This is a genomic window from Lederbergia lenta NBRC 16444 (assembly GCF_001591545.1).
Classification (GTDB): domain Bacteria; phylum Bacillota; class Bacilli; order Bacillales; family Bacillaceae_C; genus Lederbergia; species Lederbergia lenta.
Genome location: NZ_BCVC01000004.1, coordinates 173014 through 230684, shown reverse-complemented (window position 1 = coordinate 230684; position 57671 = coordinate 173014). Strand labels below are relative to the sequence as shown.

Sequence of the window (57671 nt, the reverse complement as noted above, 5' to 3'; positions counted from 1 at the left end):
CGCAAAACATGATCCAGGTGCCTTACGACCACTATATCATGAGACGATTGCAGGTCTTCTTAAACACCGCAGCCGTGATTCATATAAAAAAGCTGTCCGCTATTTAAAACGTCTGCAAAAGTTGTATAAAAAAGAGAAAAAACTTACGCAATGGGAACTGTATTTCACTGAGCTTCAGCGAAGAACGAGACGACTCCGTGCATTTCAAGAAGAATGCAGGAAAGGAAAGTTAATTCATGATGAATCTTGAAATATTTAATCTTCATATTATTCCTGCCTATCCAGGTCATTTTTTCATCTATGTACTTGATAGCAATGGTGAATCGGTTCATCCACAATACTGGAAGACACAGTTATTTTTATGGCATGAAGAAAGTTTTCATGGTGCTTTTATTGAAGAGACGGAAATGAAAGCAAAAGAACTTATTGGGATTCAAGTCGATAGCTATACATTGCTTACACTCTTAGGGCATGAGCAATTCAGTTCTCTTATTGAATGGAATTGGTGTGAACCAGGAGATGCACTAGTTGCAGTAGCTCCCCCCATGCTAGAGGCTATACATGAAGGTAAGTGGCTGCCGACTTTTACGGATGATACAGAGGAATCTTTTCTTTGGAAAGTTCCCGAATTAGTTTGGGATGAGTTTGCGCCCACTTTTTGGTCTCAACCTTTTCATGGGGAAACAATGCAAGAATTTGTATCCACTTTTTATCATCAAGCACTAACCTCCCATTTACAACAAGGAATGGAGGGGGAGACGCTTGCAGAAAAGTTAAAGCAATTAAAAGAAAGTCCACTCACTGCTGCTGAGTTAGAAAGTTATTTTGACGAAACACGTTGGAGCGAATGGACAGAGATGTCAGATAACATACTGCCATTTTCCATAGGGCTTCGATTAACGGAACCAGATGAAGACGATGAACCTTGGATATTGGAAACCGTATTACGCGACGTGAAAAAGCCAGAAAAAGTATATTCCTTAAGCAAATTACCAAAACGCTGGGCTGACTATTTGCCAATGATTGAATTAGAGCAAGAACGCTGGCAAAAATTATTCCCATGGCTTAAAACAGAACGTGGATTAACGAAGGAATTAGATGAGGCCTCTGCTTGGGACTTTCTCACAGATGCAAGCGGGAAATTGATCGCATTAGGAATTGAAATATTACTGCCATCATGGTGGGAAGCAATGCGTGAAGCGAATTTAGCAGTGAAAGCAAAAGTAAAACAATCGGGTACAAATTATCGTCCTTCATTCGTAGGACTGGATGCCATGCTCGACTTTGATTGGCGGCTTTCCATGAATGGAACAGATTTTTCTGAGGATGAATTTCAAACGCTTGTTAACGATCAACGAAGACTTATTAAAATTCGCGGTCGTTGGGTAAAGCTTGATCCTAAAATGATCGCTCATATTCAAGCATTAATGAAACAAGCAAAACAAGAAGGCTTACGTGTCCAAGATATTTTTTCACTTAGTCAAGAAGAGGATGAACAACCTACAGAAGACGATTTCTTTGATCCACGAGCCTTTGCTCAAATAAAAATTGAGCTAAATCAATCTTTGAAGAAAATGCTTCGTCAGTTAAATGGGGTATCAGAAATCCCTGAAACATCCGTTCCTAAAAAATTACAAGGGGAACTGCGTCCATATCAGCAGCTCGGATTGAACTGGCTTACCTTTTTACGGCAATTTGGTTTCGGTGCCTGCCTCGCGGATGATATGGGACTGGGAAAAACGATTCAACTCATTGCCTATTTATTACATGTGAAAAAGACGGATAAGAAAAAAGCCCCTGCGCTAATTATTTGCCCCACTTCCGTACTTGGGAATTGGCAACGCGAGCTAGAGCGTTTCGCACCTGACTTAAAGGTTACTTTACATTATGGTGGATCACGACCAAAAGGGGCAGATTTCACGGAAGAAGTTCAAGAAGCTGATGTTATATTAACAAGTTATGGACTTACACATCTTGACTTTGATGAGTTTTCTTCTATTGAATGGAGTACCATTGCTCTCGATGAAGCACAAAATATTAAAAATGCTGAAACAAAACAATCACGTGCTATTCGTAAATTACAAGGTCGTCACCATATCGCATTGACTGGTACACCAATGGAAAATCGACTTTCTGAATTATGGTCCCTTTTTGATTTTATTAATCATGGGTATTTAGGTACCTTCGGGCAATTTCAAAAAAAATATATCGTACCAATTGAAAAAGATAATGATGAAGGTAAGATTCGTGAATTACAACAATTGATTAAGCCCTTTTTATTAAGAAGAACGAAGAAGGATCCAGAAGTGGAATTAAACTTACCTGATAAGCTTGAGCAGAAAGAGTATTGTGCTTTAACTCCAGAGCAAGCTGCATTGTATGAAGACCTTGTCCAAGATACTTTTAGCAAGATAGAAGCTCTCTCTTCATTTGAAAGAAAGGGATTAATATTACAAATGTTGAATAAGTTAAAACAACTATGTAACCATCCTGCCCTATATTTAAAAGAAGAATTGCCTAGTAATGTAGCTACTCGCTCTAATAAAATGGGTACATTATTGGAACTTGCGGATGCGATCATGGAAACTGGAGAAGGTTGTATCATCTTTACGCAATATCTTGGGATGGGAGAAATGATTCGTTCTGTCTTACAAGAGCGCTTTGGTATTCAGGTACCTTTTCTCAATGGCAGCATGCCCAAAGCTCAGCGTGATGATTACGTTGCTCGCTTTCAAAATGGAGAATTCCCTTTCTTCTTACTTTCACTTAAAGCAGGCGGAACAGGTCTTAATTTAACAGCAGCGAACCATGTTATTCATTATGACCGTTGGTGGAATCCCGCAGTTGAAAATCAAGCGACAGACCGCGCATATAGAATCGGCCAAAACCGTTTTGTACATGTCCATAAATTTATTACGACAGGAACATTAGAAGAAAAAATTGATTTAATGCTAGAGAAAAAGCAGGCTTTAAATGAAGAAATTATTAGAAGCGATCAATGGGTGACTGAGTTATCAAACGATGATTTACACAATTTATTAGCACTTGCTTAAATCAGATCATTTCCCCATGCTGGAGGGCTGCTTAATGAGCAACACTTCTATTTTGAAAAAGTTGATTGCAACCTCGCCTACTAATAAAGAACTAGCAATATTTTTGCTAGTATTGAAAGAAAAAAGTGATTTGTTTTATGAAGAACATGAAAACGTGAAAATGGATTTTCTTATGAGAGGTATTTGCGTTAATGAAGTGGATGGTTTACTTGAAGATCCATCACTTTTCCCATCAACATGGCTACCGAGACATCTGCGATGGGAATCGATCCTTCATACGAAAGGACAACAATTAACAATTCTCCTTTCTGAAGCGAAACAGCATATGGATTATACTAATTTCATTGAGATCGATCCAAACACAGCGGAGAATTTCATTCGACTGATAGATCTTACTTCTAAAAAATAGACCAGCTGAACAGCTGGTCTATTTAAATTTGGGGTATGAAACGGGGATGCGTTTGGGATGCACAGTTGGAGGAATGAATTACTGTGCGATCATTTGTTTTTTTGAATTTTTATTACGAGATAGTGAGAATTGGTCTGTTGTATAACCTTGAAGATGTTGTTCAAGCTGTGCTACTCGTTGACTTAATGAGTGCATTTGTTGATTGGCCTTACCAAGCTTGAATATGAGGTCGCCTATAAGGATTTCCATTGAATCATTACGCATATTTGCTTTCAATTAGCCCTCTCCTTATATACTTTAAATTGGTTGTGCTTCTTTTTCTTCTGCAGGTCGGCCACCCATAAATTTGACTGAATCCGCAACGACTTCTGTAATATACACCTTCTTCCCATTTGGATCTTCATAATTTCTCGTTTGAATTTTACCAATGACTCCAATAATGGAACCTTTTTCACAAAACTTCGCTGTGTTTTCCGCAGTCTTATTCCATAAAGTACATAAGACAAAATCAGCATCGATCTCTCCTTGGCTATTACGATAGTGGCGATTCAAGGCTAATGTGATATTTAATACTGCCTTTCCTTCCACTGTATACCGGAGTTCGGGATTTTTCGTCATTCTACCGACAAGTGTTACTTGATTTATCATTTTTTCAACTCCTTTCTAGTCGGGTATCTATATTTTATTATGGAATTTTTCTTCTGTAAAACAGCTGAAAACTATATTCCAATGATTTTTTTCGCTGAAAATTTGCTTTCTGGAGAAGGTTTAAAGGTTTCTGAAGCTTTTTTTATAAAGAAAACTTATTTACATAGAATTTTCCAGTTAAGGTTATTATGTTATAATCTGAGTAAATGAACTGGGAGGCATGCGAAAGTGAAAACTTTTAAAATTGTTGCTCTGCAAGTTCTTGAACCAACAAGGACCAAGAATATTCCGTTAACAGATGGATTAATCATTAATAAAGAAAACGAAGATGGCATGTGGATTATAGAAGCTTATATTGATGTAATGTATGAGTCATTTTTCCAACATAAACAAGAAGACCAAGAAGAGTTTGAAATTAGTGTAATTATTACCCATGCAGGAAATGATCCGGCTCCTTTTACAGTTAAGGTGCATAGGGTAAGACGTTTTGAGGATCATATTAGTGTTTTATTTGAAGGTAAACTTAGCATGCGTCGCAATGAATATTCCGAATTACTCCTCGATGATTTAATTAAAGACGGATATGGCGGAAACCAATTGATTGAGGAATTTAAAAAAAGAATGAAAGAAAAAAAGCCCGTTTCTAACAGCTAGAGCAAACAAAAAAAGCAGGGAATCCCCTGCTCTTATCTATTGTTGTCTTTGTCTTTGTTGTTGTCATCATTTAAATCAGTGTCTAATTCGTTATTATCCACGCCATTGTCACCATCGATCACATCATTATTATCCATGCCATTATTGTCATCCATCACACCATTATTGTCATTCATATTATCTTCATTTACACCGTTATTATCATTCACACCATTATTATTGTCCTCTACTACTCCATTATCATTTGCTGGTGGTGGTGGCTCCTGATCATTATCATTATTAGCACAACCTACAAGTAGCATAGAGGCAATGGCTGCTCCTCCAATTAATTTCGTTACTTTTGCATTCATTTTGTAAGCTCCTTTCAGATTTTAGGCCCACATGAAGTGGTTATACCGGCTGTTTTACCTTATATGAAAGGCTTTTAACCGATGAACCTTTTTTTGGACCTTTCTAGGTCTGATAGTAGCTTTCCCCATTTCCCCAAAATACACTAAAAAGTTTTTATAATATCAAAAGATTTATTTTAAAACAGAGGTAAAGGCGCTATCTTCCAATACTTTTCGTTTCAATATTGTTTTAGCTAGTTGCAGCGTTTCGCACTTACAATATATAAAATAAAAAACCCACTTGAACGATTGTACTGTCCATAGTGGGTTTTGTTACAACTATTTTTCAAGTGCAAATGTAATTTCTGCTTCACATACAACTTCTCCGTCAACTGAAGCTACAGCTTTACCTTTGCCGATTGGTCCTTTAATACGAATAATTTCCACTTCCAGTAGCAGTTGATCGCCCGGCTTTACTTGACGCTTAAATCGGCATTTATCGATACCTGCAAAAAAAGCCAAACGGCCTCGATTTTCTTCTTTAATAAGCATCGCAACAGCACCCACTTGAGCGAGAGCTTCAACAATCAATACTCCTGGCATAACCGGATAATCCGGAAAATGACCATTGAAAAACTCTTCATTCGCCGTTACATTTTTTAGCCCTACTGCTTTCTTTCCCTCTTCCAATTCAGTAATCTTATCCACTAATAAGAATGGATAACGATGCGGAATGATTTCTTTAATTTGTTGGATATCAAGCATCATTAAAACCTCCCATATGTATGATTATCATAACAAAAATAAGGAAGACAACTGCTTCCTTATTTTTTCTCGACAACTATATCGATGATATGCGTCCACGTCTTTTTTTGCAAGGCATCTGTAGGCTTGCCATCACCGAGCACTCCGTAACCTACCATTACTCCTGCAACAAGGCTTGCTGCAGTTAATATAATAACAAGAAACACACGAAGCCAGATAGGCAGAAACCTAATCCTAATTCGGCTCACTTCATCCGTTTGAGTTTCTGTCTTTACCTCTTGTTTCTTATTCTTTTTAATATCTTCCCTTGTTTGAACCTTCGCTTGGCTGATTTGTTTAGCCGCCATACAATAAACCCCTTTAATCCAGTTTTGACCATATTTATCTTCATTGTCAAATCAGGATATTGAAACTATTGATGAGTCATGCACATCATTAAAGATATTTTATCATATCATACCACATTTTAGCGAATGCCGTTTACAAGTCCCATCATTTGATCAGATAAAGAGATGGAGCGAGATTGAAATTGCAGTGCACGTTGTACGTTTATCATTTCAGTCATTTCTTTACTCAAATCTACATTAGAAGCCTCAAGCGCTTTTTGTTGAACTGCAACTTGATTTCGTTCAGCACCAGTCAATTCAGTATAAATAAGAGCAGGATTGACCCCAGGCTGTAAATTTTCAGGGAGTCCAAGGAGATTATCCCCTTTTTGCTCCATATATTGTGGTTTATTGATAGCCACCACACCTAAATTAGCTGTCAACTGTTGGCCGTTTTCAGATTGTGCTTGAAAAACACCATTTTGAAATATGGTAAACTCCTTCAGTTGATCAGAAAAGACAATACTATTATTATTATCATCAAGCACAGGGTGTCCTTCTGCTGTTACTAACATCACTTCATTATTTCCAGACGGTGTTAAATATAATGCGCCATTGCGAGTAAAGCGAATAGCAGTTTGCCCGTTTTCTTGGACCTGTACTTTCAGAAACTGATTTTCTTCTGTAAAAGCAATATCTAGCGCTCGATCAGTATTTTGGATTGCACCTTGTTGCAGCACCATCATTGATTTAGAGATTTTTGCCCCAACTCCTTGGCGAAGACCTTGTGGAGTAAGACGTCCAACTTCTTTTTCTTCGATTGGTTGGTTATTTAACTGCTGATAAACCATATCAGAAAAAGATACATCTCTTTTTTTAAAGCCATTTGTTTGGACATTGGAAATATTATGGCTAATAATATCAAACTGCTTTTGTAATTGACTAATTGTATTAACTGCAGTTGTCATAGATCTTGTCATATGTCTAACTCCTTGTTAGCAACGATTCTTAGCATGTTATCCATTCACTCTGCCAACTTCATTCACTGTTTTTTCCATACTGCGATCGTATGCTTGAAGTATTTTCTGATTCGCCTCAAATGCTCTGTAAGCCGTGAGCATCTCCGACATCGTACGGGATGGGTCAACAGTAGATGCTTCCATAAAACCCTGTGTAACGCTATAAGAAACGTTCTCAGCTGCATTGCCTAAAGGAGTACCATCCTCTGTTCGAAATAGGCCACTTCCTTCTTTGATTAACATTTCCGGCGTTTCTGTTGACGCAATACCAAGTCTGGCAATTAGTTCACCATTTTCTTCGATATTACCGTTGCGATCAACGATAAATTGATCACTATTTAAAGTGATTCGATTACCATTGTCATCTAGAACTGGCCAACCGCTACCTGTCGTTAGTACCCCATCCGCATCGATGGTGAATCTTCCGTTTCGCGTATACTTCGTTTCCCCATCACTTTCCACTGTAAAAAAAACAGGTCCTCCTGCTATATCCGTAAGTGCTAAGTCTGTTTGCCGATCGGTTTGTCTTAAATCTCCTTGGACAAAGCGAGGAATCGTTTCCTGCATATATACACCAGTATTAATAGATCCAACTTCTTTCGCTCTTGACGACGAATCCAAACGCTGTAGAAGCATCTCTGGAAATGCTCTAATCGCAGCTTGATCTTCTTTAAAACCAGCAGTATTCACATTTGCCATATTATTTGTCAGCATATCCGTTTTGCGCTGTTGAGCGTACATTCCGGAGGCTGCTGCTTGAAAGCCTCGTAACATTCAATCACCTCAATACAATTGGTTCGTTTTAGCAATACAGTTTTTCTGCATTGCACACTTACTATATATATCGGTTCGTTCGGCCTGTTTTATAGGTATTTTTATTTTCATTCAGATTCAACTTTTGGATGAATGGCTTATACAAAATTGCGTCTTGCAATTCTATCCATGTTTTCAAGCATGATACCAGTTCCACTAGCAACAGAGTCCATTGGGTTTTCTGCGATTAAGACTGGAACTTTTAGTTCTTCGGCAAGTAACTGATCTATACCATGTAGAAGTGCTCCACCACCAGTTAAAATAACCCCTCGATCAATAATATCAGCAGATAATTCTGGTGGTGTTTTTTCCAAGACATTTTTGGCTGCTTGCACAATAACATCGACAGATTCACGAAGTGCTTGTTCGATTTCTTTAGAATTTACTGTGATCGTTCTTGGCAGACCACTTACCATATCTCGCCCGCGAATTTCCATTTCTTCCTCACGCGCCCCTGGGAAAACAGTACCAATGTTGATTTTGATATTCTCGGAAGTTCTTTCTCCAATTAATAGCTTGTACTCTTTTTTTACATAGTTTAAAATTTCATTATCAAAGTTATCTCCAGCCATTTTAATGGATGAAGAAGTAACGATGTCTCCCATGGACAATACAGCTACATCTGTAGTACCGCCTCCGATGTCTACTACCATATTTCCGCTTGGTTCAAATATATCCATCCCAGCACCAATGGCAGCAACTTTCGGTTCTTCTTCAAGATAAATTTTCTTGCCACCGCTTTTCTCAGCTGCTTCTCTAATCGCTTTTTGTTCAACACTCGTAATATTAGTTGGGCAGCAAATCAAAATTCGTGGCTTCGATAAGAAACCTTTTACATTTAATTTATTGATAAAATGTTTTAGCATTGCTTCTGTTACGTCGAAATCGGCAATTACACCGTCTTTTAATGGCCGAATTGCTATGATGTTTCCCGGAGTCCGTCCTACCATTTTTCTTGCTTCCTCACCAACAGCTAATACTTTATTCGTATTGCGATCAATTGCTACAACAGATGGCTCATTTAGAACTATTCCTTGTCCTTTTACATGTATTAACACATTTGCTGTCCCTAGATCTATCCCTATGTCCTTTGCAAACATCACTAACCCCTACTTTCACTATTATCATCGTTCATCAATTTTTCATATGTCAAAAGTCATAATTTGTTGATTTCCCTAATTGTTTATTTTACCATATACATTCCATGAAAAGGAATAGAACTGGAAAAAAGTTTGACATATTTTCTAATATCAGTACTGGATTTATTCGCGAAAAAAAGAAGGGTATTGTTGCCCCCTTCCTATATTATATTTATTTCACTGGTTCACTTTCCAACTCTTTTTTTTGATATTTTTGTTTTGTTGCTTCCCCTCCTCGTAAGTGCCTAATTGATTTATGGTAATCCAAAATATCTTTTACTTCACTTGCCAAATCAGGGTTGATCTCTGGCAACCTTTCGGTCAAATCCTTATGAACTGTACTTTTAGATACGCCAAATTCTTTTGCAATAACGCGAACCGTCTTTCTTGTCTCCACGATATACCTTCCTATCTTGATTGTTCGCTCTTTGATGTAATCGTGCACACCACTCGCCCTCCTTGAATTGGATGTGAGGAGTGTGAAATGAGACTCGTCTTTTATAATAAATTTAGGTATGCTCTTGAGATCATTGTCCATTAGCAACATTCACAACATGGGCTATAAGTAGCAAAGATATTTATATCAACTGGATTTCTTTTTAGGAAATGAACAAATATATAACTGAATATACAATTTCGATCAACGATTCCTCACCTCAAACACTCTCTTTTTAATACAGTTTGTATATACTTATTTGTCCTAGTTCCAATATATGCCCAAATATCATATTCAGAATGAATATAAGGCAGTTTTGTCATGAGGTAATAACTTTTGAGGAATATATACAGCTATTATTTCCCGAGAAATATGTCGAGATTTATATTTTTATACATAGATGAATGCGAAGAAACGGATGATAAGCATCCATTCTTGTGTAACGATAATAATAATGCAAAAAAAAAGACAGAGCCATAGTGGCCTGCCTAGAGCGATTAATCTCGCTTAATTTGTAGTTGGTTCATTGTCAGCTGAGTCTGTCGTTTCCTCGTCAGTTGTTTCTGCATCCGTTGCGCCATCAGCATTTTCATCTTCAGATACACTTTCTGACTTATTATCTTCAGATACATTTTCTGACTTATCGTCTTCAGACACACTTTCTGACTTATCGTCTTCAGACACGCTTTCTGACTTATCGTCTTCAGACACGCTGTCAGACTCATCTTCTTCAGGTGTAGTGCTTGTCGTATTATCAGCATCAACCTGTTCAAGAGCCGTTACTGGTTGTCCAAAGAAACTAAGTGGGTTTACTGCTTTGCTTTCTTTACGTATTTCAAAATGAACATGGTTTTCAGCAGCTTTATTCAATTGGCTTGTACTTGAAGTTGCTAGCACTTCACCTTGCTTAACCATATCTCCAGCTTCTACTTGAATGTCTTTTACCGCCTGATAAACAGTCATAATGCCTTTGTCGTGCTCAATCTCTATTACATTTCCTAGCAAATTGTCTTGTCTGACAGCTGCTACTTTTCCGCTAAGCGCAGATACTACTTTAAATTCCTTGCCTTCTTTATGAGCGATATCCAGCCCCATATTAGGTCGATACATATCCCCATCAACAATTAGTGCTTTCTCTTGATCTTCGGCAGATGCAGCGGAATCAAAAAATTGTGTTACTACTTCTACTTCATCTTGATTTTGTACTGGCATCGCAAAGTTTTCAAAAGATTGATTGACTTCAATAGATGGTTCATCATTTTTATTGCCAATCAATTCCTTACCTGGATCAGCTACTTCTGGTCCCTTTGCTATGTTCAATCCACCTGTTTGGTACCAAACGATCATGGAAATGAGCAATGCAGCACTAACTAAATAAACTGCTGGAAATACCCACCGCTTTTTAAAAAACTTTTTGACTTGAGAAGATTGGTTCTTTTCTTCCTCTCTCATTTTCATCACCTCTAGCACCATTCTGAACAGAATTACAGAATAATATACTTCACAAAAAAAATTTTGCCATTTAGTTTTCGACAAACGCAGAAAATTATACTAAAGAATGCTATGTGGATTACTTTTCCAGGTGTTTTTTAAATAGTAAACGGAGAAAAATTTGTAGTGATTACCATATTTACTGATTAAACAACCAATTACTGTTGTATGGATGAAGAACATTTAAAATTATGGTGAATAAAACCAACTATCCCGTAGCATTTACGTGATGATCATCGCGCTTACTGGCTATTGTCGGACTTTTACTGGCCGTCGCTTGAGGGTTACTGGCCATCAAAGCTTTCTTACAAGCCATAGCCAATAGCTTTCTGGCGGTCACAACCATTTTACTGGCCATGGCCACCTTTAGCCGTTGAGCTGACGGGGTTACTAGTTGATATTCACTTTTTTCACGCTCTAGTATCGAAAGTCCATATAATTGTTTCATCTAAATAGTAGAAAGTATCTACATTTTTCTTCGCTCCGTGATAGATAATATCAATAAAAAAGCGCGGATTCCCTATATAAAGAGAATCCGCGCTCTATATTATTGAGTCGATGCGAGCTTTTGATCAAAAAATGGTTCGATATCTGAGATTTTTACATCTTTATAATAATGATTGACAATCTCTTGATAATCTTTTCCTTCCTTTGCCATACCATTCGCACCATACTGGCTCATTCCTATCCCGTGCCCGTATCCTTTCGTCGTGATGATGATGGAGTCACCTTTATGAATCCAGCTGAAGTCTGTAGAGCGGAGTTCAAGTTTTTCTCGTATTTCTCGTCCTGTAAATTTCTTCCCGTTTATCTCTATTTCAGCAACCTTTTTACCAGGAGTTCTTGCGAGAATAGTTCCCACATCTGTCCCTTTGCCAATTTTAACGCCAAGTTTTTGTTCAAACTCTTTTGTACTTAACGTCATTTGGCTTTCAAATTCTGGGGACTCTTTACTATCCCATGGACTTTTTACACTTTTTAAATATGGTACTTGATTTTCCCAATAGTCTTCTGCATTTTCTGTATAGCCATTGCTTGCAGAGAAAAAGGAAGCTGTAATTGGCTTTTCTTTATACGTTAATATTTTGTTTTGTGTTTCTTTTACAGCACGTTCAATCTTTTTATAATTTTTTTCGTAGTTTTTCCCCCAACTTTTTTTCAGTTCAGCTTGGTTTTTAAATACTTGATGATTAACTGTATCAGATACGTCTACACCTTCAGGTAAGTTTCCATTGTTCGGATTTATTAAATGGCTTGTAATATATGTTCTCGCCGTTAATGCCTGAGCTTTAAGGGCTTCAGGCTCAAATTCCACCGGCATCTCAGAAGCGACCACACCAATTACGTATTCTTCTATTGGAAGTTTTTCAATATTATTTGTAGCTGATCTAAGAACAGCTACTTCTGTTGTAGATTCTTTAGTTGAAGTTGATTGTTGTGGAGCTGGGGCTTGCACTTCATTCAGCTTTCCGACAGGCTTTTCACCGGAGAAAGGCAACACGAGTAGAGATGGAAGTGTAAATGTGAGCGTAATTAATAGTGCAACTATGATTATAACTGGCTTTATTTGTTTCATGCCGATGCCTCCATTACGAAATTAAGGCGATGCCAAAGTCATCACCCTTGGTTAAATATATGGGAAGGGACAAGCATTTATGCCACCATTCATTAAGGTAGTTGATTCAGAGAATATTTTAATTTAACTGAAAATAATTGTATGAAAAAAAACTCGCAAATGCGAGTTTTTTTATGACTTATTACTAGCCTTCTAAATCAACGACAAGATCACTGTTATTTTCTTTGACAGCTTCTTCTGTTTCCTCATTCACACGTTCAATGTCGGCTCCTAATGCACGAAGCTTTTCATGGAAATGGAGATAACCACGATCTAGATGCTTAAGCTCTGTTACACGTGTGTATCCATCTGCTCTTAAACCGGCGATAATCAAGGCTGCTCCAGCTCTTAAATCAGTTGCAGCGACCTCTGCTCCTTGAAGCATACTCGGACCGGAGATAATAACAGATCTACCTTCAATTTTGATTTCGCTATTCATACGACGGAATTCTTCAGCATGCATATAACGATTTTCAAAAACTGTTTCTGTAATAACACTAGTGCCATCTGCACATACGAGTAAAGCCATCATTTGTGACTGCATGTCTGTTGGAAAACCCGGATGTGGCATTGTTTTAATATCTACAGCTTTTAACTTTTCAGGTCCAATTACACGTAATCCATTTTCCTCTTCAATAATGGTTACATTCATCTCTTCCATTTTCGCGATTACAGATGTCATGTGTTCTGGAATTGCTCCTTCTACAAGCACATTACCGCCCGTAATAGCTGCTGCAACCATAAATGTCCCAGCTTCAATTCTGTCAGGGATAATCGTATGATCTGCGCCATGTAATTCTTTTACACCTTCAATACGAATAGTTCCTGTGCCAGCGCCGCGAATAATCCCGCCCATTTCATTAATATAATTGGCAAGATCAACAATTTCTGGCTCTTTTGCACAGTTTTCTAATGTAGTAAAGCCATCCGCTAATGCTGCAGCCATCATAATATTTTGAGTCGCTCCCACACTTGGGAAGTCTAAATATATTTTAGCTCCTGTTAAACGATCTGCTGTCGCTTCAATAAAACCATTGTCAACCTTTACTTTAGCTCCCATCGCTTCAAAACCTTTTAAATGAAGGTCTATTGGACGCGAACCGATTGCACAGCCTCCAGGTAATGCTACACGGGCTGTTCCTTGTCTAGCAAGTAATGGACCCATCACAAGTACAGACGCTCTCATTTTTCGAACATATTCAAATGGTGCTTCTATTTTTAGTTCATTTGATGCATCAACAGTAATTGTTTTATCATTAAATTCAACGCCGGCGTTTACATGACGTAGCACTTTACCGATTGTATATACATCGGAAAGATTAGGTACATTCCGAATGACGCTTTTTCCTTCACTAGCTAATAATGATGCAGCGATCACAGGCAATACGGCATTTTTTGCCCCTTCAACTTTAACGGTACCGCTCAGCCTTTTTCCGCCGCGGACGATGATTTTTTCCAAGAGTATTCCCCTCCGCGTACATATTCTTTATATTAATATTCAATCGTTAAGATGGGTGTGCCGATTACAAATGTTGTACTCGATCCCGATCTGCTTTTTCGTAATCCAACTTGCATATTCATTTCAGTATCGGCAAAGGATAAGTTCTGGGCAAAAAGAGAGGATTTTGCTGATATTGAGTAAAAATCACTTTCTTTAAGCGTCTTTATCTCTTCCGCTTGAAAGGATTTAAGTAATCCATCCAAAGATTGATACTTAAATTCTTGAAAACCTTTATTGAATTCGCCTTTTATACAAGAGAAAATAACGGGCTTTTTATCAAATAGCGTCTTCATTGCCAATGTGACATCATTCGACAAGTTTTCCGCAGTATTTTGATTCCAACCTGCTCCTCGTATTTCATATAATAAATACGTTGAGGATTGTCTATTTTTATCGGTCGATATTAATTTAATTGATTCACTGTAAAATTCAAATTGTTGTTGTCCTACAACAACATCCGACCCTGATTCATTCACGGTGTTCCATTCCATATCAGGATATAGTTTTTTTAACCAGTGTATTTTTTCTAACCGTTCTTTCTCATTGGAAAGATAGACAAGTTCTCTTGCATATAAAGACCATTCAATGATCGTCCCATTTTGTTTTTCCACATTTTGAGCCAACATCTGTATATCTAAATCATTTTGCGCTGCACTGATGTTATTCCCAATTAATATAATGACGAAACTAATTGTGACAATAAGATGAAATATTATTAGCATTTTTTTATTTTTCATGTTCTCCCCCCCTCTTAAAAGTGTTTCCACTCTTGGGGAAGTAATACTAAAGGAAAGTCGCTAATTTCAGACCTTTTTTACCTATATTAATTCGACAAAAAATTCATCATATCTATCACATCATAAACAAAAGCACAGTCATTGAAAACAGGTATAAAGTCGCATTTTTATTTTTCCATCGTTAACTTCAAAATAAATAGCGAAGTTGGCGTGCCCAATTTAAATAATCTAGAAAAAAGTTACTGACAATAGAACCAATTGCAATTGTTATTAATATATACAATAACCTTGCCTGAAAAACACGGTTCACTCTGATTAGTTTATCAAAATGTACTGCTTGTAGTCCATAAAATGTGATGGCAATAAAAAACAAATGAGAAATGATGTTAAGCAAAGATTGCTGCCCGAACTCTTCAACCATCTGGACTCCTCCTACAAAAAGTGTTCTCATAAATAACACCTTCTGACCTTAGGATCAGAAGGTGCTCTGTTTTTTTTCTCTATTTATGATCGTATACATTGATACGATTCATCGCGCGTTTTAATGCTAATTCCGCACGTTTAAAATCACTGTCATCCGCTTCTCCCTGTAAATGGGCTTCAGCGCGTTTTTTTGCTTCTTTAGCACGGCCGATATCAATGCTCTCCGCAAGTTCTGCTGATTGGGCAAGAATGGTGACTTGATCGGGACGGACCTCGAGTAATCCTCCGCTAATTGCTACATACTCTGTACTATTACTTTTTGTAATACGTACAGCACCAATTTGGAGCGGGGCAACCGTTGGAATGTGACCCGGAAGTATACCTAGTTCACCTGATTCAGCTTTTGTGCTAAGCATTTCGACATCAGAATCAAATACCGGGCCATCGGGAGTGACAATACTAACTCGTAATGTGTTCATCTTTAACCCTCCTGGTCCGAAATTATGCTTCTACGCCCATTTCTTGCGCTTTTTTGATTGCATCTTCGATTGTTCCAACAAGACGGAAAGCATCCTCAGGAAGATGGTCATATTTACCTGCAAGCAAGTCTTTGAAGCCTTTTACAGTCTCCGATACTTGTACGTAAGAACCTTGCTGTCCTGTGAATTGTTCAGCAACGTGGAAGTTTTGCGATAGGAAGAATTGAATTCGACGCGCACGAGCAACTGTTAATTTGTCTTCATCTCCGAGCTCATCCATACCTAGAATCGCAATAATATCTTGTAATTCTTTATAGCGTTGCAATGTTTGCTGTACTTGAGTTGCAACTTGATAATGTTCTTCACCAACGATTTCAGGTGAAAGTGCTCTTGAAGAAGAAGCTAATGGATCCACCGCAGGGTAAATACCCATTTCGGAAAGCTTTCTATCAAGGTTCGTTGTTGCATCCAAGTGAGCAAATGTTGTTGCTGGAGCCGGGTCTGTATAGTCATCCGCAGGAACATAAATTGCTTGGATTGAAGTAACAGAACCAACGTTTGTTGATGTGATACGCTCTTGCAATTGACCCATTTCTGTAGCAAGTGTTGGTTGGTAACCAACCGCTGAAGGCATCCGGCCAAGTAACGCGGAAACTTCAGAACCTGCTTGTGTAAAACGGAAAATATTGTCGATAAAGAACAGAACGTCCTGTCCTTGCTCATCACGGAAATACTCAGCCATTGTCAAACCAGTCAATGCAACACGCATACGCGCTCCTGGCGGCTCGTTCATCTGTCCGAATACCATCGCTGTTTTAGTGATAACACCGGAATCCTTCATCTCATAGTAAAGGTCATTACCTTCACGTGTACGCTCTCCTACACCAGCAAATACGGAAATACCACCGTGTTCTTGAGCGATGTTGTTAATCAATTCTTGAATGAGTACAGTTTTACCAACTCCTGCACCACCAAACAATCCAATCTTACCACCTTTAATATAAGGAGCAAGCAAGTCAACAACTTTAATTCCTGTTTCTAAAATTTCTACCTCTGTGGAAAGCTGATCAAATTTTGGTGCTGCACGGTGAATCGAATCACGGCGTACGCTTGCATCAAGCTTTGCATCAAGGTCAATATTTTCACCTAAAACGTTAAATACCCGTCCAAGTGTTACATCTCCTACTGGTACGGAAATTGGTGCATCTGTATCAAGAACATCCATTCCGCGTTGAACACCATCAGTTGATGCCATTGCGATGGTCCGAACAGTATCATCACCAAGATGGAGAGCAACTTCCAATGTTAATTCAATATTTTTATCGGCAGATGTAACTTTAAGTGCGTTATATATATTAGGGAGCTGGCCACTGGCGAATTTCACGTCAATAACCGGACCCATAACTTGTAAAACCTGTCCTTTGTTCATCATTTCCCCTCCTACCTGGGTTAAGGTCTCATTCATATTAAAAATTGTGTTTTTCATTTAATTATAGCACTTGGAAGGTTCAGCTTTTCTTTATTATCTGGCTACAGCGCCAAGCGACTAGCAAACTTCGGGCTTCTTCCTACGATAAGTCAACATCGGCTCGCCTTTCAGGCTTACCGTGTTTCCTTTATCTCGTATCAATAAGGTCCTCGACTAAGATCGCCACGTCCTGTGGCAACGTCGACGCACCCACTTCCTGTGGGCGCAGTTTGTACGCCGCTTACCTAGGCGCTTCCGCTTTTCTTTATTCCAGTGCTGCTACGCCGCCAACGATTTCAGTAATTTCCTGAGTGATTTTTGCTTGGCGTGCTCGGTTAAATGATAGTGTCAGGTCATCAATCAAATCTGATGCGTTATCTGTTGCACTCTTCATTGCTGTCATTCGTGCTGCGTGCTCACTTGCTTTTGCATCAAGTAATGCGCCGTATATTAGACTCTCTGCATATTGTGGAAGCAATACTTCAAGAATGGCTTCTGCTGAAGGTTCATACTCATAAGACATTAATTTTTTTGATGTATCTAGCTCAGTAAGTGGCAGTACTTTTTTCTCTGTCACTTCTTGAGTTATCGCGCTGACAAAATGGTTGTAGTACATATATAATTCATCGAATGTGCCGTCTGAAAACATCCCAACCGCTTTGCTTGTAATTTCCATAATGTCTGCAAAGTTGGGTTGATCCGGAAGACCATTTATTTCAAGTACTACGTTCATGTTTCTTTTGAGGAAAAAGTCGCGTCCCATACGGCCGATGGCAATAATCGCATATTCGTCATCTGATTGATGACGCTCTTTGATTTTGTTAAAAACAGACCGTAAAATACTACTATTATATGGTCCTGCCAAGCCTTTATCCGCTGTGATTACTAAGTATCCCGTTCTTTCCACCTGACGTGAAACAAGCATTGGATGATCTACATCCTTGCTGCCAGCTGCAATACTAGTAGCAACTTCTTGGATTTTTTCCATATATGGCACAAATGACTTGGCATTTGTTTCCGCACGATTCAATTTTGCTGCAGATACCATTTGCATTGCCTTTGTTATCTGGCTTGTTTTCTTGGTCGAATTTATTCGGGTTTCAATGTCACGTAAGGATGCCACTGATTTCACCACCTTTTATTAAAAGTTGGTTAGGCCCACACAAAGTGGGTCACATCGAAACGGTCAAGAGATATGGTTAGAAAGTATTGTGACCTTATACCAGTATTTAGCATTAAAATATGCTTCCTCATTTGACCGTTAGCCGATGTTCCTAATGTGTTTCTTTTATAAGTATTAACTTAAAGTGGGTCATATTGGCATTTCGATTAAACCTGTATGCCAAAATTACTCACTTTTAGCGAATGTCTTTTTAAATGAGTTCAAAGCATCTTTCAAATCTTCCTCTGCTGGAAGTGCACCTGTTGTGCGAATAGATTCAAGAAGCTCTGCACGATTATGATCAAGCCAAGAATATAGTGAATCTTCAAAACGTAAAACGTCTTTAATAGGAATATCATCAAGGTAACCTTTAGTTAATGCATATAGAATCATAACTTGTTTTTCCACTTTAATTGGTTTATTCAAGTCTTGTTTCAACACTTCAACTGTTCGTTGTCCTCGATTTAGTTTCGCTTGTGTTGCTTGGTCTAGGTCAGATCCAAACTGAGCAAATGATTCAAGCTCACGGAATGATGCAAGGTCTAGACGAAGTGTCCCAGCTACTTTTTTCATCGCTTTCACTTGAGCTGATCCACCAACACGCGATACCGAGAGACCTGCGTTAATCGCTGGACGTACACCCGAGAAGAACAAGTCAGATTGCAAGAAGATTTGCCCATCAGTGATAGAAATAACGTTCGTTGGAATATATGCGGAGATATCTCCTGCTTGTGTTTCAACGAATGGAAGTGCAGTTAATGAACCGCCACCCTTTGCGTCACTCAATTTCGCTGCACGCTCAAGAAGACGAGAGTGTAGATAGAAAACATCACCTGGGTATGCTTCACGACCTGGCGGACGACGAAGTAGCAAAGAAAGTTCACGGTATGCAGCAGCTTGTTTTGTTAAGTCATCATAAACAACAAGAACGTGCTTGCCGTTATACATGAATTCTTCACCCATTGTTACACCTGTATATGGTGCAATGTATAGAAGTGGTGCTGGTTGTGAAGCAGAAGCTGTAACAACGATCGTGTAATCTAATGCACCGTGTTTTCGAAGTGTTTCAACCGTTCCACGCACTGTAGACTCTTTTTGACCAATTGCTACGTATACACAGATCATATCTTGATCACGTTGATTCAAGATTGTGTCGATAGCAACAGTTGTTTTACCTGTTTGTCGGTCACCAATAATCAACTCACGTTGTCCACGTCCGATTGGAACAAGCGCATCAATCGCTTTAATTCCTGTTTGCAAAGGTTCATGAACAGATTTACGATCCATTACACCTGGTGCCGCCCCTTCAATTGGACGTGCTTTCGTTGTATTGATCGGTCCTAATCCATCGACTGGCTGGCCAAGTGGATTCACGACACGGCCAATCAACTCTTCTCCTACAGGTACTTCCATGATTCGACCAGTACGACGTACTTCATCGCCTTCACGAATATCTGTATAAGGGCCAAGAATAACGATACCTACGTTATTTGCCTCAAGGTTTTGCGCCATACCAAGTACACCCGTCGAGAATTCGACAAGTTCCCCTGCCATAACATTGTCCAGTCCGTAGGCACGAGCGGTTCCATCCCCAACTTGAATGACTGTTCCAACATCACTTACTTCCATTTCAGCTTGATAATTTTCAATTTGCTTTTTTATCAGCGCACTGATTTCTTCAGCTTTAATGCTCATGAATTTCACCCCTCATTTTTCAAGTCTTTCATTAAATAGTCAATGTACGTTCAAGACGATCAAGCTTACCTCGCAAGCTTCCGTCAAAAATCCGATTACCAATACGTATTTTCAATCCGCCAAGCAGATTTGAATCTACGATGTTTTCAATGTTTAAAGAACGTTTGCCTACTTTGGCAGCAAACGATGCTGAAATAGCTTGTGATTCATCTGACGTCAATGGACGTGCAGAATAGACGATTGCATCCTCAATACCATTTTCCTCATTCGCTAAATCAATATAGGCTTCAGCTACGTTTGCCATCTCTTCCTGACGATGAGAATCAAGCAAAAGCATTAATGTATTTGCAACGACTGGAGATACTTTTGAAAATACATCTTTCAAAACATTTTTTTTCTCATGTAATGTCAATTTTGGAGATGCTAGTAATGTTATAAACGAAGGATTTTCTGTTATGACCTTCTTCACTGTTTGCATTTCCGCCAATAAATCTTGAACGAGATTTTGCTCTTTAGCTAATGTAAAAAGAGCTAAAGCGTAGCGTTCCGCGACAATATTTTGGCTCATCGCTATTCTCCCGCCCTTTGAATGTATTCATTGATCAATTTTTGTTGATCTTCTTCATTCAATTCTTTTTCAATAACTTTAGATGCAATCATTACAGATAATGAAGCTACTTGCTCGCGCAATGCGACAATTGCCTGTTCTTTTTGCTCATTAATTTCTATACGAGCTGACTCTCTCAATCGATCTGCTTCTTGACGAGCGAGTTGGATAATTTCTTCACGTTGAACTTCCCCATGCTCCTTAGAATTTTCAATCATTGATTGTGCTTCTAGTCGAGCTTCTTTCAAAAGGGATTTTTGTTCTTCGAGTAATGTATTAGATTCTGCACGGCTTTTTTCTGCGGCTTCGATTTCATTCGCTATATGTTCTTCACGTTGGATCATGATTCCCATTAGCGGTCCCCATGCAAGTTTTTTCAGTATAATTAATAATACGGCAAAAGCTGCAAGAGTATATAAAATATCGCCGCCGTTAAATTGGACTCCAAGTGCAAATGAGTTGGCTAGCATGTTTGCTTCACTCCTTTCGAAAATTCGGCCCGTATACGAGACCCTCACGATGCGGGTTACTATGGCGTCGCCACACAAGACATGGCGTATATAAGCTTTTGTTCTTTTTTACAAACCTTAAAATTTTAATTTATCTAGCACTTAGCTTAGGAACTCAAGTCATACATTCATCGCTTTCGAAGCGGAAAACGGCCTTCTGTCAACAACGCCTTTATACTTGTAGCTCCTACGCTTTTCATTCTTTACATAAAGGAATGGCGAAGTTTCTCAGCTAGTGAGCTTCGCCATTTTCTTCGTGTCACCGGCTCAAACGTAGCTCGTCCATGCAGTTTTTTCGCCGCTTGGAAGATCGCCGCTTGAACCTGGACGAATTAATATAATTATCTACCTTGAAGCATGAACGCGATAACCGCACCCATAATAGGAATCGCCTCGATGATACCTACACCGATAAACATTGTTGATTGAAGCATACCACGTGCTTCTGGTTGACGTGCCATACCTTCAACTGTTTTAGAAACAACCATTCCGTTACCAATACCTGCTGCTAAAGCTGATAGACCAATTGCGATTGCTGCTGCGATTGCATACATTATAAATTTCCTCCTTGGGTTATAAAAAATATGATTTCCGCTCATTGAACGGTTATATATTAATGGTCGGAACTCACTTTATGCGAGATATAAACCATCGTTAACATTGTAAATATAAACGCTTGTAGTGCTCCTACGAATATACTAAATCCTTGCCATACCATAAGCGGAATAAATCCACCTACTGCACCAATCCAACCAGTTGCTGCTAACGAAGCTAATAAAGCGATCAATACTTCACCCGCATACAAGTTACCGTATAAACGCAAACCAAGGCTGAGTGAGTTTGCTAGCTCTTCAATAATTTTGAACGGGAACATAAATCCTACTGGTCTAAAGAAATCGCGACCGTATTCTTTTGCTCCTTTCATTTTCACCCCATAGTAGTGAGATAAGGCCACAACCATGACGGATAGAGTCAACGTAACAACTGGATCAGCTGTTGGTGATTTCCACCAAAGATCGTCACCGACGATGAGTGCAAATGGTAACCCAAGCATGTTAGATACGAATATAAACATAAGCAAAGTTATTCCAAGTAAATGGAAATTACCACCTGTTTTCCAATCCATATTGCTTTTAATAATACCTTTCACAAAATCCATGATCCATTCCATGACATTTTGCATACCTGTCGGCTTCATTGCTAACTTCCTAGTAGATAGAACCGCAATAAGAATGACGATAACTGCTGAAACGGTAATCATCAATACATTCGACAAGTTAAACCAAAGCCCTGCTATTTTTACTAATGGTGCTCCATGCTCCAATCAAGTTCACCTCTCTTCCCGCTATTTCCGGGATTTGAAAATTTGTTGAACAACAAAATCTATCATAATAACAGCATAAACTGTCACTATTCCAATGATTACGCTTATCAGGTGAAATACATCCGGGAATTTCATCGCTACATACACTGCCACGATTGCTGCTACCATCCTCATTAACGTGCCCATGGAATACACTTTCTTCCCTTCAGCTACTGCTTCGCCGAGGCGGACCGTTCTTCTTAATAACAGCCAATGATTATAAAGGCTAACAGATGTTCCGAGGATCAAGCCCATAAATATAGTTTTATAGTCAGTAAATCCCCATCCCAAAAAGTAAATCGCTAATAGATATAGTATGTACTTACAGTGTCTGTAGAATAATTGCTGGAGTTCCGGCATGTCTTTTTAAGCTCCTGAAAAGAAATGTCGAACTTTGTGGAGCGCAGCTATAAAAATTGCTGTGCTGTGAAGAAGTCCGATGAAAAACTGTGAGTTTGTTGGATCGCTTATATTTCCTTTTACATAAAAAGCCTGTGAGCGCTCAAGCTATTAGTATATAAAAATTACATATATCGATGGCCCATACCCTTTGTTAGCATACAATAGCACCTATTTAAAGTCAATGCGTTTTTAGTTAATTTACGGAAAGGTTTTCACTGTTTTATTGTTTGTTCACAGAATCATCAAAAATCAAAATTCAACAGTTTTTTCAAGTTTGTTCGCAGACAACATGTGCGGGTGTATCAAATTAACGTTTATCGCCATATTTCCATCATTTTTCACGAATGTAGCGCTCGGATTTGCATAATAAAAAAGACGAAGAATTCTCTCCGTCTTTTTTAAAAACTATCGTCATAATTGACACGTCATTTAACCAGCATTTGCGTTTATGCTATTACCCTATAAATGGTGCCGGTCGCTCTGAACGGGCGCTGAAATAATAGAGAATTGCATCTGCTATCCGCGATGACGCATCACCGTCACCATAAGGATTAGCAGCATGTGCCATTTTTTCATATTCTGTTTCATCGTTAAGCAATTCGGATGCCAAGCGATAAATCGTTTCTTCTTCTGTTCCTGCTAACTTTAAAGTACCGGCCTCGATTCCTTCAGGTCGCTCCGTTGTATCTCGGAGTACAAGAACTGGTATAGCCAATGATGGCGCTTCTTCCTGCACCCCTCCAGAATCTGTGAGGATTAAATAGGAGCGATTCGCAAAGTTATGGAAGTCGATTACATCAAGAGGCTCGATCAAATGAATACGCTCATCATTACCAAGTATTTTATCTGCCAATTCACGAACCACTGGATTTAAATGGACTGGGTATACGACTTGAACATCCGACTGTTCCGTGACAATTCGTTTAATTGCCTTGAACATATTTTGCATCGGCTCACCAATATTTTCACGACGATGTGCTGTCAATAAAATGAGTCGGTCATCCCCGAGTTTATCCAGTATTTTATGACTGTAATTGGCTTTCACAGTCGTTTTCAAAGCATCAATTGCTGTGTTACCTGTTATATAGATAACTTCTTTGCTTTTACCTTCATTTAAAAGATTTTGAGCAGAAGACTCTGTAGGTGAAAAATGTAAATCAGCAATAACACCTGTTAATTGCCGATTCATCTCTTCAGGGAATGGAGAGTATTTATTCCATGTCCGCAAACCTGCCTCCACATGACCTACAGGGATTTGATTATAATAAGCAGCAAGACTCGCAATAAATGTGGTGGAAGTATCCCCGTGCACCAAAACGATGTCTGGCTTTACTTCTTTCATTACGCGATCAAGCCCCTCTAAGCCACGTGTTGTCACATCAATTAATGTTTGTCTATCTTTCATTATATTTAAATCATAATCCGGCTCGATGTTGAAAATTTCCAGAACTTGATCAAGCATTTGACGATGTTGCGCAGTTACTGCAACGATCGGATCAAATTCTTCCTGTCGTTTCTGTAGCTCTAGGACAAGCGGCGCCATTTTAATGGCTTCCGGTCTTGTCCCAAAAATAGACATTACCTTCACACGTTTTGTCATTTCAAGCATCTTCCTTCTTATTTCGTTCCAAATAAACGGTCGCCTGCATCACCAAGACCAGGTACAATATAGCCTTTTTCATCTAATTTTTCATCGAGCCCTGCAATAAACATATCCACATCTGGATGAGCTTTTTGCATTGCCTCCACACCCTCAGGTGCAGCAATCAGACACATAAATTTAATATGCTTAGCTCCACGCTTTTTCAATGAATCAATAGCCGCTACTGCAGATCCCCCAGTTGCTAACATTGGGTCAACTACAATAAAATCCCTGTTCTCTACATCTGGCGGAAGTTTTACGTAGTACTCAACAGGAAGTAATGTTTTTGGATCGCGATATAATCCAACATGACCTACTTTCGCTGCTGGTATCAAATTTAAAATGCCATCAACCATCCCAATTCCTGCACGAAGAATTGGAACGATACCTAGTTTTTTGCCTGCTAAAACATTCGATTTTGCTACCCTTACCGGTGTTTCAACATCTACCTCTTCAAGTGGCATATCTCTTGTAATTTCAAACATCATTAATGTTGCTACTTCATCGACAAGTTCACGAAATTCTTTTGTTCCTGTGTTTTTATCCCGTATATACGTTATTTTATGTTGTATGAGAGGATGGTCGAACACATACACTTTGGCCATGTGATATCTCTCCTTCAGTATGATTCATGCCGAAAATACGGATGCTGCAGTCAAGCTTAATTAATCAGCTTATATGTGCTCACTCGCTATTAACGACTTGTCGTTGATTATTCTACCGAAAAGAAACACAATCAGCAAGGAAAATAAATGTGACAAGTTGCATTTTCCGTTTATTTTAATTGCGATCGCTGAAATAAAAAAGGAGAAGATATACTCTGAACAATTTGAATTATTTCCAATGGATTCATACGTGAATTTGGGAATGGATAAGTCAACTCATTTTCTCACGACTTCACCTTCGCAAAAAGCCAGCCAGTCCATGCGCCGTGGGGCTAAAGGTCATAAATAAAGCAGGCAAGAAGGTTAAGTGCGACCTTCTTGCCTGCTTCTCTCATGCTCATCGCCAATATACGGGCGCTTTCGCTTTTCTTTATTGTCTAGCTACAGCGCCCAACAACTTGCAAACTTCACGCTTCTTCCTACGATAAGTCAACATCGGTTTGCCTTACAGGCTCACCGTGTTTCCTTTATCTCGTCAGAATCCCTCTAGTTTGTACGTCGCTAACCGGGCGCTTTCGCTTTTCTTTATTCATACAATGCAAATTTTGCTGTTAGTGTTTCAATGCGATTGCGTGCTTCGTCTAGTTTTGCTTCGTCTTCACGGTTTTTCAAAATGAAGCCAATTAACGAGGCAATTTCATCCATTTCTTCTAAGCCAAATCCGCGTGAAGTTACCGCTGGTGTACCAATTCGAATACCACTTGTTGTAAATGGACCTTCCGGATCGAATGGAATTGTATTTTTATTAACTGTAATTCCTACATCGTCAAGCACCTTTTCTGCTACTTTTCCTGTTAATCCAAATGGGCGCAGGTCAAGTAACACTAAGTGATTGTCAGTTCCACCAGAAACGATATTGAATCCTTCTTTTTCTAAAGATTCACCTAAACGTTTTGCATTAGCGACAACGTTTTCGATGTATGTTTTATATTCAGGAGTCAATGCTTCTTTAAACGCAATTGCTTTCCCCGCAATTACATGCATTAAAGGACCACCTTGTAAACCCGGGAATACAGCACTGTCGATTTTCTTTCCGAATTCCGCCTTACAAAGAACCATACCGCCGCGTGGTCCACGCAATGTTTTATGTGTAGTTGTCGTAACGAAATGTGCGTGTGGGACTGGATTAGAATGAAGACCTACAGCAACAAGTCCTGCAATATGAGCCATATCAACCATAAAGTAAGCTCCAACCTCATCTGCAATTTCACGGAATTTCTTAAAATCAATTTCGCGTGAATATGCACTTGCACCTGCAACAATTAATTTCGGTTTATGTTCAAGCGCTTTTTGGCGAACATCTTCATAATCGATTCTTTGGTTTTCCTCATCTACTCCGTAAGCAACAAAATTGTATTGTACGCCACTGAAGTTAACTGGACTACCATGTGTCAAATGACCACCATGAGATAAGTTCATGCCAAGTACTGTGTCACCTTGTTCAAGAATAGTAAAGTATACTGCCATATTTGCTTGAGCACCGGAATGAGGCTGCACGTTGACATGTTCTGCTCCGAAAATTTCTTTCGCTCGGTCACGCGCTAGATCTTCCACTACATCCACATGCTCACAACCACCATAATAGCGTCGTCCTGGATATCCTTCTGCATACTTGTTCGTCAATACAGAACCTTGTGCTTCCATTACAGCTTCACTAACAAAGTTTTCTGATGCAATCAATTCAATTTTCGTCCGTTGGCGTTTCAATTCATTTTGAATTGCTTCATATACTTGTGGATCTTGTTGTGCAATTTTACTCATTTCGCTCCCCCTCATCAAATCGTCCGTTTTTTACGTAATTAAAAATTCTTTTTCATTCTACCATGCAGAGACATGTTTGCCAATGTATTTCCACTTTATAAATAGCAAAATCTTAACATTATCATTAAATGCATTGTTGATTGTTCAGTTTTAAGGCATTATCTATCGCTCACAACCAGATATTATCAATTAATATTAAGCAGTTGTTCGATTTCATTCATATATTGCCCTTGCTCCACCAATTAGTTTTGGTCTTGCTACAGCAATAGTAATATGTGCATCGCCAAGTACTTTTTGCCCGATTCTAATCGGAACCGCCACATGCTTAATATGCATACCAATAAAAGTATCACCTATATCAATCCCTGCATCTGCTTTGATCCACTCTACCACTACTGGATCTGAAAATTGGCTAAACGCATATGTTGCCATGGCTCCTCCAGCATTCCTTGCAGGTATCACTGAAACTTCTTCCCATGCTTTCCTTAATGCTACAGACCTTTCCAAAACTAACGCTCGATTTAAGTGTTCACAGCATTGAAAAGCGAGATGAATATGTTCATTGTCCGCATACCTTTTTAATTCTTCATAAATCAATGCAGCTACTTCTAACGTTCCAGATGTACCTATCTTCGCGCCTGCGACTTCCGATGTGGAACAACCAACAACAAGAACACTGCCAGGTGCTAACTTTATTTGCTCTTGACAACCCCTCATAATCGATCGCATTTCTTCACGTAATTTTTCCATTTGCATGATACTCACTTCCTTTTGAAGGCTGCTCAATTCATATAGATTATTTTTATTTAGCCTGTAGCTCGGTACATATATAGTAGTTTTTCATACTATTCAAAAGCAACTATCTTTTAGATGAAATCCTAGAAAACAGAAAATATAACCATACTTTTACTACTCGAGGCACAAGTCAATTCCAAAGATTAGGATTGGCCTTGTGCCTCGATTTTTAAAAGGTTTATTTTGATTCTTCGTATTCGCTAATTTTTCCAATTCTCGTTTGATGACGACCGCCTTCGAATTCTGTTTCAAGCCATGTCTTAGCAATTTCAAGTGCAAGACCAATCCCAATTACACGTTCTCCCATCGCTAGCACATTCGTATTATTGTGAAGCCTTGTCATTCTTGCACTAAATACGTCATGAGCAAGTGCACAACGAATTCCTTTTACCTTATTAGCTGAAATACTCATACCAATACCTGTTCCGCATATTAAAATTCCACGATCAAATTCACCTTTTGCTACTTTTTCAGCAACTGGAACAGCGTAGTCAGGATAGTCGACTGAACTTTCACAGTCACAGCCAAAATCCTCATATTCTATTCCCTTTTCTTCTAATAAACTTTTAATTTCCTCACGAATCCGTATGCCACCATGGTCAGACGCCAATGCCACCTTCATGTTTATGCCTCCTCTAATTAAAAAATGGGACTAGGTCCCAAAATACCTTGTCCCCATTATATATGGAATCTTGTGATTGTGTCTTTTAATATGCTAGCTTGATGTTTAAGTTGCTCTGCAAGGGCGTCTATTTCTTCCATATCTGATGCTTGTTCTATTGACTTTCTAGCGACCTCTTCTGCGCCCGCTGATGTTTCTTCTGCGATGGCTGCGACTTCCTGCGACTGGATAGACGTTTTTTGCACACTCTCCATTTGCTTATCAACCAATCCTGAAATACTTTGAACAGAGGAAGCAACTTGGTGGATCGTAGTCGTCATTTCTTCAATGACTCCATTTGTTTTTGTTCCTTTTAACGCTTCCTCGTTAGCCGATTGAGCTTGGTTGGACATTTGCACAACAACATTCCCTACTTCTAATTGAATGTTTTGGATCAATCCCGAAATGCCTTGTACCGCTGTCGCACTTTCATCAGCCAATTTTCTTACTTCTTCTGCCACGACAGCAAAGCCTTGCCCATGCTCACCTGCTCTCGCCGCTTCAATAGAAGCATTTAATGCAAGGAGATTCGTTTGATTAGCAATATCTCCTACTAACTTAATAATCTGCTCTACTTCCTTTGCATGTCCTTCAAGTTTGCGTACTGATTTTAACGATGTATGATTTTCTGCTGCGAGCCGCTCAATTCCATCTACAAGCGATTGAACAATTTGTTTACTATCCAACAGCTCGTCTACCATAGCCGTTGACATTTTTTCAGATTCCTTCGCTTTCTCTTGTACTTCTAACGCCAGACCACTGATATCCTCCACAGATTCAGCTGTCGATTGAATTGCAGCAGCAGAACTTTCCGCTCCGGAAGAAATTTCTCCCATCGTATGCGAGGCATTTTCAGATTCCTCAGCAGCTTGCTTTGATTTTTGCGAAATAGCAATGACATTTTCATTCGTTTTATTAAAATTATCATCAATATGATGGATCATCTCTCTCAGATTTCCAAGCATTACATTAAAAGCCCGTCCCAGAGAATTTATTTCATCATCGACTTCTTTTACATCTACATCTGTTTCAATATCCCCTTCACCTGCTTGCACGACCGCCTGCTCCAAGCGCTGTAACGGCCTGATAATCATACTCGCTGCCGCATAGGCCAGAATACCTGACCAAATTATTCCCATTAACAATGTTAAAATGGTAAAGGCTTGTTGACTTATGTAATTGGTGACATAAGGATATACAATATAAAGAAATAGCGCACTTGTTGAATAAGTAATAAGTGCGAGCATTATCGTAAAAATGACTAATTTTTTCTGAAGCCCAAACTTATACTTTCTCTTTTTCATCTTCATCGATCCTTCCCCTACATGTAAATTACTCTGACATTTTCTTTATTAACCCATGTAGTTCTGTATAAGTTGCTCTGTACACATCCATGTCTCCACCATATGGATCGTTAACATCAAGGTCCTCATGATTGCCGTTCACGTATTCTTTCATTGTAAATATTTTATCTGCCGCCCAAGGGAATTTGTTCACCACTAATGCTTTATGTCCTGATGTCATTGTAAGTATAAGCGTCGCCCAATTAACATGTTCCTCTTCTAATGATCGGGACATATGATCTATCATAATTCCTTTTTCCTGTAAAATCTTCACTGTATTTGATGCGGCATTTGCCCCCTCATCAGCAAATACTCCTGCGGATTTCGCTGTATCACCCGGAAGTAAATGGTTATAAATAGCCTCTGCCATTGGACTTCGGCACGTATTTCCTGTACATACAAATAAAATATTCAATGTAAAAATCCTCCTCATTCTTCCATTATAATACATGTTTCATTAGGACTAAAGTCCATTCCTCGATATATTCTGAAAAAAGTGTGTACAAAAAAAGACAGCGTCGCAAAAACCTCCCGCTGTCTGTCATTATAATGGTAATAGTAATTTTAATCCAAAAATGACTAATATAAAACCGCCTAATAATTCTCCATATACCCCTAGTAAATTTTGAAATTTACGACCAATTACTAGTCCAGACCACGTTAAAAAAGTAGCAACTATCCCGAAACAAATAACGGTCGCTGCCGCCCTGACACCAAACATCCCAAGGCTTAATCCTGCTGAAAAACTATCGAGACTTATAATTAGCGAAAATAACAATAGACCCCAGCCAACTGGGAGTGGGACAGAAGATTTTCCATTTAGAAAACAGGCAATGACCATTTGCAAACCGATACAAATTAAAAGGGCCCCACCAACATAAGCACTAATTTGTCCAAATGTTTCAGACAATAAATGTCCAGCAAAAATTCCGACTAAAGGTAGGATCATATGAAACAGTCCCACTGTCAGCCCTATGTAAAAGATTTGCCGGATTCTAAGCTTATAAGTACCTATGCCTAATGCCACTGAAAATGCATCCATTGCAATTGCAAAAGCCATAATCAACAGTGTGATTAATTTCGGAAGCACCAAATACCCTTCTCCCTTCCCCTTAGGACATGCCTTTAGGGAATATATGTGGGAGAATTTAATATTAGACTAATAATATACTATATTAATCTAATATTGAATATGATTCGGATCATCAGCATCTATTTGTCTGATCCATTTATGCCCTGCTGCTTTTTCTAAGCGATTCATTAACGCAGTACCTAAACCAATTCTAGGAAACACTTCCGCAAAAATGAGGTCTGGCTTCCTTTCATCAAAAGCACGCAATGTATTATATAGCTCATGCGCCACTGTTTTTAAATCATTTTTACTTCCACAAGCTAGCACATAATCCGCTTTATATATGGACGCAGATTCATTTGTAGTAAGCATACCTACTCTCTGACCTGTTGCCTGTTTCTGATTAATCAATCCCTGAACCCACTTCTGCTCTCCATCCACTAAGTACAATGGTGCAGCCGGTGCATAGTGTGTATATTTCATTCCCGGTGATTTTGGTTTTTCATCTTGATTTATCAGCGCTTGATCAACTCTTACCTTCCCAATCACAGCTTCTATTTCTTCCTGCGATACACCGCCAGGCCTAAGTATAACCGGTATTTCCCCTGTGCAATCAATGACAGTAGACTCCACTCCTACCCCCGTCATTCCTCCATCGACAATTCCCGCAATTCTACCGTTTAAATCTGAAAATACATGATCCGCAGTGGTCGGACTAGGTTTGCCCGATCGGTTCGCACTAGGTGCCGCAATCGGTAGGCCAGACGCAGAAATTAAATCAAGAGCAATTGGATGATCCGGCATGCGGACAGCTACAGTTTCCAACCCAGCTGTCACAAGTTTAGAAACGGAATGCTCTTTTTTTGGAAAAATAATCGTAAGTGGCCCTGGCCAAAATATCTTTATTAACAGTTTAGCCTGTTCAGAAATATGATCTGTTAACTCATGAAGCTGAGTAACTGTTGATATGTGGACAATCAGTGGATTATCAGAGGGTCTACCCTTGGCCGCAAATATTTTAGCAATTGCCTCATCTGATTTTGCATTTGCTCCGAGACCATAAACTGTTTCCGTCGGAAAGGCAATCACTTCATTATCACTCAAAAACTGTGCCGCTTCTGTGATTTGTGGATAAGTGGATATGTTATCCTCAAGCTTATCCACAATCCAGTGAATAGTTTTCATTATAAATGCCTCGTTCCTATTACTTGTTAATAATTTTATAATATATGATAAATACTATGTTTCTACAAATTTCGCAATCCGTTTTTCATTTCCCCCTAGAAAAACCTTTCTTAGTTATACACAAATTGTTAATAAGTACCTTGTTTTTGTTAATAACTTCTCGTTTTTTTGTGTATAACTTGAAAGCTTTTCCATTAATCACAGCTTCTATGTGAATAGATGGACTATATTGTGGATATAACGAGAATCAGTCTTGTGAAAAAGATAATATCCCCAATGTGGATAAAGGTTCATCCATTTTGCAACTTTCGACTTTAGAATGGGCTCCTCGACTAAAACCACCACTTCCTGTAACCCCAGTTGAATGGATGCTCTTACTTTTCTTGATTAAAAAATCTTTGCTAAAAGATCTGATAAGAAAAACCGGACTTCTACTTTTTGTTCATCATCTACGACTAATGGTGCGGATTGCTCTTCAGTTTGCGTCTTTTTTGGTTTTTCCACAGTATCGCTTTCCTTATCCACATTAGGTTGACCGGTCTCTATTTTTCCTTTTTCCTCTTTTGCGTCCCCTATATCTTTTGTTTCTTCCGTATCTTTCGTTTCAACCGATTCCTCCGAATCATCAAATCCTGGTCCTACAGCTAAGCCATTTGAAAAGTCTAGAAAACATAAGGGCGGAAATAATACGCACCACCAATTAGCGCCACTGCCTTCACCTAGTGTAATTAATATTGCTTCGTATGTGCCTGCCGGATAAAGAAATTGACCATATAACTTAGCAGGAAATTCTACATCCCCAAATTCAACTTTTACGGAATAATCCAATCCCATCTGCGCAAGTTCTTGTCTAGCTATTTCCTCTACTTCCTGTAACTGTGAAGTAATCACATCGCGCGCCGTATCAATAGATGTTAAATCTTGCACCCAATTGGTGATTTCCACATTGACAGCATCACGAATGGCTCGCTTTACCTCTTGGTCTTGCTCGCTATCACTATTCGCAAGTATTCTTAAGCGAATCGCCTCTTCTGGGATGACTACCGCTTCGTCAGCTGATGCAATTTCTTGTTTCGGCGTAACAACACTAATAACTGTTCCTATTACTAAAACAAATATATATAACCACGCAATATTTTTTTGATAGAATCCTTGTTTCATATCATTTAACATATCCATCTGCCCCCTCTTATAAGGCAGTATGGACAAGGGATCATTTTTTTAAACAGAAAGAAAAATACTTTTCCCTTTCCTTATAACGCGATAGGGCAATGAGCCATTTATATTCGTGTCAGAACAATTCTATCTTTCCCATTAATATCGTAGATAATTTCTGTTTGACCATTTGGAAAAGCAGTGCGCATTAAACCAGCAACTGCCTCTCCTTGACCTGCACCAATTTCAAATCCTACCAATGCGGTCCCACTTATTACTTTCGGTAAATCATTTGCAAACCTTCGATAAAAATCCAATCCATCGATACCACCAAATAATGCGCTATTTGGTTCATGATCGCGGACGACATCCGATAGATCTTTTTCTTCTATAGTAGGTATATAAGGTGGGTTTGAAACGATGATATCGAACTTTTCCCCAGTCTTCATAAATGGTTGCAGTAAATCACCATGCTTGAAATCAATTTCAGCCTCTAAATCAGCTGCATTTTTCTTCGCTATGACTAAAGCTTTGTCAGATAGATCAGAAGCAGCTACTGATAGTTTTGGCGCTTCTAATTTCAACGTTACTGCAATCGCACCACTTCCAGTACCTATATCGATTGCTTTTAGATTATCCGTTGATCCAAAGTGTGTTTTAAGCCTGTCTAGAACAGCAACGATTAATTCTTCCGTTTCCGGTCGGGGTATGAGAACATCTTCATTCACCAAAAATCTTCGACCGTAAAACTCTTCAAAACCAATGATGTGTTGAATCGGACGACCTGATACATGCTCTTTAACTGCCGATTCAAATCGCACCCAGTTTTCATAAGACAATTCCATCCGCTGCTCAGCGTAAAATTGTGATCTATTCATATTTAATATCCACATTAATAATAGTTCACCGGCGTTTTCATCACGATGATGATCCTTTAATAAAGAAGAAGCCCATTTGAGGGCTTCAAACAGTTTCATGTGCTTCATCTTATTCTTCCACACTCTCAAGTCTACTTGATTGTTCTTCCATTATTAACGCATCAATGAATTCATCTAGCTTACCTTCTAAAATTTGATCAAGCTTTTGAATCGTCAAGCCAATCCGGTGATCCGTCACTCGATTTTGCGGGAAATTATACGTACGGATTCGCTCTGAACGATCACCTGTACCGACAGCTGATTTACGGTTCGCATCATATTCCGCTTGCGCCTCTTGTTGAAATTTATCATATACACGCGCACGCAATACTTTCATTGCTTTCTCTTTATTTTTAATTTGCGACTTTTCATCCTGACATGACACAACAACACCTGTAGGCATATGCGTCAAACGCACAGCTGACATCGTTGTGTTTACACTTTGTCCACCAGGTCCGCTTGAAGCAAATGTATCCACACGGATATCATTATCATGTAAATCAATTTCTACTTCTTGTGCTTCCGGGAGAACAGCAACCGTTGCTGTCGAAGTATGAATACGGCCACCTGATTCCGTCTCAGGTACACGTTGTACGCGATGGGCGCCATTCTCATATTTCAGCTTCGAAAAAGCGCCTTTTCCATTAATCATGAAAATGATTTCTTTATAACCGCCGACACCAGTTGAGTGCGTCTCGATGACATCTGTTTTCCAACCATGCGTCTCGGCAAATCTGTTATACATCCGGTATAAATCACCAGCAAATAATGCCGCTTCATCTCCACCAGCTGCACCACGAATTTCCATAATAACGTTTTTATCATCATTTGGATCTTTCGGAACAAGTAAAACTTTCAAACGGGCTTCTAATTCCTCTACTTGATCCTCTAACTCACCAATTTCTTCTTTCACCATTTCACGCATATCTGCATCTAATTTATCATCAAGCATGTCTTTCGCATCTTTATATTGAGATTTAACTTCCTTATATTCGCGGTAAACTTCTACTGTCTCTGCAATGGCAGATTGCTCCTTTGAATAATCCCTTAATTTTTCAGCGTCACTGACAATATTCGGATCACTCAAAAGCTCATTCAATTTATCGTAGCGTTCTTCCACGGACTGCAATTTGTCGAACATAATTTATTCACCTCTGTAGTTTGCATACGTGCACTACTATAGTATAACGTGCGCTTATTTCAATGCAAAGTTATTTCATTTTTATTTTAGCAAATGCCGCATTAATAGTGGATAACTACTTGGTTTTTGGATCCCAATTTCACGCATGTCTAAAAAACCAGCTCCTGAAATAGGGGCTGGTTCGGAAAATGATACAATATTCTTTTCTATGGTTTGACATGGGTCAGGTGACACCTGCACCTATACTTTTCGCCCCAGTAGCTTGCTCGTTTTCTCTTAATAATGAGTTTCATTCGATTATTTTGATATTACTTTTTGTTGCTTTACCTTTTTATTTGGGAACCACCAGTTTAAATTTCCTAATAATTTCATTGATACCGGAACAAGAATTAAACGAATAATTGTAGCATCAATCGCGATTGCAACAGCCATTCCCAACCCTAATTGTTGAATAGGTAGAACGCTTGTTATTGTAAAAGCGCCAAATACAGCAATCATAAGCATGGCAGCACCTGAAATCATTGGTGCAGTAGCTTGTAGCCCTGTTGCAACACTTTCTTCATTATCTCCGCTCTTTTCGTATTCTTCTTTTATCCTGCTTATTAAAAATACTTCATAATCTGTACTTAAACTAAACAATAAAGTCAGTAGTAGGATCGGGACAAAATTTTGTACATAATCAGCTGGAGTAAAGCCTAATACACCTGCACCATATCCGTATTGAAATACAAAAATTAGAATCCCATAAGTCGCTCCAAGGGAAAGCAAGTTCATTAAGATTGCTTTTAGTGGTAACCATACACTTTTAAAAGTAATTAAAAGTATGAAATAACCTATCACAAGCATAACAACTAGCACTTTAGTAAAACTTCCTTCGATCACTTTATTGCTATCTATTCCTTCAGCTGTTTCTCCACCTACAAAAGCATCTAGATCCCTTGGTAGATTAAGCTCATCCATTGTATTATTTATTTCAGAAACTAATTCTCTTGTTTCCATTGAAGCTGCTGACTTCGCCGGAATAACTTCAACAATAGATACCATTTTCCCCCTATCTATATATCTATTTACCAAACCCTTTAAATCTTCAGGCAAACTATCCCAATCACTTAAAGTTTGAACCAAAATTTCCGTATCTACATCTCCAAATAGTATTGGCAAGGAATTTATCGTTTCTACATTATCTAATTGCTTCAACTGTGTCGTTAGCTTACTTAGATACTCTACATTTTTCTGCTCCACAAATCCTTTATTCTTGGATTCTACTGTCACATATATAGGAGATGTATGCCCTTCACCAAAATCCTCTTGTATGATCTCATAGCCCTTTCTCGAATCTGACTCAATAGGTAAAATTCGGGCATCAGGTGTAAAGGTATTTAGATCTTTCGAAGGGAATGCCATTACACCTAAAATAATTAATGAAATAATCAAAAATAGCATTGGTCTTTTCATCATTTTATGTGACCAGCTATGCCAAAAATTTGATTGTTTATTTTTAGATTTGTTTAAGAATGGTATTTTCCCTTTGTTAATATTATTACCCAAAATATACAAGAAAGCAGGTAATAAAGTTAAACTTACTACTAGCGTGACTGCTACAATCGCCATGGCTCCTAATGCAATCGATTGAATTACTCCTAGATCGACCATAAATAAAACAGACATACAAGCGATAATTGTTAACGCTGAAAAGAAAACGGCGTGTCCGGCAGTCTTCATTGTTACCGACAATGCCTTTTTCTTATCACCATACTTCCCAATTTCTTCTCTAAATCGATTAACTATAAATAAAGAATAATCGATACCTACTCCAAGACCCAACATCGTAGCAGCATTTGTAACAAATATTGATAATTCCGTTTGCTGTGCAATTAAGGTCATAATCCCTAAAGTTGTTACTACTGACGCAACAGCGACTAGTAGTGGAGTTAATGCAGCCACTAATGAACCAAATACTAGCAATAAAATGATCAAAACTAGCGGTAAGGTAATTAATTCCGCTTTAGCTAAACCTTCTTGACTTAATACATTAATTTCACCCCAGAACGAAGCTGCACCCACTAAATATACTTCAAGTTTTTCATTTTCGAAGTGTTTCTTTATATCTTTTTGTAATGAAGGTAGCTCATTTCTTGCAAAACCTTCATCTTCATTAAAACCTACAAAAGCAATCGTTGTATAATCATCACCAATTAACCCATCTTTAGCTTGTTCAGGAGCATTGAGATAAGTATACATACTTGCTACTTTTAACTTCTCATTGTTTTCAATATAATCAAGGGTCTCTTGAAGTTTTTGTTTATATTCTTCTGTTTCAACCTGATGCTGATTATCCCTCACTACTAATGTTAAAGATGTTTCCGATCTTCCGGTAAAATCTTTAGCTAGTAACTCATTTGTCTTTAGGGAGTCGGATCCGCCAACAGTCCAACCACCTCCGCTTAAGAGAGGGGTCAATTGACCAGCAAATATGCTCGCTACAATCACTATAACAATCCATATTGTAACGATTCCCCACCTTAGTTTTGATATCATATTACTGATCATATTGAAAAAATAGTGCATATTTTCTCCCTTCCCTAACTATAGCTCTTTAATTAATGAGATTATTTTCTTATATTTTGTGATTGATAATTTAAGTTTTTCTCCGTTATTCAAAAATAAACCTTGCAAATCAATCGTAGCATTTTCAGTTAGCTTTTTACCGGCCAAAATATCCACTACCAATCTTGAAGAAATTGCACCAAATAACATTGACGTATACACTAATTGTGGAACATGATATTCACGTTTTTTCCAACTCCCTTCTAAATCTTCTACCATTTCCAAGGGAATTTTACTAATAGGTAATATTTTATATAGTATTTTAAAAATATCGAGTTTAGCAATATCCTCCTACTTTAGTTTAGAATAAAACGGATCCTTTCTATCATGCGATCACTAATAAATATAAATAGTCCCCGGAATGCTTCAATATTTTCTGCATCGCCTATGGAACATAAAGCACTTTCATTTTTCTTACGATGTTTGACTCCTATATGCTTTCGTATAATCTATTCAAGTGACAGAGGGAAAGCGAGCTTCTACAGGAATTGCACATTAAGTACAGTTGTCTAGTTGTCATATGACAAAAATATGGAATTACATTTGCAGAATGCTCAATCGTTATTTTCCTCCTTTCAATTCCTTACAACCCTATTTTATCCATTTTTTATCATTAATTTGAAATTTAACACAGAAAGAAATAATAGGCAAGTTAAGATTTTCAAACGAAGTTACTAAATCAACATAACTCTGTAACATAAATGTAATATTAAAACTTCCAAAAACAGCCTGTTAAAATTACTCCTTGATATCAGAGAAGCATGCTTGGCTGTCTTTATTCTATATACTTTAAAATTCAGCCTTTTGGCTAAAATCCATTTTTCATTGTAATGTAACTGTAACATCAATTTGTTTTAACGCACGAAATTGTGTTATTAGAAATGAATACCTCATCTCTTTTTTGATTTTTATTTCCTCTGTACAAAGTGTTTGTTTTCGTTCTTTATTCTTCTGTTCTTTTTTTTAATGAGCACTGACCAAGAACCCCCATTTCACGAAACGTTCGGTAATCAAAAAAAACCAGCTCTCAATAAATAGAGGCTGGTTCGTAAGATAATATATTCTATTTTTTATTGTTTACATAAGTCTGCGCTAATTCCAGCTGGCACTTCATGGTGGTGGCGACATCTTGCTTCATAGGATTCGGCGGCCCCAACTAGAATTACTGGATCACCGTAGCATGCTGGTTTGCCATTAATGAGACGTTGCGTTCTGCTTGCAGGAGATCCGCATACTGCACATACTGCATGAAGCTTTGTCACTTGTTCTGCCATTGACATTAAACTCGGCATCGGCCCGAATGGTTCACCACGGAAGTCTTGATCAAGCCCGGCAATAATGACTCTATGACCACTATCAGCGAGCTGTTGAGCAACTTCAATAATGCCTTCGTCAAAAAATTGCGCTTCATCAATTGCGACAACATCTATATCGGCCTGAACTTCCTTTAAAATCTCCGCTGATGCGGCTATCGGCTGCGCCATAACTGATGTGCCATTATGCGATACAACCTCTGTCACGCTATAGCGATCATCTAATTGTGGTTTAAAAACCATGATACTCTGCTTTGCAAATTGTGTTCGTCTTACTCGGCGGATGAGTTCTTCCGATTTTCCCGAAAACATGCTTCCGCAAATAACTTCAATCCATCCCGATTGTTTCATTAAATCCATTGTGGTGACCGCCTTTCAATCCAATTAAAAAACTCTACCTTAACCATGATGCGAGGAATTTAAGGGTTTGTGGGTGTACGAATACGAGAAGTATGAGGACAATGAAAATTCAAATCCTTGCCGTATTTGATTATATTTTCACTATAAAATATGATTTCTGGCAATAAAAAAACAGGCAAGTATTCTTGCCTGTTTTTTAAATTACACTTTTGATTACTTAAGACCGTATTTTTTGTTGAAACGATCCACGCGTCCGTCTGCAGAAGCAAATTTCTGACGGCCTGTATAGAATGGGTGGCATTCTGAGCAAATTTCAACACGTACGTTTTCTTTGACAGAACCACTTTCAAATTCGTTACCACATGCACATTTCACTGTAACTGTTTTATATTCCGGATGAATTCCTGCTTTCATTATCTTTCATCTCCTTTGCCCTGAATCATTTGCTGAAACAGAGTTATCTATAACGATGTGAAGCAAAATCTGCTCACATTCATCTTAAAAATTACATTTTTAATTATAACAAGTACATATTAAAATTGCAATGTTTTTCATTTATTTTTTATGAGTGCACCAAGTATTATAAAAGGCTTTTAGTATTTGTCTTGCCTTTCATTTCAGTCGACAATGTATTAAAAAACTCTTCATTTGTTTTCGATTGTTTTAACTTACGCATAAATTTCTCAGCAAAGTCATGGGAATCAGACATCGCTTTACGGATTTTCCATAGCTTCTCAAGCTTAGCCTTCGGTACGAGTAGTTCTTCTTTTCTCGTTCCTGAGCGACGAATATCGATAGCTGGGAAAATTCTTTTTTCAGCAAGGGCACGATCCAAGTGAAGTTCTAAGTTTCCAGTTCCTTTAAACTCTTCATAGATCACATCATCCATCCGCGAACCGGTATCGACAAGTGCTGTTGCTAAAATGGTTAAGCTGCCACCTTCTTCAATATTACGAGCGGCTCCGAAAAAGCGCTTAGGACGATGGAATGCTGCAGGGTCAATACCCCCGGATAATGTACGACCACTTGGCGGAATGACTAAGTTATAAGCACGTGCCAACCTTGTAATACTATCCATTAAAATCACAACATCTCGCTTATGTTCAACAAGACGCATTGCACGCTCTAGCACAAGCTCCGCTACTTTAATATGGTTTTCCGGTACTTCGTCAAAGGTAGAGCTAACTACTTCAGCATTTACGGAACGTTCGATATCTGTTACTTCTTCTGGACGCTCATCAATTAAAAGTACGATTAGTTCTGCTTCGGGATGATTCGTTGTAATCGAGTTAGCAATCGACTTCAATAGCATCGTTTTACCTGCTTTTGGAGGAGCAACGATTAAACCACGCTGTCCAAAACCAACCGGCGAAACTAAATCCATTATTCTCGTAGATAAATTACTTGGTGTGGTTTCTAAAGTAATTTGACGGTCAGGATAAAGCGGTGTTAAAGCTGGAAAGTGAACACGGTCTTTTGACGTTTCAGGATCATCGCCATTCACTGCTTCCACATGTAATAAACCAAAATAACGCTCATTTTCCTTTGGAGGACGGACTTTACCCGAAACTTTATCTCCATTACGCAAATCAAAGCGGCGTATTTGGGAAGCAGAAATATAAATATCTTCAGAACTGGCCGTATAATTAATCGGTCTTAAAAAGCCAAATCCTTCTGATTGGATAATTTCTAGAACACCTTCCATGAAGAAAAAGCCTTCCCGTTCAGCTCTCGCCTTAAGGATAGCAAAAATCAATTCTTTTTTTGTCAATTTGCTGTAATAAGAAACCTTGTATTCACGAGCTAACTCGTAAAGTTCTTTCAGTTTCATATCTTCTAGCAACGAAATTGTTAATTCAGCCATTTCGACACCACTCTTTATTATTTTTAAAAGAGTTTTCAATAAAACTAAAACTCTCGTTGAGATCTTGTAAATGAGGAATAAATTTTGACAGTTTTAAATAGAGGAATCAGAAGCGGTTGGTAAAGGAGCTTCATCCCATGTAACAGTGTATATGAATAATATGATTCTTGTAAAGTAGGTCTGTCCCCTTCAGACTACCTCAGATATAATTTTTGTGCTTTGTTACAATGACTAAAAATTACAACATTTATATTAGGGCCCCAACTTATACAGCTCAAAACCTGTGTATCTTTACAGCGGGGCCTGTCCAATTTATAAAAGTATTAAGAGCTTTTCAGTTGCTCCATTTCTTCTTCGGTCATTTTTTCTCGCCAAATTGTTGCACCGAGACCGTTTAATTTATCAACTAATCCACTATAACCACGATCAATATGTTCCAGTCCTGTTACTTCTGTAACCCCTTCTGCTAGCAACCCCGCAATAACAAGGGCGGCGCCTGCTCTTAAGTCAGATGCTTTTACTTTTGCACCTTGAAGTTGTGTCGGGCCATTAATAATCGCTGTGCTACCTTCTACTTTAATGTTTGCATTCATTCTTCGGAGCTCGTCAATATGCTTAAAGCGGGCTGAATATATCGTGTCTGTAACAACAGAAGAGCCTGTTGCTTTCGTTAAAAGTACTGTAAATGGTTGCTGTAGATCCGTTGGAAATCCGGGATAGACCAGCGTTTTCACATCCACCGTATTTAATCGCTCGCTTTTAGCAATAAAGATTTGTTCATCCCCCGTTTCAACAGGGACACCAAGCTCTCTTAACTTTGCAATAAGGGATTCCATATGATGCGGGATAACGTTATCAATTAATACTCCATCTCCTACTGCAGCTGCTAAAATCATAAACGTTCCTGCTTCGATTCGGTCAGGGATAATCGTGTGACGGCAACCGTTTAATGATTCGACTCCATCAATACGAATGACATCTGTTCCTGCCCCTTTAATCTTTGCTCCCATATTTGTAAGGAGTGTCGAAACGTCAATAATCTCAGGTTCTTTGGCAGCATTCTCAATAATCGTTCTACCTTTTGCTCTAACAGCCGCGAGCATAATATTAATCGTAGCACCTACACTAACAACATCTAAATAGATTCGAGCTCCTCGTAATTCATCGGCACGTAAATAAATGGCACCTTGTTCATTCGTAACTTTTGCACCAAGGGCTTCAAACCCTTTTATATGTTGGTCAATCGGGCGAGGTCCTAAATGGCAGCCTCCTGGCAGACCAATCACTGCTTTTTTAAATCGGCCAAGCATCGCACCCATTAAATAATAGGAAGCACGAAGTTTCTTCACCTTTCCATTTGGAAGAGGCATGGAGATCATTCTACTCGGATCAACTTCCATTTCTCCATTATCAAAAGAAACATCTCCGCCGATTTCCTCAAGCAGTCCACGTAGCGTATGAACATCAGATATATCTGGAAGACCTTCTATCGTTACAGGAGACTCAGCCAGGATTGTAGCAGGGATCAAAGCAACTGCACTATTTTTTGCACCGCTTACTTTGATTGTCCCTTTTAATGGGTAACCGCCCGCAATATTAAGCTTTTCCATTTTCGACTTCCTTTCTTGCCCACTTGGATAAAAAATCCAATTTTTATAAAAGGAATGGCATTTTACCAATTATTATATACGAAATCACTCGAAACATGTAGACATCCTTAAAGTTTATTTAATTTATTGTAAGGTTTTATATCATTTTATAAATGAATGTGAGGATTTTTGACTTTGATCTAATGAATGAAGGGAAACCGCCCAAATTTATTAGGACGGTTCCTGTTCTAGTGGTTTACTCTTTACCACAACTACATATTCAGTGTTTAAGCTTTGTTAGATGAACCAAATTCACGCATTTTCCCAATAACCGTCTCTTTGATCGCATCGCGAGCAGGTCCAAGGTATTTACGCGGATCATATTCTTCAGGTAAATCTGCCAACACTTCACGAACACGTTTAGCAGAAGAGATTTGGTTTTCTGTATTTACATTAATTTTTGCAGTTCCAAGGGAGATAGCGCGTTGGATATCTTTTGTTGGAATGCCTGTCCCACCGTGAAGAACGAGTGGAATCCCTGTTAAGTTCATTACTTCTTCCATACGATCGAAACCAAGATTTGGTTCTCCTTTATATGGACCGTGTACAGAACCTAATGCAGGTGCGAAGCAGTCAACGCCAGTTTCTCGAACTAAACGATCACACTCTTCAGGAATTGCATAAGAAGCATCTGCTTCGTCAACAGATAGATCGTCTTCTTGTCCGCCAATGCGTCCAAGTTCGGCCTCAACAGAAACACCAAGGATATGAGCAAGTTCGACTACTTTCTTCGTAAGCTCAATGTTTTCGTCAAGCGGATAATGAGATCCGTCAATCATAACTGAAGTGAATCCAGCATCGATTGCTTTTGCACAAGCTTCAAAGCTTGATCCGTGGTCTAGATGAATAGCGACAGGAACTGTTGTACCATATTCCTCCATCAATGCTTCAACCATTTTAACGACTAATTTGAAGCCGCCCATATAACGTGCAGCACCTTCAGATACACCTAGAATCACCGGCGATTTTTCTTCTTCCGCCGCTTGTAGGATTGCTTGAGTGAACTCAAGGTTGTTCAAGTTAAACTGACCAACTGCATATTTTTCTTCTTTTGCTTTATTCAGCATTTCAGTCATAGAAACTAAAGGCATTACTTTTTCCTCCTTCGAGATGGACTGCACAAAGATGTGTGCATTGCTATATCCTTCACCATTTCTGGTCTTGGACCTTTTTCCTACTTATCATATCAAATTCATCTTAGCATTACCAATTATGTAAGTCAGTTTTTTTCAAAAAATAAACGAGCTGAATGTACTAATTATACATTCACTATTCACAAAAAGTTTTTGTCGAAATAATAGCGCTTATTATACTATGTATAACCAAAGACTTGTTAACGTTTTCACTTTTAAGCAATTCTTATATAAAAATTATTTTAAAAAAACATTACATCCACACATTAAATGAAAAATAAATGTGTAGTTTTATAGAACGATTACATTTATTTTTCATTTAGTTGGTTTACGTATACTATTATAAATCTGTCTTCACCGGTAAATACTTTTTAACAGCTTGGCGGATTTCCTCAATATCAAATGGTTTCGGGAAGTGAGCAAGCGCTCCCAATTTATTTGATGATTCAATCATTTCCAACTCTCCATAAGCTGTCATAATAATTACTCGAATATCTGGTTCCTTTTTTTTCATTCTTTTTAATATTTCCAGTCCATCCATACCCGGAATTTTCATATCAAGTAATACGAGGTCTGGTGCATGTTTTTCGAGTATGTCGAGCGCTTGCAATCCATTAGCTGCTTGAAAAGTTTGATAGCCTTCTTTTTGCAAAATCTCGTTTAATAAAATTCGAATACCTAGTTGATCATCGACAACTAAAATTTTCTCGGACATCGTTTTCCCCCTCTACATATTACATTTTAAAAAATTCTACCCTTTCTAGCCGAAATTTATATTTTATAGTCCTATCTCTTAGTATACATTCCACATATTTAATCAAATTTCCTTTAATTGAGTGACGATCTTTTTTAACAAGCCTGAAATGGGTATCTCTTTTTTTCAAACGAAGCAAGAAGTATAATGATTATATCGGATTAAAAAGGAGCATTCATATGTTAAAAATGTTTACTACACAGTTAACTGGATTATTTAAACGCGTTTTCGACAAAGAGCAGTTTCAAATGGAGGATGGAGCTAGGTTATTGGCACAAGCTCCTGTTGGAGATGGCTATATTTATATAAAAGGTTTTCGCGAAATGGAAAGTGTATCTTATGAAGCGTTGCATGGTGCTGAACCGTTAAAACACGCGATGCGATTAGAGGCTGATACCTCGTTATCGCCAGCAGATAGGGTTGTTATATTCACGAGGTTCTCAACGGATGATGAAGCGGTAAAACTTGGAGAGACACTTGTAGAAAAAGGAGTACCTTTCGTCGTTGTTTCCGGAGAGAAAAGTGATGAAGTATCACGATTAGCCGAACTCTCCGATGTACATATTAACACACATTTACTCAGACCATTACTTCCTACCGAAGACGGAAGTCGGATCGGATTTCCTTCCTCTATGACAGCTTTATATATTTATTTTGCATTAAAGTTTACACTCGAGGAAATTTTAGAAGAATATGAGTGATAATTAAAAAGAAGGACCAACTCCCAAAAGAGGAGTTGGTCCTTTTCACATCCGTAAAAAATTATAAGTTTCTTTGAAAGTTACTTATCTGGGAAGCCAAACTTCTGCTTTTCTTTACGCTTTCGAATTTAATGCTGCTTCCACAAAGCTGTTGAATAATGGTTGTGGACGTGTTGGGCGTGATGTAAATTCTGGGTGAAATTGACACGCAACAAACCACGGATGATCCGCAATCTCTACAATCTCTACAAAGCGTCCATCTGGGCTTGTTCCTGAGAAAATAAATCCAGCTTTCTCCATTTGTTCGCGATATTGATTGTTGAATTCGTAGCGATGACGATGACGTTCCTCAATTGAATCTACTTTATAAGCCTCATATGCTTTCGTACCTTCCTCAAGCTTACATGGATATAAGCCAAGTCGAAGGGTACCGCCTAATTCTTCTACACCTTCTTGATCTGGCAATAGGTCGATAATCGGAAACTCTGTTGCAGGGTTGATCTCAGAAGAATGTGCTGTTTCAAGACCAGCGACATTTCGAGCATATTCCACAGATGCAAGCTGCATACCTAAACAAATGCCGAAGAAAGGAACTTTGTTTTCTCGCGCATATTTAATAGCCGCTATTTTTCCATCGACGCCTCTGTCACCAAATCCGCCTGGAACAAGAACGCCATCCACATCAGCAAGCTCTTCTGCTACATTTTCCTCTGTAATAAGTTCTGCATTCAACCATTTGACTTCAATATCAGAATCAAAAGAGTAACCTGCATGCTTCAACGCTTCGACGACTGAAATATATGCATCTTGAAGCTCTACATATTTTCCAACTAAAGCAATTTTCACTGTTTTTGTCAGTCCTTGCACTTTTTCAACAAGTTGAATCCACTCAGTCATATCTGCTTCAACACAATCTAATTTCAAATGTTCACAAACAATTTGATCGAGCTTTTGATCCTGTAATGAAAGAGGAATCGAATATAATGTGCTTGCATCACCAGCTTCAATGACTGCATTTTTATCAATGTCACAAAATAAAGCAATTTTATCTTTCATATCTTGAGAAACTGGCATTTCCGTACGTACAACAATGACATTTGGTTGAATTCCTAAACTGCGAAGCTCTTTTACGCTATGCTGAGTCGGTTTTGTTTTCATTTCGCCAGCAGCCTTCAAATAAGGGATGAGTGTACAGTGAATATACATGACGTTGTCACGGCCAACATCATTTTTCATTTGGCGAATCGCTTCTAAAAATGGAAGTGACTCGATATCCCCTACTGTTCCACCTATTTCAGTGATAACGACATCTGCTTGCGTTTTTTCAGCAGCGCGGTAAATCCGGTCTTTGATTTCATTCGTAATATGCGGGATAACTTGTACTGTTCCGCCGTTATAATCACCACGTCGTTCTTTCTTAAGAACTTCTGAGTAAACTTTTCCAGTTGTTACATTGCTGTATTTATTTAAATTAATGTCGATAAAACGTTCATAATGACCAAGGTCTAAGTCTGTCTCAGCGCCATCATCTGTTACAAAAACTTCACCATGTTGGTAGGGACTCATTGTACCTGGATCCACGTTAATATATGGATCGAATTTTTGAATCGTTACACTTAAACCACGGTTTTTCAGCAAGCGCCCTAATGAAGCAGCTGTAATACCTTTACCGAGTGATGATACAACTCCACCTGTTACGAAAATATATTTTGACAAATTTTCTTCCTCCTTCATGCATTAACCATGTTTCCTTATTCTGTACTAATCTATAAAAAAAATAAAAAAAGCTCCCAAATGTAAGGGAGCGTGGCATATTATTTCTTTGTCCTTTTTCAAGGAGCCCAAATAAAATATTACATACTCATGGAACGGAAGTCAAGAGGGATTATTTCTCTTCCTCTTCTTCGTCTTCCTCATCTTCTTCATCTTCTTCATCAATGTCTAGTTCTTCGACTTCATCTTCTTCAATCTCGAATTCGTCATCTACTAAATCATCATCTTCGGCTTCCGCTTCACGTAAAGCCTCCAAGCTTTCATCTTCTTCCTCTTCATCCTCATCATCAAGATCGTCTTCTTCAAGATCATAATCTTCATCGTCTAATTCCAAATCATCATCTTCAACAATTGCCGCTTTTTTCGCCTTTTTCTTCTTCGGCTTCACGGGAATGATTATCTCTTCTTCGATTTGATCAAACGGATACCAATCACGTAATCCCCAGCGATTTTCTCCTAGCGAAATAAATTGGCCATCAATATTAATGTCCGTATAAAATTGGAGCATCCGTTGACGAAGTTGTTTCTCCGGAAGTTCTAGTAATTTCCCAATCTCAGCGACTAACTCATTAAATGGCATTGCTTCTCTTTTTTCATCAAAAATATACTTTGCTACTTCAATAAAAGACATTTCACTACGTTGTTCTTTGGACAGCTGCGGCAATTTCAAAAATCGCACATCCCTTCATTCTTTATAATCAAAAGGCGTTAAGAAAAGCATAAGCGCCCGTTTAACGACGTACAAACTGCGCCCGCAGGAAGTGGGTGCGTCGACGTTGCCACAGGACGTGGCGGTTTTAGTCGAGAAACCTTATTCTTTCGTACGAGATATAGGAAACACGGTAAGCCTGAAAGGCGAGCCGATGTTGACTTATCGTAGGAAGAATTCTGAAGTTTGCTAGTCGTCGGGTGCTGGAGCTAGACAGAGCATTAAAGCAATAAAAAATTATACTCTCTTTTCGCATAGGCCCTTACTTATTAAAAACCATCTTCAACATTATAAACAAATTAGTTTCATTTATGCTACTGTTTACCGCCATTTATTATTTGATTTCTTCTGAGCAAGCTTTTTCAGTCACATTTTCACCAGTTTTGGTGTTAGATTTAGAGGGTTTTCGGGGTACTAAATAAAAAAGCATAAAAGAAATCAGTAAGAATGGGATAGAACCGAGCGATTTCTGGTATAAGAAAAGGCTAGCAGCGATCACGAAAAAACTGCTTATTAATACAAGCATTATTTTCATTTGTCCACTTCCTGTCTTCACGCTTTTGTTTCATTGTAAACTGCACTGCGGAAATTTTCCACTAGGAATATACAACACCTAAAAAAGATATAGTTTCGGCTACATACAATGTATTAAAAAAGCGTAAACTCAGAAAGAAGAAAAAAGTACTTTCATTTACATATTGCGGCGATATTGCCCACCTACTTCGTACAGCGAATGCGTAATCTGACCAAGACTTGCGGTTTTCGTTGTTTCCATCAACTCTTCAAAAATATTTCCACCGCTCACTGCAGTTTCCTTTAATTGCTGTAATGCATTGTCCACTTGATCTTTGTGCTGTTTGTGAAATTTCTGCAAATTATCTATCTGTGTATCCTTTTCCTCTTTTGTTGCCCGAGCAAGTTCAATATGATCCATGCTTTCCTCAGATGGCGGGTTCTGATTCAAATAGGTATTCACTCCAACAATTGGAAGCTTTCCAGAATGCTTGAGCATTTCATAATGCATCGATTCTTCTTGAATTTTCCCCCGTTGATATTGGCTTTCCATTGAACCTAACACACCACCACGATCATCCAGCCGTTCAAATTCTTGTAAAACAGCCTCTTCTACTAGATCAGTCAGCTCTTCAATAATGAATGATCCTTGTAATGGATTTTCATTTTTTAACAAGCCTTGTTCTTTCATAATGATCATCTGAATCGCCATCGCTCGTCTTACAGATTCTTCTGTTGGGGTTGTTATCGCTTCGTCATACGCATTCGTATGGAGTGAGTTGCAATTATCCTGCAACGCCATCAAAGCTTGAAGAGTTGTACGAATATCATTAAAATTTATTTCTTGTGCGTGTAACGATCTGCCAGAAGTTTGTACATGGTATTTTAACTTTTGACTACGTTCATTCGCCCCGTATTTATCGCGCATCGTCGTTGCCCAAATTCTTCGAGCTACCCTGCCAATCACCGTATATTCTGGATCAAGTCCATTTGAGAAGAAAAACGAAAGATTTGGCGCAAACTCATTTATATCCATACCGCGGCTTAAATAATACTCAACATAGGTAAAACCATTGGCGAGTGTAAACGCGAGTTGGGAAACAGGATTCGCCCCTGCCTCTGCAATATGGTAGCCCGAAATAGAAACAGAATAATAATTCCGGATTTGTTGATCGATAAAATACTGCTGAATATCGCCCATCATTCTTAGTGCAAACTCTGTCGAGAAAATGCATGTATTCTGCCCTTGATCCTCTTTTAAAATATCAGCTTGGACCGTGCCGCGAACTGTTTTTAACGTATGTGCCTTTACTTCTGTATATTCTTCCGCAGTTAGTTTTCTCCCTAATTTTGCTGCTGTCACTCTCTCTTGTTGGGCAATTGCCGTGTTCAGAAACATTGCTAGAATAATCGGAGCTGGACCATTAATTGTCATGGAGACAGATGTAGATGGAGCACATAGGTCAAATCCAGCGAAGAGCTTCTCCATATCATCTAATGTGCAAATACTCACACCGCTTTCTCCGACTTTCCCATAAATGTCAGGTCTGTGATTAGGATCTTCCCCATATAAAGTTACTGAATCAAAGGCTGTGCTCAGCCGCTTCGCCTCATCATCTTTAGATAGGTAATGAAAGCGACGATTTGTTCGGTCAGGTGTCCCTTCACCGGCAAATTGGCGTTTCGGATCCTCCCCTTGGCGTTTAAAAGGAAAGACTCCTGCGGTATATGGGAAGGAGCCTGGTACATTCTCTTTATAAATCCATTTTAAAATTTCTCCATAATCTTCGTATTTTGGCAGTGCTACTTTGGAAATTGCAATACCAGAAAGACTCAATGAAGTCAGCTCGGTCAACACTTCGTGATCGCGAACTTTTGTCACAAAGCGCTTACCTGCATATTTTTCCTTCGTGGCATTCCATTCAGCAAGCACTTTTTTCGAAGTAAATGTAAGCTTTTCCTCGATTTTATCTTTCATCGATTGTAGCTCATCTACTATAGAGGCATCCGTTTCTTTAGCAATAATCAATGCGCCTTCAAGTTGAAATATCCTTCGAGCCACCTGAACTTGTTCCTCTGTTTCTTTATGATAACGACGAACACTATCTGCAATTTCTCGCAAATAATGCTGTCGACTATTTGGGATAATCACATTTTGTTTTTTCACCCGTTCCTTTTCCATAACAGAAACAGGCCAATTCTCACCTGTTTTTTCATTCAATATTTCAATAAGTGCTGCGTAGAGTGCATTCGTTCCTGGATCATTGAACTGACTTGCAATTGTGCCATAAACAGGCATATCTTCAAGCGCCGCTTCAAATAGCAAATGACTTCGCTGGTATTGCTTGCGTACTTGGTTCCTCGCATCCTCAGAGCCCTTTCGTTCAAATTTATTCATTACGATTACATCTGCATAATCTATCATGTCAATTTTCTCAAGCTGTGACGGTGCTCCAAACTCACTTGTCATCACATACATGCTTATATCGCTAATTTCAGTGACTTCTGCGTCTCCCTGCCCAATTCCACTCGTTTCTACGATGATTAAATCGAACCCTGCGGCTTTTACAATTTGTATCGCATCTTTAATCGCAAGTGATAACTCGCTTCTTGATCCTCGCGTTGCTAGACTTCTCATGTACACTTGCGGCGAAAAAATGGCATTCATCCGGATCCGGTCTCCTAAGAGGGCACCACCCGTTTTTTGTTTTGTCGGGTCTACAGACAATATAGCAATCTTTTTCTCCGGCATTTCATTGATACATCTGCGTATGAGTTCATCTGTTAATGAGCTTTTTCCAGCCCCTCCTGTGCCTGTAATACCTAATACTGGCACTGTTCTAGCGATTTTTTTCAGCGTTAAAATAAGCTCAGATTCTTTTTCTGATTCTATCCGGCGCTCAACGAAGGAAATTAATTTTGCCACAGCTTGCAGGTCGCCTTTGGAAAGTCTCTCCATTTCGTCTGTCAATGGACTTGCTGGCACATCGCATTCCTTGAGCATCCAATTGATCATTCCTTGAAGACCCTGTTTGCGTCCATCATGGGATGAAAATATTCTAGCAATCCCATACTCATGCAATTCCTTTATCTCTCGTGGAATAATTACACCACCGCCGCCACCATATATGCGAATATGTGATGCATTTCTTTCAGCTAGCAAGTCATACATATATTTAAAGAATTCCACATGTCCACCTTGATAGGAAGAAATGGCAATACCTTGCACATCTTCTTGAATGGCTGCGTTCACTATTTCCTCAACGGAGCGGTTATGACCCAAGTGAATCACTTCCGCACCACTTGCTTGTAAAATTCTGCGCATAATATTGATCGATGCATCATGTCCATCAAATAAACTAGATGCTGTAATGAAACGAATATGATGAAGTGGTTTGTAAATTTCTACAGTACTCATCCTTCTCCCCCTTTAGGCTTGAGACTGATAGCCTTCCATTCCTGCCAAAAGCAAATCAGTTTGCAGATAAATATAATCATCAATGGTAAATGTTTTTTTCAAAGCCCAGCGACGAAACCCCCACATTTGTCCTTGTACGAATATGTTTTGAGCAAGCAAGTATTGATGTTCCTTACTAAAATCTAGCCCATCATGTTCCACACACCGTTTGATCAGGCGTTCAAACATTTGAACCATTTCAAGTTCTTTTTTTAACACATAGGGTAATGCTTCATTTGATAAAGCCTTGGCTTCTTGATACATGATAAGTACTTCATCCCGCATATCATCCATCACTTTAAAATAATGATCAATTGCTATTTTGAGACTAGCAATGGTTCCCTGACCAAGTTCCATCGTGTTAAGGCGTTCACTGACTTCATCATAAATACTATCGCATACTAAATAGAGCACATCTTCTTTCGTCCTAATATATTCATATAATGTGCCAATGCTGAAACCAGATGCTTTTGCTATTTCTCTCGTCGTTGTCCGATGAAAACCTTTTTGTTTGAAAAGGGATACTGCACCTCGGATCATTTGGTTACGCCGTTTTTTTATAAGCGCCTGATCTTTGACCGTGGCAGGAATTTCTCTTTTCATCTCCACGATTTTCCACCTACTTTCCTGTTTTACCTACTGGGTCAGCATTCGTGAAATAACAAGTCTTTGAATTTCTTGTGTGCCTTCATAAATTTGAGTAATTTTCGCATCGCGCATATATCGTTCTACTGGATAGTCCTTCGTGTAGCCGTAACCTCCGAAAACTTGCACTGCCTCGGTTGTCACTTTCATAGCAGTATCACCGGCCATTAATTTAGACATGGCTGATTCCTTTCCATATGGAAGACCAGCCGATTCGAGCCATGCAGCTTGGTATGTGAGAAGACGAGAAGCTTCTATACTAGTTGCCATGTCAGCAAGCTTGAAGGAGATTCCTTGATTATCAACAATTGGCTTACCAAATTGTTTTCGCCCTTTGGCATAAACAACTGCGGCATCGAGCGCCCCTTGTGCAATACCAACTGCTTGAGCAGCGATTCCATTTCTGCCACCATCTAGGGTCATCATAGCGATTTTAAAACCTTCTCCCACCTTTCCAAGCATATTTACCAGCGGGACTTTACAATCTTCAAAAATGATTTCCGTTGTCGGTGAAGATCGGATTCCTAGTTTTCTTTCCTTTTTCCCGACGGAAAATCCTTCGAATTCCTTTTCAATAATAAAAGCAGTTGTACTCTGCTTGTCGTTTGGATCGGCCAAAGCAAAAACAATATAAATATCTGCGATACCACCATTTGTTATAAATATTTTTGACCCATTTAAGATATAGTTCTCATTATCAAGTCGCGCGGATGTTTTCATCCCACCCGCATCTGATCCTGACGCGGGCTCCGTTAATCCATAAGCACCTACCTTTGTCCCTTCAGCCATTGGTCTTAAATATTTTTGCTTTTGTTCTTCCGTCCCAAATTTAAAAACAGGCCAACTTGCTAGTGACGTATGGGCAGATAGAGTCACCCCAGTGGATGCACATACGCGAGATAACTCCTCCACTGCGATACAGTACGCTAAATAATCACAGCCAATCCCACCATATTCTTCTGGCCAAGGAACACCCGTTAGGCCAAGTTCAGCCATCTTTTTAAATAGCTCCATATCAAAGCGTTCTTCTTCATCTCGTTCTGCCGCTGTTGGCGCCACTTCCTTTTCCGCAAAGTCGCGAACCATTTTCCTAATCATTTCATGCTCTTCACTTAACTTAAAATTCATTTTGCGTATCCTCCCTGCTATGGGAAAAGGTATGTTTTAACTTATCCCTTTATTTTTTTAGAAGATTTTTAGTAATAACGATTCGCTGGATTTCGCTTGTGCCTTCGTATATTTCTGTGATTTTTGCGTCGCGAAAATAGCGTTCAACTGGGTACTCTTTTATGTACCCATATCCGCCGAACACTTGAATAGCCTCCGTCGCTACTTCTACCGCTGTTTTTGAAGCGAAGAGTTTGGCAATCGATGTTTGCTGGGCACACGGGATCCCACGCGCCCACAAATCGGATGCTTGATATATAAGCAATTTTGCAGCTTCTACCGCAGTAGCCATATCTGCCAGTTTAAATCCAATCCCTTGTTGCTTAGCAATCGCTTTGCCAAATTGCTTTCGCTCCCTTGCATAATTTGCTGCGGCTTCGTATGCCGCTTCAGCAATTCCTAATGCTTGTGCAGCAATGCCAATACGACCAACATTCAAATTAGCAAGTGCAATCTTAAAGCCCTCTCCTTCTACCCCTAATAAATTTTCTACAGGTATTTTCATATTTTCAAATGTTAGCTGCACCGTTTTCGAACCGCACAGCCCCATTTTCCGCTCGTCTTTTCCGATTACTAATCCAGGTATTGTTTTTTCCACGATAAATGCAGAGATACCACGTTGACCTTTTGTAGGGTCTGTCACTGCGAATACAATATAAACATCCGCTTCCCCACCATTCGTAATAAAAGCTTTCGTGCCATTAAGAACAAAATATTCTCCTGTTCTAACTGCTCGTGTTTTTAAATTTGCTGCATCTGACCCTGCTCCCGGTTCCGTCAGGCAAAAGGCACCCAAATATTCCCCACTCGCTAGTTTTGTTACATATTTTTGCTTCTGTTCTTCCGTTCCAAAATATAATATCGGATTCGTCCCAACTGATGTATGCACAGACAAAATGACTCCGATCGTCGCACTTGCCTTGGAAAGCTCCTGAATAGCAATAACATAAGACATAAAGTCCATTTCCGCCCCAGCATATTTTTTCGGAATAGGAATGCCCATTAACCCTAAAGCGGCCATTTTCTTTAAAATCTCTCTAGGAAACTCACCTGCTTCCATACGATTAATGAAAGGTGTTATTTCTTTTTTCGCAAAATCCCGCACCATCTTTCGCATCATTAGCTGTTCTTCTGTTAACTGAAAATTCATCGTTGTCCTCCTAAAAAGTCCGACATCGCTTACCTATTCAGTCATACAAATAGAAACCTCGCCCGCTTTTTTTACCGAGCCAACCTGCTTTTACATACTTTCTTAATAGTGGGCATGGTCGATATTTATCGTCACCAAATCCTTCATGCAATGTTTCCATAATGTATAAGCATGTATCAAGTCCAATGAAATCAGCTAGCTCAAGCGGTCCCATCGGATGATTCATACCGAGTTTCAGTACTCTATCAACTGATTCCTTTGTAGCAACACCTTCATATAATGTGTAAGCGGCCTCATTAATCATTGGCATTAATATTCGATTAGAAACAAAACCGGGAAAGTCATTGACTTCCACTGGAGTTTTATGAAGATTTACAGCCATTGCCTCAATTTCCTTATATACATCTTCCGCTGTGGCAAGTCCACGAATAATTTCAACGAGCTTCATAGCGGGAACCGGATTCATAAAATGCATGCCAATTACTTTTTCTGGGCGTGCTGTTGCCGCAGCAATTTCAGTAATTGGTAGAGAGGAAGTATTCGTTGCTAAAATTGCATGTTCAGGTGCGTATTTGTCTAACTCCGCAAAAATATTCTTTTTCATATCCATATTTTCAATCGCAGCCTCAATGACGACATCTGCATACTGAGCATGTTGCAAATCCGTAGATTTAAACAAGTGATCAAAGACAAGTGTTTTTTCTCCTTCCGTCATCCTCCCTTTTTCTACTTGACGGCTAAGACTTTTAGAAATTCTTTCAAATCCTTTGTTCACCAATTCTTCATCCAAATCATGCAAATACACTTCATAGCCAGCTTGCGCACATACTTGAGCAATGCCTGATCCCATTTGTCCAGCGCCAACTACCATTACTGTTTTAACATCCATACAATCCCTCCTAGTCTATTGTTTAGGAACTTCTATTAGGATGGCGTCCCCTTGACCTCCGCCAGAACAGATAGAGGCAATTCCCAGACCCCCACCTCGCCGCTTTAACTCATATACAAGCGTCAAAATAATTCTTGTTCCGCTTGCTCCGATTGGATGCCCAAGCGCAACCGCACCACCATTAACATTCACTTTATTAGGATGAAGATCGGCAATTTTATTGCTTGTAAGTGCTACTGCAGCAAACGCCTCATTAATTTCAAAAAGATCCACTTCGTCTATTGTCTTTCCGGTTTTTTTCAGGAGTTTATTAATGACAAGTCCTGGTGTCCGAGGAAAATCTTTTGCTTCTACAGCAATTTCTGCATGGCCATGTATATATGCAAGTGGCACCTTCCCCTCTTGCTTAGCCCGCTGTTCATTCATCAATACCAATGCCGCTGCCCCATCATTCACTCCTGGCGCATTTCCTGCCGTAATCGTTCCATCTTTGTCAAAAACAGATGGAAGGGTAGATAATTTTTCAATCGTTGTATCTTTTCTAGGAGCTTCGTCTTTCTTAATTAAAATCGGCTCTCCTTTTCTCTGTGGCACTTCTACTGCTACGATCTCTTCAGCTAACTTTCCATTTTCGATTGCCTCCACTGCAAGTGTATGGCTCCGCAACGCCCAAATATCTTGTTCTTCCCTTGTAATCTCGTATTCTCTTGCAGTTGCATTTCCATACGTACCCATATGGACGCCGGAAAAAGAACAAGTTAACCCGTCCTGTGTTAATAAATCGATCACCGCTGCGTCTCCCATTTTGTAGCCCCACCGCGCTTTTGGCAGCAAATATGGGGCGTTCGACATCGATTCCATTCCACCTGCAACAATTATTTCTTCATCACCCGCACGAATAATCTGATCTGCTAATGTAACAGCCCTCATTCCTGATGCACATACTTTATTAATCGTTTCTGTCTTAACTCCCCAAGGGATACCCGCCTCACGTGCAGCCTGCGTAGAAGGAAGCTGACCTTGACCACCTTGCAGAACGGTACCAAGAATCACTTCCTGTACTTCTTCCGGTGCTACCTCCGCCCGCTGTAGCGCCTCCTTTACTGCTATCCCACCAAGTTGGGCCGCTGTGAAGAAGCTAAGTCCGCCTCCAAACTTGCCAAAAGGTGTGCGTGCCCCATCAATGATTACCGTTTTTCCCATCTCGATCATTCCTCCTTAGCACAGTAAATTTGACTTTGTTTGACTGAACGCTCGCTCAATTAGCAGTGAAGATTTAGGCGCGCCACGATTGGGCAACGCCTTGTTATTTACGCTGACTCTTGATCGCCACACACAGCTTTCTCAAGCAGTTCAGCCACATCATATGTCTTAACCGTTTCTTCTACTTCTTTTGCCTTTGTTCCATCAGAGAGCATGGTCAGACAGTATGGGCATCCTGAACTTATGACAGATGGCTCGACAGCCAAAGCTTGCTCTGTTCGCGCGACGTTCACGCGCTGCCCAGTATCTTCTTCCATCCACATCAATCCCCCTCCAGCGCCACAGCACATGCCAGTTTCTCGATTGCGTTCCATTTCAATAAGCGTCACACCTTCAATAGCTGA

Annotated in this window: 57 protein-coding genes (2 of these 57 only partly in view); 5 read left to right on the top strand and 52 right to left on the bottom strand. The window is 39.0% G+C overall.

The window, feature by feature from the left end; genetic code table 11:
- The 3 genes in view from BLE01S_RS15150 to BLE01S_RS15140 are tightly spaced (at most 34 nt apart) and all read left to right on the top strand, a layout consistent with a single transcriptional unit that may run on beyond the window.
- Positions 1–250 carry the end of a hypothetical protein gene (locus BLE01S_RS15150; RefSeq protein ID WP_066144083.1) on the top strand. Its footprint begins 1343 nt before the window's first position, so only the last 250 of its 1593 coding nucleotides appear in the window; its start codon lies beyond the left edge, outside the window; the stop codon is at positions 248–250.
- A complete protein-coding gene (locus tag BLE01S_RS15145) occupies positions 240–3053 on the top strand; it encodes a DEAD/DEAH box helicase (RefSeq protein ID WP_111703696.1) in 2814 nt (937 codons plus the stop codon). Before BLE01S_RS15150 ends, BLE01S_RS15145 begins: the two co-directional genes overlap by 11 nt.
- Positions 3054–3087: 34 nt before the next feature.
- Positions 3088–3462 carry a hypothetical protein gene (locus tag BLE01S_RS15140; protein WP_066144074.1) on the top strand — a complete coding sequence of 125 codons (375 nt, stop codon included), beginning with the start codon at positions 3088–3090 and terminating at the stop codon, positions 3460–3462.
- 78 nt (positions 3463–3540) lie between these two features.
- Here the strand turns inward: BLE01S_RS15140 and BLE01S_RS15135 are convergent, their stop codons facing one another.
- Both BLE01S_RS15135 and BLE01S_RS15130 read right to left on the bottom strand, forming a co-directional pair.
- Positions 3541–3738, bottom strand: coding sequence for a hypothetical protein (locus BLE01S_RS15135; RefSeq protein WP_066144071.1), 198 nt, complete (start codon positions 3736–3738; stop codon positions 3541–3543).
- Positions 3739–3759: 21 nt separating this feature from the next.
- A complete protein-coding gene (locus BLE01S_RS15130) occupies positions 3760–4110 on the bottom strand; it encodes a single-stranded DNA-binding protein (RefSeq protein ID WP_066144068.1) in 351 nt (116 codons plus the stop codon).
- A gap of 228 nt (positions 4111–4338) precedes the next feature.
- Here BLE01S_RS15130 and BLE01S_RS15125 point away from each other — a divergent pair, with 228 nt between their 5' ends.
- Positions 4339–4764 carry a YwpF-like family protein gene (locus BLE01S_RS15125; protein ID WP_066144065.1) on the top strand — a complete coding sequence of 142 codons (426 nt, stop codon included), beginning with the start codon at positions 4339–4341 and terminating at the stop codon, positions 4762–4764.
- Positions 4765–4796: 32 nt separating this feature from the next.
- On the opposite strand, the gene BLE01S_RS15120 is transcribed toward BLE01S_RS15125, so the two are convergent.
- The 41 genes from BLE01S_RS15120 to BLE01S_RS14915 form a co-directional block, all read right to left on the bottom strand.
- Positions 4797–5114: a hypothetical protein gene (locus tag BLE01S_RS15120; protein WP_066144062.1), complete on the bottom strand. Its 318-nt coding sequence runs from the start codon at positions 5112–5114 to the stop codon at positions 4797–4799.
- A 318-nt stretch (positions 5115–5432) separates the two neighbouring features.
- The gene (gene fabZ / locus BLE01S_RS15115; protein ID WP_066144059.1) at positions 5433–5858 is read right to left on the bottom strand and encodes a 3-hydroxyacyl-ACP dehydratase FabZ; all 426 of its coding nucleotides are present in this window, start codon (positions 5856–5858) and stop codon (positions 5433–5435) included.
- A 59-nt stretch (positions 5859–5917) separates the two neighbouring features.
- Complete coding sequence (locus BLE01S_RS15110; RefSeq protein WP_066144056.1) at positions 5918–6205, bottom strand: DNA-directed RNA polymerase subunit beta; 288 nt, start codon at positions 6203–6205, stop codon at positions 5918–5920.
- 119 nt (positions 6206–6324) lie between these two features.
- Positions 6325–7164, bottom strand: coding sequence for a flagellar hook-basal body protein (locus tag BLE01S_RS15105; protein WP_066144053.1), 840 nt, complete (start codon positions 7162–7164; stop codon positions 6325–6327).
- A 36-nt stretch (positions 7165–7200) separates the two neighbouring features.
- A complete protein-coding gene (locus BLE01S_RS15100) occupies positions 7201–7977 on the bottom strand; it encodes a flagellar hook-basal body protein (RefSeq protein WP_066144049.1) in 777 nt (258 codons plus the stop codon).
- A gap of 137 nt (positions 7978–8114) precedes the next feature.
- Positions 8115–9116 carry a rod shape-determining protein gene (locus BLE01S_RS15095; protein ID WP_066144046.1) on the bottom strand — a complete coding sequence of 334 codons (1002 nt, stop codon included), beginning with the start codon at positions 9114–9116 and terminating at the stop codon, positions 8115–8117.
- 211 nt (positions 9117–9327) lie between these two features.
- A complete protein-coding gene (gene spoIIID / locus BLE01S_RS15090; protein ID WP_066144043.1) occupies positions 9328–9600 on the bottom strand; it encodes a sporulation transcriptional regulator SpoIIID in 273 nt (90 codons plus the stop codon).
- Positions 9601–10098: 498 nt separating this feature from the next.
- Positions 10099–11049 (bottom strand): stage II sporulation protein SpoIIQ, encoded by a 951-nt coding sequence (spoIIQ, locus tag BLE01S_RS15085; RefSeq protein WP_169800034.1) that lies wholly within the window; start codon positions 11047–11049, stop codon positions 10099–10101.
- A gap of 580 nt (positions 11050–11629) precedes the next feature.
- The gene (spoIID, locus tag BLE01S_RS15075; protein WP_066144033.1) at positions 11630–12658 is read right to left on the bottom strand and encodes a stage II sporulation protein D; all 1029 of its coding nucleotides are present in this window, start codon (positions 12656–12658) and stop codon (positions 11630–11632) included.
- Positions 12659–12842: 184 nt separating this feature from the next.
- Positions 12843–14156, bottom strand: a complete 1314-nt coding sequence (gene murA / locus BLE01S_RS15070; protein ID WP_066144030.1) for a UDP-N-acetylglucosamine 1-carboxyvinyltransferase — start codon at positions 14154–14156, stop codon at positions 12843–12845.
- A 32-nt stretch (positions 14157–14188) separates the two neighbouring features.
- Positions 14189–14935 (bottom strand): YwmB family TATA-box binding protein, encoded by a 747-nt coding sequence (locus tag BLE01S_RS15065; protein WP_066144027.1) that lies wholly within the window; start codon positions 14933–14935, stop codon positions 14189–14191.
- Between the two features lie 187 nt (positions 14936–15122).
- On the bottom strand, positions 15123–15356 hold the full coding sequence (locus BLE01S_RS15060; protein ID WP_066144024.1) for a DUF1146 family protein: 234 nt from the start codon (positions 15354–15356) through the stop codon (positions 15123–15125).
- A gap of 79 nt (positions 15357–15435) precedes the next feature.
- Positions 15436–15837: a F0F1 ATP synthase subunit epsilon gene (locus tag BLE01S_RS15055; RefSeq protein WP_066144021.1), complete on the bottom strand. Its 402-nt coding sequence runs from the start codon at positions 15835–15837 to the stop codon at positions 15436–15438.
- A gap of 22 nt (positions 15838–15859) precedes the next feature.
- Positions 15860–17266 carry a F0F1 ATP synthase subunit beta gene (gene atpD / locus BLE01S_RS15050; RefSeq protein WP_066144018.1) on the bottom strand — a complete coding sequence of 469 codons (1407 nt, stop codon included), beginning with the start codon at positions 17264–17266 and terminating at the stop codon, positions 15860–15862.
- Between the two features lie 304 nt (positions 17267–17570).
- Positions 17571–18428, bottom strand: coding sequence for a F0F1 ATP synthase subunit gamma (locus BLE01S_RS15045; protein WP_066144015.1), 858 nt, complete (start codon positions 18426–18428; stop codon positions 17571–17573).
- A gap of 225 nt (positions 18429–18653) precedes the next feature.
- Positions 18654–20162, bottom strand: a complete 1509-nt coding sequence (gene atpA, locus BLE01S_RS15040; RefSeq protein ID WP_066144013.1) for a F0F1 ATP synthase subunit alpha — start codon at positions 20160–20162, stop codon at positions 18654–18656.
- Between the two features lie 31 nt (positions 20163–20193).
- Positions 20194–20730, bottom strand: coding sequence for a F0F1 ATP synthase subunit delta (locus BLE01S_RS15035; protein ID WP_066144010.1), 537 nt, complete (start codon positions 20728–20730; stop codon positions 20194–20196).
- 2 nt (positions 20731–20732) lie between these two features.
- Positions 20733–21239, bottom strand: coding sequence for a F0F1 ATP synthase subunit B (gene atpF / locus BLE01S_RS15030; RefSeq protein WP_066144008.1), 507 nt, complete (start codon positions 21237–21239; stop codon positions 20733–20735).
- 380 nt (positions 21240–21619) lie between these two features.
- Positions 21620–21832 (bottom strand): F0F1 ATP synthase subunit C, encoded by a 213-nt coding sequence (gene atpE, locus BLE01S_RS15025; RefSeq protein ID WP_066144004.1) that lies wholly within the window; start codon positions 21830–21832, stop codon positions 21620–21622.
- Positions 21833–21891: 59 nt separating this feature from the next.
- Positions 21892–22602, bottom strand: coding sequence for a F0F1 ATP synthase subunit A (gene atpB, locus BLE01S_RS15020; protein ID WP_066144000.1), 711 nt, complete (start codon positions 22600–22602; stop codon positions 21892–21894).
- A gap of 21 nt (positions 22603–22623) precedes the next feature.
- Positions 22624–23001 (bottom strand): ATP synthase subunit I, encoded by a 378-nt coding sequence (locus tag BLE01S_RS15015; protein WP_066143996.1) that lies wholly within the window; start codon positions 22999–23001, stop codon positions 22624–22626.
- 496 nt (positions 23002–23497) lie between these two features.
- Positions 23498–24643, bottom strand: a complete 1146-nt coding sequence (gene wecB / locus BLE01S_RS15010) for a non-hydrolyzing UDP-N-acetylglucosamine 2-epimerase (protein WP_066143993.1) — start codon at positions 24641–24643, stop codon at positions 23498–23500.
- 17 nt (positions 24644–24660) lie between these two features.
- A complete protein-coding gene (gene upp / locus BLE01S_RS15005) occupies positions 24661–25290 on the bottom strand; it encodes a uracil phosphoribosyltransferase (RefSeq protein ID WP_066143987.1) in 630 nt (209 codons plus the stop codon).
- A gap of 585 nt (positions 25291–25875) precedes the next feature.
- Positions 25876–27111 (bottom strand): serine hydroxymethyltransferase, encoded by a 1236-nt coding sequence (gene glyA, locus BLE01S_RS15000; RefSeq protein ID WP_066143983.1) that lies wholly within the window; start codon positions 27109–27111, stop codon positions 25876–25878.
- Positions 27112–27324: 213 nt separating this feature from the next.
- Entirely contained in the window at positions 27325–27867 is a 543-nt protein-coding gene (locus BLE01S_RS14995) for a TIGR01440 family protein (protein ID WP_066143981.1), read from the bottom strand.
- 217 nt (positions 27868–28084) lie between these two features.
- Positions 28085–28528, bottom strand: a complete 444-nt coding sequence (rpiB, locus tag BLE01S_RS14990) for a ribose 5-phosphate isomerase B (protein ID WP_066143978.1) — start codon at positions 28526–28528, stop codon at positions 28085–28087.
- A gap of 56 nt (positions 28529–28584) precedes the next feature.
- On the bottom strand, positions 28585–29877 hold the full coding sequence (locus BLE01S_RS14985; protein WP_066143975.1) for a methyl-accepting chemotaxis protein: 1293 nt from the start codon (positions 29875–29877) through the stop codon (positions 28585–28587).
- A gap of 22 nt (positions 29878–29899) precedes the next feature.
- Complete coding sequence (locus tag BLE01S_RS14980; protein ID WP_231955858.1) at positions 29900–30325, bottom strand: low molecular weight protein arginine phosphatase; 426 nt, start codon at positions 30323–30325, stop codon at positions 29900–29902.
- A gap of 129 nt (positions 30326–30454) precedes the next feature.
- Complete coding sequence (locus BLE01S_RS14975) at positions 30455–30970, bottom strand: manganese efflux pump MntP (RefSeq protein WP_066144154.1); 516 nt, start codon at positions 30968–30970, stop codon at positions 30455–30457.
- 120 nt (positions 30971–31090) lie between these two features.
- Positions 31091–32167 carry an L-threonylcarbamoyladenylate synthase gene (locus tag BLE01S_RS14970; RefSeq protein WP_066143972.1) on the bottom strand — a complete coding sequence of 359 codons (1077 nt, stop codon included), beginning with the start codon at positions 32165–32167 and terminating at the stop codon, positions 31091–31093.
- A 387-nt stretch (positions 32168–32554) separates the two neighbouring features.
- Entirely contained in the window at positions 32555–33340 is a 786-nt protein-coding gene (gene spoIIR, locus BLE01S_RS14965; protein WP_066143969.1) for a stage II sporulation protein R, read from the bottom strand.
- A gap of 107 nt (positions 33341–33447) precedes the next feature.
- Positions 33448–34299 (bottom strand): peptide chain release factor N(5)-glutamine methyltransferase, encoded by an 852-nt coding sequence (gene prmC / locus BLE01S_RS14960; protein ID WP_066144151.1) that lies wholly within the window; start codon positions 34297–34299, stop codon positions 33448–33450.
- Positions 34300–34309: 10 nt separating this feature from the next.
- Positions 34310–35380 (bottom strand): peptide chain release factor 1, encoded by a 1071-nt coding sequence (gene prfA / locus BLE01S_RS14955; protein ID WP_066143966.1) that lies wholly within the window; start codon positions 35378–35380, stop codon positions 34310–34312.
- Between the two features lie 297 nt (positions 35381–35677).
- A complete protein-coding gene (locus BLE01S_RS14950) occupies positions 35678–37948 on the bottom strand; it encodes an MMPL family transporter (protein WP_066143964.1) in 2271 nt (756 codons plus the stop codon).
- Positions 37949–37966: 18 nt separating this feature from the next.
- Positions 37967–38212 carry a hypothetical protein gene (locus tag BLE01S_RS14945; protein WP_066143961.1) on the bottom strand — a complete coding sequence of 82 codons (246 nt, stop codon included), beginning with the start codon at positions 38210–38212 and terminating at the stop codon, positions 37967–37969.
- Between the two features lie 845 nt (positions 38213–39057).
- Positions 39058–39660: a thymidine kinase gene (locus BLE01S_RS14940; RefSeq protein ID WP_066143959.1), complete on the bottom strand. Its 603-nt coding sequence runs from the start codon at positions 39658–39660 to the stop codon at positions 39058–39060.
- Between the two features lie 213 nt (positions 39661–39873).
- Positions 39874–40074 carry a 50S ribosomal protein L31 gene (rpmE, locus tag BLE01S_RS14935; protein ID WP_066143956.1) on the bottom strand — a complete coding sequence of 67 codons (201 nt, stop codon included), beginning with the start codon at positions 40072–40074 and terminating at the stop codon, positions 39874–39876.
- 166 nt (positions 40075–40240) lie between these two features.
- Positions 40241–41524 carry a transcription termination factor Rho gene (gene rho / locus BLE01S_RS14930; RefSeq protein WP_066143950.1) on the bottom strand — a complete coding sequence of 428 codons (1284 nt, stop codon included), beginning with the start codon at positions 41522–41524 and terminating at the stop codon, positions 40241–40243.
- A gap of 323 nt (positions 41525–41847) precedes the next feature.
- Complete coding sequence (gene murA, locus BLE01S_RS14925; RefSeq protein WP_066143945.1) at positions 41848–43134, bottom strand: UDP-N-acetylglucosamine 1-carboxyvinyltransferase; 1287 nt, start codon at positions 43132–43134, stop codon at positions 41848–41850.
- A gap of 266 nt (positions 43135–43400) precedes the next feature.
- A complete protein-coding gene (gene fba / locus BLE01S_RS14920; protein ID WP_066143940.1) occupies positions 43401–44264 on the bottom strand; it encodes a class II fructose-1,6-bisphosphate aldolase in 864 nt (287 codons plus the stop codon).
- 382 nt (positions 44265–44646) lie between these two features.
- A complete protein-coding gene (locus BLE01S_RS14915; RefSeq protein ID WP_066143938.1) occupies positions 44647–45021 on the bottom strand; it encodes a response regulator in 375 nt (124 codons plus the stop codon).
- Positions 45022–45239: 218 nt separating this feature from the next.
- On the opposite strand from BLE01S_RS14915, the gene BLE01S_RS14910 reads away from it, so the two are divergent.
- Positions 45240–45761, top strand: coding sequence for a DUF2529 domain-containing protein (locus BLE01S_RS14910; RefSeq protein WP_066143932.1), 522 nt, complete (start codon positions 45240–45242; stop codon positions 45759–45761).
- Between the two features lie 114 nt (positions 45762–45875).
- Here the strand turns inward: BLE01S_RS14910 and pyrG are convergent, their stop codons facing one another.
- From pyrG to BLE01S_RS14860, 9 genes are all read right to left on the bottom strand, one after another.
- Positions 45876–47477 (bottom strand): CTP synthase, encoded by a 1602-nt coding sequence (gene pyrG, locus BLE01S_RS14905; protein ID WP_066143928.1) that lies wholly within the window; start codon positions 47475–47477, stop codon positions 45876–45878.
- 169 nt (positions 47478–47646) lie between these two features.
- Positions 47647–48213 (bottom strand): DNA-directed RNA polymerase subunit delta, encoded by a 567-nt coding sequence (gene rpoE, locus BLE01S_RS14900; protein ID WP_369691409.1) that lies wholly within the window; start codon positions 48211–48213, stop codon positions 47647–47649.
- A gap of 721 nt (positions 48214–48934) precedes the next feature.
- Complete coding sequence (gene icmF, locus BLE01S_RS14890) at positions 48935–52174, bottom strand: fused isobutyryl-CoA mutase/GTPase IcmF (protein ID WP_066143916.1); 3240 nt, start codon at positions 52172–52174, stop codon at positions 48935–48937.
- A 12-nt stretch (positions 52175–52186) separates the two neighbouring features.
- Positions 52187–52822, bottom strand: a complete 636-nt coding sequence (locus BLE01S_RS14885; protein WP_174521736.1) for a TetR/AcrR family transcriptional regulator — start codon at positions 52820–52822, stop codon at positions 52187–52189.
- A 27-nt stretch (positions 52823–52849) separates the two neighbouring features.
- On the bottom strand, positions 52850–53986 hold the full coding sequence (locus BLE01S_RS14880; RefSeq protein WP_066143913.1) for an acyl-CoA dehydrogenase: 1137 nt from the start codon (positions 53984–53986) through the stop codon (positions 52850–52852).
- 49 nt (positions 53987–54035) lie between these two features.
- Positions 54036–55175: an acyl-CoA dehydrogenase gene (locus tag BLE01S_RS14875; RefSeq protein ID WP_066143911.1), complete on the bottom strand. Its 1140-nt coding sequence runs from the start codon at positions 55173–55175 to the stop codon at positions 54036–54038.
- A 37-nt stretch (positions 55176–55212) separates the two neighbouring features.
- Positions 55213–56064: a 3-hydroxybutyryl-CoA dehydrogenase gene (locus tag BLE01S_RS14870; protein WP_066143907.1), complete on the bottom strand. Its 852-nt coding sequence runs from the start codon at positions 56062–56064 to the stop codon at positions 55213–55215.
- Positions 56065–56079: 15 nt separating this feature from the next.
- A complete protein-coding gene (locus tag BLE01S_RS14865; protein ID WP_066143905.1) occupies positions 56080–57267 on the bottom strand; it encodes an acetyl-CoA C-acetyltransferase in 1188 nt (395 codons plus the stop codon).
- A 107-nt stretch (positions 57268–57374) separates the two neighbouring features.
- Positions 57375–57671, bottom strand: the 3' portion of a protein-coding gene (locus tag BLE01S_RS14860; protein ID WP_066143902.1) for a (Fe-S)-binding protein. Its footprint extends 1809 nt past the window's final position; the window shows 297 of its 2106 coding nt (coding positions 1810–2106); its start codon lies off the right edge, out of view; it ends in the stop codon at positions 57375–57377.

Coding starts and splice junctions, on each gene's coding strand:
- upp (WP_066143987.1), bottom strand. CDS start 25,290: ATGGCCAAAGTGTATGTGTTCGACCATCCTCTCATACAACATAAAATA.
- BLE01S_RS14865 (WP_066143905.1), bottom strand. CDS start 57,267: ATGGGAAAAACGGTAATCATTGATGGGGCACGCACACCTTTTGGCAAG.
- atpE (WP_066144004.1), bottom strand. CDS start 21,832: ATGTATGCAATCGCAGCAGCAATCGCAATTGGTCTATCAGCTTTAGCA.
- BLE01S_RS14910 (WP_066143932.1), top strand. CDS start 45,240: ATGTTAAAAATGTTTACTACACAGTTAACTGGATTATTTAAACGCGTT.
- spoIIR (WP_066143969.1), bottom strand. CDS start 33,340: ATGTTAAATGATATGAAACAAGGATTCTATCAAAAAAATATTGCGTGG.
- BLE01S_RS15095 (WP_066144046.1), bottom strand. CDS start 9,116: ATGTTTGCAAAGGACATAGGGATAGATCTAGGGACAGCAAATGTGTTA.
- BLE01S_RS14985 (WP_066143975.1), bottom strand. CDS start 29,877: ATGAAGATGAAAAAGAGAAAGTATAAGTTTGGGCTTCAGAAAAAATTA.
- BLE01S_RS14880 (WP_066143913.1), bottom strand. CDS start 53,986: ATGAATTTTAAGTTAAGTGAAGAGCATGAAATGATTAGGAAAATGGTT.
- glyA (WP_066143983.1), bottom strand. CDS start 27,111: ATGAGTAAAATTGCACAACAAGATCCACAAGTATATGAAGCAATTCAA.
- BLE01S_RS15130 (WP_066144068.1), bottom strand. CDS start 4,110: ATGATAAATCAAGTAACACTTGTCGGTAGAATGACGAAAAATCCCGAA.
- BLE01S_RS14940 (WP_066143959.1), bottom strand. CDS start 39,660: ATGGATTTAATGAAACAATCGGGATGGATTGAAGTTATTTGCGGAAGC.
- BLE01S_RS15145 (WP_111703696.1), top strand. CDS start 240: ATGAATCTTGAAATATTTAATCTTCATATTATTCCTGCCTATCCAGGT.
- BLE01S_RS14995 (WP_066143981.1), bottom strand. CDS start 27,867: ATGCAAATGGAAAAATTACGTGAAGAAATGCGATCGATTATGAGGGGT.
- BLE01S_RS14950 (WP_066143964.1), bottom strand. CDS start 37,948: ATGCACTATTTTTTCAATATGATCAGTAATATGATATCAAAACTAAGG.
- rpmE (WP_066143956.1), bottom strand. CDS start 40,074: ATGAAAGCAGGAATTCATCCGGAATATAAAACAGTTACAGTGAAATGT.
- BLE01S_RS15105 (WP_066144053.1), bottom strand. CDS start 7,164: ATGACAAGATCTATGACAACTGCAGTTAATACAATTAGTCAATTACAA.
- BLE01S_RS14870 (WP_066143907.1), bottom strand. CDS start 56,064: ATGGATGTTAAAACAGTAATGGTAGTTGGCGCTGGACAAATGGGATCA.
- atpD (WP_066144018.1), bottom strand. CDS start 17,266: ATGAACAAAGGACAGGTTTTACAAGTTATGGGTCCGGTTATTGACGTG.
- prmC (WP_066144151.1), bottom strand. CDS start 34,299: ATGAAACTGTTTGAAGCCCTCAAATGGGCTTCTTCTTTATTAAAGGAT.
- BLE01S_RS15035 (WP_066144010.1), bottom strand. CDS start 20,730: ATGAGCCAAAATATTGTCGCGGAACGCTACGCTTTAGCTCTTTTTACA.
- BLE01S_RS15110 (WP_066144056.1), bottom strand. CDS start 6,205: ATGGCGGCTAAACAAATCAGCCAAGCGAAGGTTCAAACAAGGGAAGAT.
- spoIIQ (WP_169800034.1), bottom strand. CDS start 11,049: ATGAAAATGAGAGAGGAAGAAAAGAACCAATCTTCTCAAGTCAAAAAG.
- BLE01S_RS14975 (WP_066144154.1), bottom strand. CDS start 30,970: ATGGCTTTTGCAATTGCAATGGATGCATTTTCAGTGGCATTAGGCATA.
- fba (WP_066143940.1), bottom strand. CDS start 44,264: ATGCCTTTAGTTTCTATGACTGAAATGCTGAATAAAGCAAAAGAAGAA.
- rpiB (WP_066143978.1), bottom strand. CDS start 28,528: ATGAAGGTGGCATTGGCGTCTGACCATGGTGGCATACGGATTCGTGAG.
- atpF (WP_066144008.1), bottom strand. CDS start 21,239: ATGCTAGCCAACTCATTTGCACTTGGAGTCCAATTTAACGGCGGCGAT.
- icmF (WP_066143916.1), bottom strand. CDS start 52,174: ATGAGTACTGTAGAAATTTACAAACCACTTCATCATATTCGTTTCATT.
- spoIID (WP_066144033.1), bottom strand. CDS start 12,658: ATGAAACAAATAAAGCCAGTTATAATCATAGTTGCACTATTAATTACG.
- BLE01S_RS15100 (WP_066144049.1), bottom strand. CDS start 7,977: ATGTTACGAGGCTTTCAAGCAGCAGCCTCCGGAATGTACGCTCAACAG.
- BLE01S_RS15015 (WP_066143996.1), bottom strand. CDS start 23,001: ATGCCGGAACTCCAGCAATTATTCTACAGACACTGTAAGTACATACTA.
- BLE01S_RS14915 (WP_066143938.1), bottom strand. CDS start 45,021: ATGTCCGAGAAAATTTTAGTTGTCGATGATCAACTAGGTATTCGAATT.
- atpA (WP_066144013.1), bottom strand. CDS start 20,162: ATGAGCATTAAAGCTGAAGAAATCAGTGCGCTGATAAAAAAGCAAATT.
- BLE01S_RS15065 (WP_066144027.1), bottom strand. CDS start 14,935: ATGAAAAATAAAAAAATGCTAATAATATTTCATCTTATTGTCACAATT.
- BLE01S_RS14875 (WP_066143911.1), bottom strand. CDS start 55,175: ATGAATTTTCAGTTAACAGAAGAACAGCTAATGATGCGAAAGATGGTG.
- BLE01S_RS15060 (WP_066144024.1), bottom strand. CDS start 15,356: ATGGTTGAAGAGTTCGGGCAGCAATCTTTGCTTAACATCATTTCTCAT.
- BLE01S_RS15055 (WP_066144021.1), bottom strand. CDS start 15,837: ATGAACACATTACGAGTTAGTATTGTCACTCCCGATGGCCCGGTATTT.
- wecB (WP_066143993.1), bottom strand. CDS start 24,643: ATGACAAAACGTGTGAAGGTAATGTCTATTTTTGGGACAAGACCGGAA.
- BLE01S_RS15140 (WP_066144074.1), top strand. CDS start 3,088: ATGAGCAACACTTCTATTTTGAAAAAGTTGATTGCAACCTCGCCTACT.
- murA (WP_066143945.1), bottom strand. CDS start 43,134: ATGGAAAAGCTTAATATTGCGGGCGGTTACCCATTAAAAGGGACAATC.
- fabZ (WP_066144059.1), bottom strand. CDS start 5,858: ATGCTTGATATCCAACAAATTAAAGAAATCATTCCGCATCGTTATCCA.
- BLE01S_RS15120 (WP_066144062.1), bottom strand. CDS start 5,114: ATGAATGCAAAAGTAACGAAATTAATTGGAGGAGCAGCCATTGCCTCT.
- prfA (WP_066143966.1), bottom strand. CDS start 35,380: ATGTTCGACAAATTGCAGTCCGTGGAAGAACGCTACGATAAATTGAAT.
- BLE01S_RS14970 (WP_066143972.1), bottom strand. CDS start 32,167: ATGAAAACTATTCACTGGATTGTGGATAAGCTTGAGGATAACATATCC.
- rho (WP_066143950.1), bottom strand. CDS start 41,524: ATGGCTGAATTAACAATTTCGTTGCTAGAAGATATGAAACTGAAAGAA.